38 protein-coding genes, 1 pseudogene and 1 CRISPR repeat array are annotated in these 47,874 nt (G+C 57.9%); of the genes and pseudogenes, 30 read left to right on the top strand and 9 right to left on the bottom strand.

Annotated elements, in window-relative coordinates; genetic code table 11:
• The 10 genes from PA598K_RS29180 to PA598K_RS29135 form a co-directional block, all read left to right on the top strand.
• The coding region (locus tag PA598K_RS29180) for a carbohydrate ABC transporter permease (protein ID WP_148092008.1) at positions 1–873 on the top strand (873 nt) is incomplete at its 5' end.
• 18 nt (positions 874–891) lie between these two features.
• Positions 892–1,770, top strand: coding sequence for a carbohydrate ABC transporter permease (locus PA598K_RS29175; protein WP_128660312.1), 879 nt, complete (start codon positions 892–894; stop codon positions 1,768–1,770).
• A 131-nt stretch (positions 1,771–1,901) separates the two neighbouring features.
• Positions 1,902–3,011: a glycoside hydrolase family 130 protein gene (locus PA598K_RS29170; protein WP_376739090.1), complete on the top strand. Its 1,110-nt coding sequence runs from the start codon at positions 1,902–1,904 to the stop codon at positions 3,009–3,011.
• A 27-nt stretch (positions 3,012–3,038) separates the two neighbouring features.
• Positions 3,039–3,983: a DUF1861 family protein gene (locus tag PA598K_RS29165; RefSeq protein ID WP_128660311.1), complete on the top strand. Its 945-nt coding sequence runs from the start codon at positions 3,039–3,041 to the stop codon at positions 3,981–3,983.
• Between the two features lie 427 nt (positions 3,984–4,410).
• A complete protein-coding gene (locus PA598K_RS29160; protein WP_128660310.1) occupies positions 4,411–6,243 on the top strand; it encodes a histidine kinase in 1,833 nt (610 codons plus the stop codon).
• Between the two features lies 1 nt (position 6,244).
• The gene (locus PA598K_RS29155; protein ID WP_185602296.1) at positions 6,245–7,849 is read left to right on the top strand and encodes a response regulator transcription factor; all 1,605 of its coding nucleotides are present in this window, start codon (positions 6,245–6,247) and stop codon (positions 7,847–7,849) included.
• A 111-nt stretch (positions 7,850–7,960) separates the two neighbouring features.
• Entirely contained in the window at positions 7,961–9,667 is a 1,707-nt protein-coding gene (locus PA598K_RS29150; protein ID WP_128660308.1) for an extracellular solute-binding protein, read from the top strand.
• Between the two features lie 65 nt (positions 9,668–9,732).
• The gene (locus PA598K_RS29145) at positions 9,733–10,632 is read left to right on the top strand and encodes an ABC transporter permease (RefSeq protein ID WP_128660307.1); all 900 of its coding nucleotides are present in this window, start codon (positions 9,733–9,735) and stop codon (positions 10,630–10,632) included.
• 18 nt (positions 10,633–10,650) lie between these two features.
• Positions 10,651–11,532: a carbohydrate ABC transporter permease gene (locus PA598K_RS29140; RefSeq protein WP_128660306.1), complete on the top strand. Its 882-nt coding sequence runs from the start codon at positions 10,651–10,653 to the stop codon at positions 11,530–11,532.
• Positions 11,533–11,570: 38 nt separating this feature from the next.
• Positions 11,571–14,156: a GH39 family glycosyl hydrolase gene (locus PA598K_RS29135; protein ID WP_128660305.1), complete on the top strand. Its 2,586-nt coding sequence runs from the start codon at positions 11,571–11,573 to the stop codon at positions 14,154–14,156.
• A gap of 568 nt (positions 14,157–14,724) precedes the next feature.
• Here PA598K_RS29135 and PA598K_RS29130 read toward each other — a convergent pair.
• The 3 genes from PA598K_RS29130 to PA598K_RS29120 form a co-directional block, all read right to left on the bottom strand.
• Positions 14,725–15,030, bottom strand: coding sequence for an HNH endonuclease (locus PA598K_RS29130; protein ID WP_128660304.1), 306 nt, complete (start codon positions 15,028–15,030; stop codon positions 14,725–14,727).
• A 302-nt stretch (positions 15,031–15,332) separates the two neighbouring features.
• Entirely contained in the window at positions 15,333–15,923 is a 591-nt protein-coding gene (locus PA598K_RS29125) for a DinB family protein (protein ID WP_128660303.1), read from the bottom strand.
• A gap of 67 nt (positions 15,924–15,990) precedes the next feature.
• Entirely contained in the window at positions 15,991–16,938 is a 948-nt protein-coding gene (locus PA598K_RS29120; RefSeq protein ID WP_128660302.1) for a helix-turn-helix transcriptional regulator, read from the bottom strand.
• Between the two features lie 960 nt (positions 16,939–17,898).
• On the opposite strand from PA598K_RS29120, the gene PA598K_RS29115 reads away from it, so the two are divergent.
• The 9 genes from PA598K_RS29115 to PA598K_RS29075 all read left to right on the top strand — a co-directional run bounded on the left by PA598K_RS29115 (position 17,899) and on the right by PA598K_RS29075 (position 32,740).
• Positions 17,899–19,641 (top strand): cache domain-containing sensor histidine kinase, encoded by a 1,743-nt coding sequence (locus PA598K_RS29115; protein ID WP_128660301.1) that lies wholly within the window; start codon positions 17,899–17,901, stop codon positions 19,639–19,641.
• On the top strand, positions 19,638–21,251 hold the full coding sequence (locus PA598K_RS29110) for a helix-turn-helix domain-containing protein (RefSeq protein ID WP_128660300.1): 1,614 nt from the start codon (positions 19,638–19,640) through the stop codon (positions 21,249–21,251). The genes PA598K_RS29115 and PA598K_RS29110 overlap by 4 nt, the downstream gene beginning before the upstream one ends.
• Before the next feature lie 187 nt (positions 21,252–21,438).
• Entirely contained in the window at positions 21,439–22,752 is a 1,314-nt protein-coding gene (locus PA598K_RS29105) for an ABC transporter substrate-binding protein (protein ID WP_221414188.1), read from the top strand.
• Between the two features lie 77 nt (positions 22,753–22,829).
• A complete protein-coding gene (locus PA598K_RS29100) occupies positions 22,830–23,714 on the top strand; it encodes a carbohydrate ABC transporter permease (protein WP_260405667.1) in 885 nt (294 codons plus the stop codon).
• A gap of 18 nt (positions 23,715–23,732) precedes the next feature.
• Entirely contained in the window at positions 23,733–24,563 is an 831-nt protein-coding gene (locus PA598K_RS29095; protein WP_128660299.1) for a carbohydrate ABC transporter permease, read from the top strand.
• A 115-nt stretch (positions 24,564–24,678) separates the two neighbouring features.
• The gene (locus PA598K_RS29090; protein WP_260405666.1) at positions 24,679–25,983 is read left to right on the top strand and encodes an ABC transporter substrate-binding protein; all 1,305 of its coding nucleotides are present in this window, start codon (positions 24,679–24,681) and stop codon (positions 25,981–25,983) included.
• 237 nt (positions 25,984–26,220) lie between these two features.
• The gene (locus tag PA598K_RS29085; RefSeq protein WP_128660297.1) at positions 26,221–30,738 is read left to right on the top strand and encodes a cohesin domain-containing protein; all 4,518 of its coding nucleotides are present in this window, start codon (positions 26,221–26,223) and stop codon (positions 30,736–30,738) included.
• A gap of 176 nt (positions 30,739–30,914) precedes the next feature.
• Positions 30,915–32,030, top strand: a complete 1,116-nt coding sequence (locus PA598K_RS29080) for an S-layer homology domain-containing protein (RefSeq protein WP_185602295.1) — start codon at positions 30,915–30,917, stop codon at positions 32,028–32,030.
• Positions 32,031–32,062: 32 nt separating this feature from the next.
• Positions 32,063–32,740: a dockerin type I repeat-containing protein gene (locus tag PA598K_RS29075; RefSeq protein WP_128660295.1), complete on the top strand. Its 678-nt coding sequence runs from the start codon at positions 32,063–32,065 to the stop codon at positions 32,738–32,740.
• 111 nt (positions 32,741–32,851) lie between these two features.
• Here PA598K_RS29075 and PA598K_RS29070 read toward each other — a convergent pair whose 3' ends face one another.
• From PA598K_RS29070 to PA598K_RS29055, 4 genes are all read right to left on the bottom strand, one after another.
• Positions 32,852–33,607, bottom strand: coding sequence for a class I SAM-dependent methyltransferase (locus tag PA598K_RS29070; protein ID WP_128660294.1), 756 nt, complete (start codon positions 33,605–33,607; stop codon positions 32,852–32,854).
• A gap of 233 nt (positions 33,608–33,840) precedes the next feature.
• Positions 33,841–34,269: direct repeats of the CRISPR family, unit length 31 nt; unit sequence ATTTCAATCCACGCATTCCGTATGGAATGCG.
• Between the two features lie 194 nt (positions 34,270–34,463).
• Positions 34,464–34,886 (bottom strand): type VII toxin-antitoxin system HepT family RNase toxin, encoded by a 423-nt coding sequence (hepT, locus tag PA598K_RS29065; RefSeq protein WP_128660293.1) that lies wholly within the window; start codon positions 34,884–34,886, stop codon positions 34,464–34,466.
• Entirely contained in the window at positions 34,883–35,326 is a 444-nt protein-coding gene (mntA, locus tag PA598K_RS29060; RefSeq protein ID WP_185602294.1) for a type VII toxin-antitoxin system MntA family adenylyltransferase antitoxin, read from the bottom strand. Before mntA ends, hepT begins: the two co-directional genes overlap by 4 nt.
• 585 nt (positions 35,327–35,911) lie before the next feature.
• Positions 35,912–36,634 (bottom strand): SMI1/KNR4 family protein, encoded by a 723-nt coding sequence (locus PA598K_RS29055; protein ID WP_185602293.1) that lies wholly within the window; start codon positions 36,632–36,634, stop codon positions 35,912–35,914.
• Between the two features lie 198 nt (positions 36,635–36,832).
• Between PA598K_RS29055 and PA598K_RS36660 the strand changes: the two genes are divergently transcribed.
• Complete coding sequence (locus PA598K_RS36660; RefSeq protein ID WP_185602292.1) at positions 36,833–36,997, top strand: hypothetical protein; 165 nt, start codon at positions 36,833–36,835, stop codon at positions 36,995–36,997.
• A gap of 227 nt (positions 36,998–37,224) precedes the next feature.
• Positions 37,225–40,854 (top strand): glycosyl hydrolase, encoded by a 3,630-nt coding sequence (locus tag PA598K_RS29050; RefSeq protein ID WP_185602291.1) that lies wholly within the window; start codon positions 37,225–37,227, stop codon positions 40,852–40,854.
• 211 nt (positions 40,855–41,065) lie between these two features.
• On the opposite strand, the gene PA598K_RS29045 is transcribed toward PA598K_RS29050, so the two are convergent.
• Positions 41,066–41,281, bottom strand: coding sequence for a DUF5316 family protein (locus PA598K_RS29045; protein WP_128660290.1), 216 nt, complete (start codon positions 41,279–41,281; stop codon positions 41,066–41,068).
• 405 nt (positions 41,282–41,686) lie between these two features.
• Here PA598K_RS29045 and PA598K_RS38330 point away from each other — a divergent pair, with 405 nt between their 5' ends.
• The 7 genes and pseudogenes from PA598K_RS38330 (at position 41,687) to PA598K_RS29015 (ending at position 44,793) form a co-directional block, all read left to right on the top strand.
• Positions 41,687–41,839, top strand: coding sequence for a hypothetical protein (locus PA598K_RS38330; RefSeq protein WP_260405665.1), 153 nt, complete (start codon positions 41,687–41,689; stop codon positions 41,837–41,839).
• Positions 41,840–41,857: 18 nt separating this feature from the next.
• Positions 41,858–42,214: pseudogene (locus PA598K_RS29040) on the top strand (GNAT family N-acetyltransferase); the annotation flags it as partial.
• A gap of 22 nt (positions 42,215–42,236) precedes the next feature.
• Positions 42,237–42,761 (top strand): DUF3221 domain-containing protein, encoded by a 525-nt coding sequence (locus PA598K_RS29035; RefSeq protein ID WP_128660289.1) that lies wholly within the window; start codon positions 42,237–42,239, stop codon positions 42,759–42,761.
• Between the two features lie 346 nt (positions 42,762–43,107).
• Positions 43,108–43,761 (top strand): hypothetical protein, encoded by a 654-nt coding sequence (locus PA598K_RS29030; protein ID WP_128660288.1) that lies wholly within the window; start codon positions 43,108–43,110, stop codon positions 43,759–43,761.
• Positions 43,758–44,306: an accessory gene regulator ArgB-like protein gene (locus PA598K_RS29025; protein ID WP_128660287.1), complete on the top strand. Its 549-nt coding sequence runs from the start codon at positions 43,758–43,760 to the stop codon at positions 44,304–44,306. Before PA598K_RS29030 ends, PA598K_RS29025 begins: the two co-directional genes overlap by 4 nt.
• Positions 44,287–44,418, top strand: coding sequence for a cyclic lactone autoinducer peptide (locus PA598K_RS39095; protein ID WP_185602290.1), 132 nt, complete (start codon positions 44,287–44,289; stop codon positions 44,416–44,418). Before PA598K_RS29025 ends, PA598K_RS39095 begins: the two co-directional genes overlap by 20 nt.
• 18 nt (positions 44,419–44,436) lie before the next feature.
• On the top strand, positions 44,437–44,793 hold the full coding sequence (locus tag PA598K_RS29015) for a LytTR family transcriptional regulator DNA-binding domain-containing protein (protein ID WP_128660286.1): 357 nt from the start codon (positions 44,437–44,439) through the stop codon (positions 44,791–44,793).
• Positions 44,794–44,843: 50 nt separating this feature from the next.
• Here PA598K_RS29015 and PA598K_RS29010 read toward each other — a convergent pair whose 3' ends face one another.
• Positions 44,844–45,242: an SET domain-containing protein gene (locus PA598K_RS29010; protein WP_128660285.1), complete on the bottom strand. Its 399-nt coding sequence runs from the start codon at positions 45,240–45,242 to the stop codon at positions 44,844–44,846.
• A gap of 148 nt (positions 45,243–45,390) precedes the next feature.
• Between PA598K_RS29010 and PA598K_RS29005 the strand changes: the two genes are divergently transcribed.
• Positions 45,391–46,209: a hypothetical protein gene (locus PA598K_RS29005; protein WP_128660284.1), complete on the top strand. Its 819-nt coding sequence runs from the start codon at positions 45,391–45,393 to the stop codon at positions 46,207–46,209.
• Positions 46,210–46,315: 106 nt separating this feature from the next.
• Complete coding sequence (locus tag PA598K_RS29000) at positions 46,316–47,359, top strand: stalk domain-containing protein (protein ID WP_128660283.1); 1,044 nt, start codon at positions 46,316–46,318, stop codon at positions 47,357–47,359.
• Positions 47,360–47,874: the final 515 nt, after the last annotated feature.

Here is a 47,874-nt window from a genome sequence, read left to right as displayed (position 1 = left end):
ATCGGCCTGGCGCTGGTGTCGCCGTGGATTGTCGGATTTCTTGTATTTACGTTATACCCGCTGCTCAATTCGCTCTATCTGAGCTTTACGCAATCGACGATCTTCGGCGCGAGCCGGTGGACCGGCATCGACAACTACGTCAAGCTGTTCACCAACGATATCGAATTTTGGCCGTCGATCCGCATCACGCTGCTCTATGCGCTGCTCTCCCTGCCGCTTGGCGTCATCGGGGCGCTGCTGGTCGCGATGCTGCTCAACAACAAGCTGCGCGGCATCGGCACGTTCCGCACGATCTACTTCCTGCCGGCGGTCATGCCGGAGGTGGCGGTCGCCCTGATCTGGCGCTGGATGTTCAACAGCGAGACGGGCATCATCAACTATACGCTCTCGCCGGTCTACAACGCCTTCGGCTGGCCGCGTCCCGACTGGTTCGGCGACCCGAGCTACGTGCTCGGCGCCTTTATCATCATGAGCCTGTGGGGCATCTTCGGGACGAACACCGTCGTCTTCCTCGCCGGACTGCAGGGCGTGCCCAAGTCGCTCTACGAGGCGGCGGAGATCGACGGCGCGGGGGCGCTCACCAAGTTCAGACATATTACCGTGCCGCAGATCTCGCCCGTCATCCTGCTCCAGGTCATCATGGGCATGATCGGCGCGTTGCAGATCTTCACGATCGCGATGTTCGTAAGGCCGACGACAGGGGCAGGCAAGTTCATGAACCAGCTCGTCTACGAGCGCGGGTTCACGCAGATGCAGATGGGCGAAGCGTCCGCCATCGCCTGGGTGCTGTTCCTGATCATCCTGACGCTGACGCTGCTGGTCTTCCGCTCGAGCCCGGCATGGGTCCATTACGAATCGGAAGCGAAGCGTTAAGGAAGGAGGAGATTACCGATGTCCCATAGCAGAACCGCCGGACTGTCCTCGCCGCAGGCGAGATGGTCCAAGCGCGTGAATCGAACGCTCATCTATGTTATCATCACCTTGCTGGCGGCGGTCATCCTGGTGCCCTTCTTCTGGATGATCTCGACGGCGCTCAAGCCCAATGCGGATATATTCGCGTGGCCGCCGCAGTTCCTGCCGGACCCGCCGCAGTGGAGCAACTTCGCCGAGGCGTGGACGGCCAGGCCGTTCCATATCTATCTGACCAATACCGTGTTCATCGTCGTGCTTGGGCTGATCGCCGAGCTGGTCAGCGCCACGCTGGTCGCGTACGGGTTCGCCCGCTTCCGCTTCCCGGGCAGCAGCTTCATCTTCCTGGTGCTGCTGGCGACGATGATGCTGCCGTTCCATGTGACGCTTATCCCGACCTTCCTGATCTGGCAGAAGCTGGGTCTGGTCGGCGAGTTCGATCCGCTCGTGCTGCGAGCGTGGACGGCGTGGGGACCGTTTTACATCTTTCTGCTGCGGCAGTTTTTCCTGACGCTCCCCCGGGAGCTGGACGACGCAGCCGAGATCGACGGGGCCAACTTTTTTCAGACGTTCTACTATATCATGCTGCCGCAGATCAAGCCTGCGCTGCTCGCGGTGGCGATCTTCGCCTTCCGCGGCTACTGGAACGACTTCCTAGGCCCGCTCATCTATCTGTCCGACATGGATCGCTATACGCTGAACGTCGGGATGTACTTCTTTATGGGCGGGATCAACGAAGCGCCGCAGTGGAACTACCTGATGGCGATGTCGACGCTGGTGGCGCTGCCGGTCATCGTGCTGTTCTTCGCGGCCCAGCGTTACTTTATCGAGGGGATCACCTTCACGGGGATCAAAGACTGACGTCCCGCGACTGTTCGCGCGATTGGTCAGCATGGGCGCTCCTGGCGTCGCCCGTGACCGCTCTGTATCGGAGTAGACGGATGGAGGAGTGCGGAGAATAGAGAGCAGCGATGCTCGATAGGAGGAACCATATGACTAGAGAAGATAAGACTGCGTCGACGGAGGAGACGGTCATGGCCGTCCGCGCGGCGGCCAATCCGTTGATCGGACCGGGGGATATCGTCCCGTCGTATCCGGACTGGGAGGTGCTGGGCGTGTTTAACGCTGGTGTCCATCGCCACGGCGACGAGACGATCCTGCTGCTGCGGGTGGCGGAGCGTCCGCGTCAGAGCGACCCGGCGCAGGTGCTCGTCCCGGTGCTGAATGTGGAGGGCTCGGAGGCAGAGCGACTGGAGCGGCCGATGACGATCGTCGCGCTTGATCGCGACGATGCCGGGCTGGACTTCAGCGACCCTCGCGTCGTGCGCGATCGGGCAGGGCAGACGCTGTATCTGACCTCGATCTCGCATCTGCGCGTCGCGCGCAGCCGCGACGGCCTGCGCTTCGACATCGACGAGTGGCCGACGCTGCTGCCGGCTGAAGCGATGGAGGCTTGGGGCATCGAGGACCCGCGCATCACCTGGCTGGAGGATCGATACTATACGACCTATAGCGCCGTCTCGGAGAAGGGCGTCGCGGTCGGTCTGGCGAGTACCGCCGACTTTGCGACGTTCGAGCGGCAGGGACTGATCCTGCCCCCGACGAATAAGGATGTAGCGATCTTCCCGGAGCGGATCGGCGGCAAGTACTGGATGCTGCACCGTCCGGTGCCGGAGGGTCTGGGCTCGCCCGAGATGTGGGTCGCCTCCTCGCCGGACCTGATCCATTGGGGCGACCATCGCTTCCTGATGGGGCTGCGGCCCGGTCTGTGGGATAGCGCGCGGATCGGCGCGGGCTGCGTGCCGATCAAGACCGACCGTGGCTGGCTCATCCTGTATCACGGCGCCGATGATCAGCATAATTATGCGATGGGGGCTGCATTGCTGGACCTCGTGCAGCCTGACCGCGTACTGGCCCGGATGGAGCAGCCGCTCCTGACGCCGGAGGCCGAGTACGAGACGAGCGGATTTTTTGCCAACGTCGTCTTCGCTTGCGGCGCGGTCGAGACGGGAGACGAGATCGTCATGTATTACGGCGCGTCGGACGACACGATGGCGGCGGCGACACTGAGCCTGAAGCAGATCATGGCGCGACTGGCGTAAGCTGCGGCAGAAAGGATACGATACACTATGCAATGGACAACGCAAGGACTGCAACGGGTAGAGGAGCTCGTCTCGGACTACCGGCTGCGAGGCGGCAAGCCGCTCGAAGCGGAGAAGCTTCGCATGACTGGCGTGCAGGGTAAGGACGTCTACAACATCGCCGGCCCGATCAAGGATGACGGCGAATGGGTCATCCCCGGACGCGTCGAGAGCCGGGATAGCGAGATATCGGAGATTCAGTTTTTTGTGCGGCGGGGAGAGGTATGGGAGCCGCGCATCGGCGCGCCGGTCTATGCGCTGCAGGACCCGTTCTTCACCTTTATCGGCGGCGAGCTGGTGCTCGGCGGCGTGCAGACGTTCCCGCATCCGGAGCGCGAGGGCCATCTCGGCTGGCGCACGGTCATGATGAAGGGCGCGTCGATCGCCGAGCTGAAGCCGTTTTTCCAGGGACCGGACTTCATGAAGGATCTGCGCCTGGTCGAGCTGGCGGATGGCGGGATCGGCATCTTCACCCGGCCGCAAGGCGCCAAGGGCGGTCGGGGACAGATCGGCTTCGCCCGCGTCGATCGTCTGGCCGACCTGTCGATCCAGGTGGTCGACGATGCGCCGGTGTTCGACCAGTTCGCTATCGAGGAGTGGGGCGGCGCCAACGAGGTGCACCGGCTGGCCAATGGCAAGCTGGGCGTGCTTGGGCATATCGCCTGCTTTTGCGACTCGGGCAATCGTCATTATTATCCGATGGTATTCGCCGTCGATCCGCAGACGGGGGATTATACGCCGATGGAGATCATCGCCGAGCGCGATGACTTCGAGCCGGGTCCGGCCAAGCGGCCCGATCTGGTCGACGTCGTGTTCAGCGGCGGCCTGCATCGTCGTTCGGACGGCACGGCCGACCTGTACGCCGGCACCAGCGACGCCGAGGCGCAGGTGCTCCGCATCCCCGACCCGTTCCTCAAGTACGAGCAGGCATAATATCGCATGAGAGAGAGCAGCCCGATTAGCGGGCTGCTTTTTTGTTGCCTGCGCGCCGCCGTGCGCTTCTTATGGGCTAGCGCGAGGAGGGGATGTTCCTCTGTTGTGGATCGGGCGGGGCATACGTGGATCGGGCGTGGCACGGCATGGCATGCGAAAGGAACCTCAGTATCGTTATTTTGCTAAAAACAAGCGATTGGAGCGATGAGAGGAACATGAGTGTTCTTATTTTGTCCGATCACCCCCGAAAGGGGCGATTTGGTAAGGAATAGCGTTACCTATGTTCGCTTGCCCCGCCAAAACAGCTGATTGGGGCGAAATAACGCTATGAATGTTCCTTTGCGGAGCGTGAGGCGGGGGGGATGTTCAAGCGGGAGCGCCGCCCCTATAATAGACACTATTCTACGAGGAAAATGGTGAGCTGCCGATGAAACCGCGCTGGGGAGACCGAATCTCCATCTTTCCCAAACTAATCATGGCCTTTTTAGTTGTGTTGTTGCCGTTGTTCGCCCTGAGCATCCAGATGAACGAGCAGAGCAAGACGCTTGTCCGCAAGGAGATCACGCAGACGATCGAGCAGCGGATGGTGTCGTTTATGAGCACGTTGGAGCTGGATTTCAATCGCGCCTTGGGCTTGCAGACCGACTATGTCAACGATGACGATATCGACCTCCTCAGTACGCGGGACGATCTGTCCTATGTCGACTTCACGGAGGCGGTGTCGCGGCTGCAGGATCGGCTGCGGCTGATGAAGAATGCCACGAGCTTCGTAGCCGACAGCTTCGTCGACATCAGTCTGCTCGGGCGCAGAATATCGACGGATGGCTATGGCGAGATTCCGGCCGGGGACGGAGAGGCGCTGAATCGGCCGAGCGACCGCTTCGCGTCGCCGTTCATCGTCCACCAGGGCAAGCTGTGGATTACATTGCCTTACCCGGGCACGCTGAATCGGCAGCCTGTATTTACGCTCGGCTTGGCCATATCGGATGCGAGCCTGACCACGTATCTGGACGAGTTCACCAACCTGCAGGATGGAGGGAGCTTGCTCGCCTATGACGGACTGGCCTGGTCGGTGGCGGGCGGGAGCGTCGAGCCTGACGTGACGGCAGCGGTCAAGGAGCGGCTGCAACGAGTCAACCAGCCGCAACAAAGCGCCCAGTTCCAACACGGCGCCCAACTGCAAGCAAGTGCTCAGCTCCAACGAAGCGCCCAGCCGCCGAGCGGGCAATCGTACGCGCTGAGCCGCGAACCGTACGAAACGCTTAAGGTTAACGGCGAATCGTATTTTCTTTTCTCCTCCCATTCAGCGAAGCTGGGGCTGTCGCTGACGGTATTCGTCAAGGAGAGCAACATCATCGGTCCCCTAAAGCTCTACAAGGATCGGGTACGGTGGCTGTCGATCGTCTCCTTCGTCATCGTCGTCCTGTTCTCGTACTGGATCTACCGGCTGATCCACCGGCCCTTGGCCCAGCTCGTCTTATCCTTCCGCAAGCTGGAGCGGGGCGATCTAGACGCGGCGATGCAAGGGCGAGGGACGGGAGAGTTCAGCTATGTGTTCGATCGCTTCAACAAGACGGTCTACCGTCTGAAGGAGCTGATCGACGAGGTATATGTGCAGCGGTACCAGGCCAAGGTAGCGGAGCTGAAGCAGCTGCAATCGCAGATCAATCCCCATTTCCTCTACAACTGCTTCTTTAACCTGTATCAGACCGCAAAGATGCATGAGATCGAGCAGGTCATCCGGGTTACGCGCAGTCTGGGAGAGTATTTCCGCTATATTACGAGAGGCAACGACCATATCCGTCTGGAGGAGGAGATCAAGCATGCCCAGGCGTATGCGGACATTCAGGAGATCCGGTTCGAGGATCAGATACGAGTGGAGTTCGATGCGCTGCCGCCCCGCTGGCGAGATCGCGAGATACCGAAGCTGATCGTGCAGCCATTGCTTGAGAACGCATACAATCACGGCTTGGAGGATCGGGATGAGCCCGGCTTCATCCACATTGGCTTCATCGAGGAGGGGCGATGGCTGATGATCTACGTCGAGGACAACGGGGATTTGTCGGAGGAGCAATTGGCCAAGATTCATAGCTTGCTGGCGCAAAAGCAGTCGCCGCTTGAAAATACGGGGCTCTACAATGTGCAAAGACGGCTTCAGCTGTATTTTGGGGACGAGGGCATGATGACGGCGGACAGGTCGGATCGCGGCGGACTTCGGATCGCGCTGCGCCTGCCTGCGGACCATAATGGAGGCGAATGACATGTACAGACTGCTGATCGTAGATAACGAACCGAAAATCGTCAAAGGGTTACAGCTCATGTTCGAGGAGGAGGCCCCGCTCGAGCTGGAGGTCTACCGAGCCTTCTCCGCTGTAGAAGCGTTGGCTTGCCTGGAGAAAATCAAGATCGATATTATCCTCTCGGATATCCGCATGCCCGGGATGGATGGGCTGGAGCTGCATCGACAGGTGATCCGGCGGTGGCCGCGCTGTCAGGTCGTGTTCCTGTCCGGCTATGACGACTTCCGCTATGTCCAGTCCGCGCTGCGCCAGGGCGGCGTAGACTATGTGCTCAAAACCGACGGCGACGAGGCGATCATAGCCGCAGTCGCCCAGGCCGCCGAGAAGCTGTCGCAGCAGATGGAGACGGAGCGATGGGTACAAAGTGCCGCCGAGCGGTTCCAGGAGACGCTGCCAATGCTGCGCAAGGAGTATGTCACCCAACTGTTGCGCGGAGAGCAACAGGCGTCGCAGGGGAGAATGGACGAGCTTGGCATCGCGCTGGACACCGGGCGCGAGGTGCTGATGGTCGTGGGCCGTGTTGATCGTTGGCGGGACGACTTGTCGCCCAGAGATCGGACGCTGCTCTCGTATGCCATCCAGAACATGGCCGAGGAGCTGTTCGAGCAGACGACGGCGGTTTCGATTATGCCGGAGGCCTCCCGTTTCGTATGGCTGCTGCAGTCCGACACGGAGGCGCTGGCGCATTTTGTCCAGGGCACGCTGGAATCGATCCAGTCGGCATGCAAGACTTACTTGAAGGTGACGATGTCCTTTGCGATCGGGGCTCGTTCGTCGGATTGGGCGGTACTGCCGACCCGTTACGCCGAGCTGAACGAGGTGTTGTTCCACGGCCTCGGAGCGGGCGAGGAGATGCTGTTGACGGATCGGCATCTGGAGAGTGCAGGGAAGTCGGACAAAAGCATCTACGAGCTGCAAGCGAGGAGCACGCTGCAGCGGCTGCTGACGATGGAGCCGGAGGGATCGCCGGGCGCGAGGGAGGACTTCGCGGAGACGTACAGGAAGCTGAAGGCGCTCTCCTTGCATTGTCGGCATGAGGTGGAGGTGCTGTCCGAGATTTACTATGGCCTTGGGTACTTGCTGATCTCCTTGACCAACCGCAATCGCAGCGGAGCGATATCGCGCGAAGCCTTTGATTACCAGTGGAAAAGTCTCGGCGAGCATTCCTCCTGGGAGCAAGCGCTGCGTTACCTCGACGATCGTCTGGACAGCTGGGTCCATTGGCAGGAGGAGCAGCGCGAGGAAAACACGCATTCGATCATCGGTCAGCTGAAGAAGTATATCGCCGATCATCTGGATCAGGATGTGTCGCTCAGCCGATTATCCGACATTGTCTATTTGAATCCATCGTACCTCTCCCGCCTGTTCAAGCAACAGACGGGCATCGGCGTGCTGGACTACACCAAAGAAATGAAAATCTTGAAAGCACAGGATTTGTTAAGCCACTCTGCGCTCAAAATCCATGAGGTGGCCAGTCGCGTCGGCTTCGACTCGGCCAATTATTTTGGACGCTTCTTCAAAAAGGAGACCGGCATGACGCCCCAGGAGTACAGAGACAGGAAGTAAAAAATTGAATGCGCGATGTCAAAAACGTGCGATTTCGCCTCCAGACATCCGCTCCTATAATTAAGAGCGTAGGACAGCTGCTCTATACAACACGACTCAAGGGGGATTGGCATGAAACGCATGGCAAAATATATCGGCCTGTCGTTGACGATTGTGATGCTGCTCATGAGCGCCGCTTGCGCCAATGGCAATAACGGCGGCAACAACAGCAAAGGCAACCCAAGCGGCGCGTCTACCGGTGCGACCAACACAGAAGGAAGCAACAACGCTTCTGAAAACGCTTCAAGCGAAGCGATCGATCCATTCGGCAAATACGACCCGCCCATCCAGGTAGCTATTGCCCGAGGCACGGATTCGACCGTGAAATTTAAGGATGGGGAGTCGTTCGACAAAAACGCCTGGAACGCTGCCTATGCCGATCGACTGGGCATTCAGCTCTCGAACAAGTGGGTCGTGCAAAGCGATCAATACGATCAAAAAATGAATGCTTCCATCGCTGCAGGAGACCTGCCGGATGTGTTCCGAGTCAACGCGGTGCAGTTCAAGCAGCTTGCCGATGCGGGGCAACTGGAGGATCTGACCCAGGTCTATGAGAAGTACGTGTCTCCGCTCGGTCGGGAGCTGATCGAGAACGGTGCCATCGCCAAATCGGCGTCTACGGTAGACGGCAAGCTGCTGGCGATTCCGCAAGCGGAGGACTACTTTGGCAACGCGCCGCTGTTATGGGTGCGCATCGATTGGCTCGCCAAGCTGGGGCTTCCCGAGCCGTCGACGATGCAGGACGTATTCACGATCTCGGAGGCTTTTACCCAGCAGGACCCGGACGGCAACGGCAAGCCGGATACGTATGGCCTGGCGCTCTCCAAGGAGCTGTTCAGCGGCTACCCGGATGTGACCGGATTCATGAACGGATTCCACGCGTATCCGAGGATATGGGTCAAGGACGACGCAGGCCAGCTCGTCTATGGCAGCATCCAGCCGGAGGTCAAGGCCGCCCTCGCCAAGCTGCAGGAGATGTTCAACGCCGGCCAGATCGACAAGGAGTTCGGCGTCAAGGACGGCAGCAAGGTATCCGAGCTTGCGGTGAACGGGAAGCTTGGCATGCATTTCGGCGCGATGTGGAACCCGCTCTGGCCGCTGCAAGGCAACAAGGACAAGGAGCCGCAGGCAGACTGGAAGGCGTTCCCGATCCCATCCATCGACAGCAACCCGGCCAATGCGCAGAGCAGTCTGGACTACAACACCTTCTGGGTCGTGCGCAAGGGCTACGAGCATCCCGAGGCGATCGTCAAGCTGTTTAATGTGACGACGGATATCTTCGCAGGGGACAGCCAGAACCCGGACGTCTACCATGGCAAGGACGGCATCGAGTTCCACAAGTACGCGTTGCTCACGAATACCGGCACAGGCAAAGGCCTGATCGGCGCGCAGCAAAATGTGAAGGCTGCTCTGGAGTCGGGCGATGCGTCGAAGCTGACGGCCGAGGAAAAGGGCTATTACGATAAAATCGTCGCCTATCAGGGCGGAGATGCTACAGGCTGGGGCACGGATCGCGTATTCGGCGCCGAGAGCGCTTGGTCCGTCATCGGCCAGTATTACGATCAGAACAAGCAACTGACGACGAATGAATTTATCGGCGCCCCGACGGCCACGATGGGAGACCGCAAAGCGACCCTGGAGAAGCTGGAGCTGGAAACGTTCACGAAAATTATTCTTGGCGCTTCGCTGGATGAATTCGACAGCTTCGTGGCGAGCTGGAAAAAGCTCGGCGGGGATCAGATTACGGCCGAGGTTAACGAGTGGTACGCAACGAAATAAACCGGCTGGCAAGGATCGGGGCCGTGCGCGGCCCCATCGATGCCGCTCCTAAGGTGGCTTGACATATGTTCCGAAAAATCGGCTCGCGGCAACTGCCGCTTCATCTGATGGTGCTGCCGGCGCTGCTGCTCGTTCTTGTATTCAGCTATGGTCCGATTGCCGGACTCGTCATTGCTTTTCAGAAATATTCGATCGTCAAAGGCATCGGGGACTCGGAATGGATCGGCTGGGACAACTTTCGTTATGTGTTTGCCTTGCCGGGGACAGGCGACGTCATCTGGAATACCGTCTATATCTCGTTTATGAAAATCGTCGCTGGATTGTTCGCTCCCATCGTCACTGCGCTGCTGCTCAACGAAGTCCGCGTGTCGTTCATCAAGCGCGGCGTGCAGACGCTGATCTATTTGCCTCACTTTTTATCGTGGATTATTTTGGGCGGGATTATGATCGATATCCTTTCCCCCTCCTACGGCCTGGTCAATCAAGCGCTGGCGTTTATCGGACTGGAGCCGATCTTTTTCCTGGGGGATAATCGCTGGTTCCCTTATATGCTCGTCCTCTCCGATGTGTGGAAGGAGTTTGGGTTCAGCACGATCGTCTATCTCGCTGCGCTGACGAACATCAATCCGACCTTGTACGAAGCGGCGGTAATGGACGGCGCCGGACGGTGGAAGCAGACGCTCCATGTGACGCTCCCGGGCATGCTGCCGATTATCGTTCTTATGTCGACATTAAGTCTGGGCAATGTCCTGAATGCAGGCTTCGAGCAAGTGTTTAACCTGTACAGCCCGCAAGTGTACGAGAGCGGCGATATTATCGACACCCTGGTCTACAGGCTTGGCCTGGTCGATGGCCAATACGCGGTAGCGACCGCCATGGGGATGTTCAAGTCCGCTGTATCCGTCGTGTTCGTATCCGTTTCTTATTATCTGGCCTATCGCTTGGCGAATTATCGGATTTTCTAGAAGGAGGGAGAGCGAAAGGTGACCTATACTTCCTTCAGCGGGAAACTGTTTGCGGCGGCCAACTATGTTTTTCTGATTTCGATCAGCCTGTTGTGCATCTTTCCGCTTGTTCACATTTGGGCGATTTCGTTTAGCTCCAGCACGGCAGCGAGCGCCGGGATCGTGGAGCTGTGGCCGGTTGATTTTACCTTCAAGTCCTATTCTTTCGTGCTGCAGAAGCAGGAATTCCTGCGTTCCATGCAGATTAGTGTGCAGCGCGTCGTGCTGGGCGTTGCGGTCAATATGCTGCTCACCGTCATGCTCGCCTACGCGCTCTCCAAGGAGTCGCGAAGCTTTAAGGGCCGAACCTGGTATGCCTGGTTTTTCGTGCTGACGATTTTTATCAATGGCGGGTTTATCCCGTGGTATCTCGTCATCAAGGAAGCCGGCTTGCTGGACTCGCTGTGGGCGCTTATCGTACCGGGCGCGGTGCCGGTGTTTAATGTGGTGCTGTTGCTTAACTTTTTTCGCTCGCTTCCCAAGGAGATCGAAGAGTCGGCCTTCGTGGACGGCGCGAGCCATTGGACGATTTTGTGGCGGATCTTCCTTCCGTTATCGTTGCCGGCGATTGCGACCATCGGATTATTTGCGATTGTTGGCCATTGGAACGCCTGGTTTGACGGTCTGATCTTAATGAACTCGCCGACCAATTATCCGCTTCAGAGCTATCTGCAGACTGTCGTCATCAATCACGATCTGTCCTTGATCAATTCAAGCGATATGACCATGCTGGCCGAGGTGTCCGATCGGACGCTGAAGGCGGCGCAGACGCTGCTGGGCGCACTGCCCATCTTGATGGTCTATCCATTCCTTCAGAAGTACTTCGTCAAAGGGATGGTGCTGGGCAGCGTAAAAGAGTAAGGATCAAGCTTCATACACGGGCAAAGGAGCGGATCTTCATGAAGGTTACTGGAAAAACGGCAGGCAAGCTGGCGAAATGGGGCGCGCTGCTCGGACTGTTATCGACGCTGCATGGGATAGTCCCCTCAGGCCAGGCGGAAGCGGCAGGGAATGTGAAAATCAACGTCAACCTGGCAGCGCAAGGCCCTGTGATGGATAACAAACACGAGATGATCAATGTATGGGATTTTCGGATTCATTGGACCTCCGAAGCGACAGGCCGGCCTGCGTCTTATTTTGCTACGCAATACCCCTTTGTGAAAAACGTGCAGTTTATGACGGCAACCGGCGGCAGTGCGGAGCGCGATTTATTCGTGAACCCGAATGACAGGTCGACGATGACCGATTACAAATTCGACGAGCTGCTGACTGCCTTGCACAACGTCGTCGATCAGGGGCTCAAGCCCTTCATCAAGACCGGAGCCGTACCGCTGAAGTTCACGGCTAATCCGCATATCTCCAGCGCGTTTGGCGTCAACGTCAGACCGCCGGACAACTACGATGTGTACTACAACTATATTAAAGCGATCGCCGATGCGGTCGTTGCGGAGTTTGGCATCAATGAAGTGAAGACGTGGACCTGGGGCGTGCTGACCGAATACGAAAACGCCGATTGGTTCATCGCGGCCGACGGTTCGCCGAACACGACGAAAATCGCCTATTTCAAGCTCTATGATTATACGGTAGCCGCCCTGGAAGCCGCGATCGGCGCCAATAATCTGAATGTCGGCGCCCATAGCATGTCCGTTATCAATGCACTATGGGACGAGCGGGATTTCATCGACCATGTGGCGACGGGGACGAACTACAAGACGGGTGCGATCGGCACGCAGATCGACTATCTCGCCGCCTCTTATTACGATGGCGCTCCCGGCGTGGGCAGCTCCGGCAACTCATTTGCGGATACGATCAACCTGCTTCGCGACAAAGCCCACTCGGTCGGCCTCACCAACCTGAAATTCGGGATCGACGAGGGCAGAATCCTGAACGGTCCGGGGGACGACAATCGCGCCTTGTTCTCCCGCATCGTCGCGCATAGCTATCAGGGGACGTACGACGCCAAGCTGTTCAAGATTATGAACGACTCCCAGATCGACTACTTGTCCACCTGGGGACTGAGCACGGAGGCATTCTGGGGCGGCGTGACCCCCGTCAGCACCCACATCGCCAACCTGACGTACAAGATGGTCGGCGACCACCGGGTCGGCCTGGCCGTCACCGGATCTGCGGCGGACCCTGCCAATGAGATCGATGGCGTCGCCAGCTTCAATCGGGGTACGAACACGGTCCATGTGATGACTTACAATCACAATCCGAACATGAATGCCAATGTCACGGAAACGCCAACGCTGACGATCGATAACATCGCCCCGGTGTCAGGCAACACAGTCACGGTCAAGCAGTGGATCGTCGACGATACGCACGGCAACTTCTGGCAGACCTGGGTGAACGATGTGGTCGCACGAGGGATGCAGAACACGGCGTACAGCTGGTCGAAATATTCGATGGAGGTGCCCAAGTATCTGGTGCACGCGTCGGATCGGAACTACTGGTACTCCCGCGAGTCCGTCTACAAGGCGTTAGCCACGATCACGCCAACGACGACGACGGCAACCGTCACCGGTAACAAGCTGGTGCTCCAGCCGACACTGACGACTCACGGCGTCGTATTCTACGAGATTACGAATGCGACCAATACGGTGACGACGACCCCGATGACGGACGATCTGAACGACTGGAGCAAAACGTATGCCCATAGCTCGGGCCTCGCCTTCGATACGGCCAATGCATCGGTGCTAGGGGACAACAGCCGCGTCACTCGCAAAAACACCAACGCGACGCCTGCCGAGCATGTCATCTATAAGTACCCCGGGATCAGAAGCTTCAGCGCGACCGGCTTGTTTGCGACGCATGCGGAGGCGATCAACAACTTCAAGCTCTATACCTCGCCGAACGGCACGACCTGGACGCAGCAGACGGGTTGGACCAGCTCGGATGCGCCCATCAACGGCGGAGACTGGACGAGACGGGTGTACACCTTAAGCTCCGTGCCAGCCGGTACCGAATATGTGAAGGTTGAATTCCCGACGGGCGGAGCACTGTCGTACAGTCCGCAACTGAGCAAGGTGAACCTCAATTACGTGTACAATCATGTGGTGAATCCGAGCTTCGAGGACAATACGGCGTCGGTGCAATCGCCATCGAGCTGGTACACGACAGGCAAGGACCTGAGCGGCGATTACACCGAGGGTGGCGCTTATAACGGTTCGTATAAGCTGGTGCATTGGAAAAACGCCCCTTATGAAACGTACACCTATCAGACGATGACAGGGCTCAGCAACGGGCTCTACACGCTCAAGGCGTGGGTGAAAAACGATTATGGCGGTCTCGGCACAGCCTATATGCAGGCCAAGGATTACGGCGGCTCCGGCGTCACGACGAATATCCCGACTGCCTCGGCCTGGACGCAGATCAGCATCCCCAACATCAACGTCACGAACGGCCAATGCACGATCGGCTTCTACTCCAACTCGCCAGCGTCGAGATGGTACTATGTCGATCAGGTGGAGTTCGTTAAGCAGTAGCAGAGCGTGCGCGGGTGCGATGTAGGGTAGCGGCGCAGGGGAAGGGTAGCTTAGGGCAGAACATAGCCGCACAAAGAGCAGTAGCACAGTCCGCATAGCAACCAGTGCCAGTAGTAAGAATTAGCGCATAGCGGTGCGCGCCTGCAAGAAAAACTTGTCCTGGTCGAGCCTGGCCGCCGGTATACGGGATTCCGAGTAGTCTTTGCACTGATTTAACTGCAATAATACCTTTATTTATACCCTAAACTGCACATAGACCGAATTTAACTGCAAAAGTACAGTTATTTTTGCGGATATGCACACATTCGGCGTAATCGCGATGAATTAACTGCACAATTGCACTTATTTAACCGTTTCGACGCAGTTTTGCCGAAATTAAAGGTAGTTTTGCAGTTGTTGCTTTTTCACATGCTGAAGGTGGAATGGATAAGCAGAGTTTTCTATAGGCCATTCGTAGCCAACTTCCTTTGGCTCGTTTTTGCATAAAAACACTCTTGTCTTGGGCGGTTGGGACGATGAGGGGGAGAGAGTGCTCGCGGATAGTGGACGCCGCATGTGCAGCTGAAGACTAACGTTTGCGACGTACATGCTCCGACTTGCGTACGCGGGGGTTGACGCTGGCCGGTTGCTTGCTAATCCATCGCAGGAAACGGGCCATCTCTGGCTCGGCTTGCAGCGCTTCGATCGTCGTCAGCTCGCGTGCGACGAGGTCGGCATTCGTGTAGAGGGCGTGGATCTGACGGTGACAGGCGCTGCAGATGTCGGCAGTAGGCTGGCCGGCCCCGCCCTTTTCCTTGGGAGTGAGGTGATGAACGGTCGTCTCGAGCGGCTGGCGTCCGCAGAGCATACACTGATCCGATCGGCTGGGACTCATACGTCGACGTCTCCTCTCGCAGTCTTTTGCCACCAGTATAGCGCCTTGACGAGCGGGATGCCAATCTCGTCCATGCCAGACCAGATGCCCGTCAGGCGAGGCCGCATGTTGCGTCCAGACCTGACGGGCATTTGGTTGATTTGGTGCAATATTGGATGAAGCTCCTCGCGTCGTACAAGGACGATGAAGCAGTTAATTCGGCATGCATGATCGGAAGGGGGTTATCCTATAAGACGGGCCGTCGCTATCCGCTGCAAGTCACCGCTGAGCTTCCCGCCGTGCATGCGCTGTCTGCTGCCGGCTTACCGCAAGGCTTCCCGCCAAGCAGCCTCTAGGCGCAGCTGCTGGTGCTGGTGATGGCGATAATGCATCTCGACCAGTTGGAACCACTCCAGTGCGTTCAGCCCGCCCATTCGCGGGTGGAGAACAGTGCGGTGCGCGAGCTGTTGGGGCGATTCCGCGCGCGCGGAGGCAACTGAATCAAACGCTGCCGCAATCCTCGGCTCGAGCTCGGTCATCCGACGCGCCGTCTTCCGCAATCCCTCGATCAACTGCTCCTTGCTCTCCGGCTGCTGCGGCGTATACTGCGGGGACGGAGGAACCTGGACCCGATCGGGCGGGAAGCTCCCCGCTTGGAACAGCGCGACGCCAAGCTCCGTCTTGCCTGCTTGCGTTCCTTCCGCGCTCTCATCCGTATCAAGGCATAATGCGGCATTCTTCAGCTGCATCATCTGCGCAGAGCCGACGAGATGCATGTACATCTGACCTAGCGACCATTCGTCTTGCGCTGGCTTCCATAGCAGCTGCTCAAGCTCGGAGTCCTCTACAGCTCGAATGTAACCGTCCACTGTTTCCTCGAATATACGCAACGTCTCTTTCGTATCTCTTCCCATGTACCGATCCTGCTCCTCTCAGTCTAAGCTGAGTCCAGCATACATAAACGCTACTGACAGCAGCTTGTCAGTAGCGTTGAGTCAAGCGATTAATTTCTTCGCGCATTCGCTCGCGCAGCGATTCCGGCTCTAGCACATACACCGATGCGCCCCAGCCGAGCGTCCATTGGAGGAGGTCCGTGGCTTGCCTGACGCGGAACGTAGCCAGCCATCCGCCGTCGCCGGGCTCAAGGGATTCCATATAGTAGTTGTCCGATTCCCGCACCCGATCCACAATCGCTGGGTCGACCCACAGGCGGACGACCAGACACCGATCATCTACTGGGCGATAATCCTCGAAACGGAAGTCTGGATCATTGCGGAACGACTCCTCCAGCAGGACCAGCCGATGCATGCGAGACAGTCGGAAATGTCGGATGTCTTGTCTCAGCTCGCACCAAGCAACGAGCATCCACACCCCTTTGGACAACACGAGCCCGTAGGGAGCTACCGTTCGCTCGCTATGGCGGGGTTCTTCCGAGGCCGCCGACGCTTTGGCGTAGCCAAAGCGCACCTTGCGATGATGCAAAATCGCTTGGCGCAGCTGCTTGAACGCTTCTTTCTCGAGGCCGTGCGTCTGTTCCCTTTTGACATTCAACAGTCGAATCGTCGAGCGGAGCTGCTCAGCCTCCTTACGTACGTGATCCGGCAAAATCGTCTCAATCTTCTCCTGCGCGCCTCTAGCCTTCGCACCGAACTCGGCGTCCAGTCTCATACTCACAAAATCCGCTCCAATCAGAAGCGCAACCGCCTCCTCCGACTGAAAGCTGATCGGCGGCAAAAAGTAGCCCTCCATCAGGGAGTAGCCGATCCCCGGCGCCCCTGCCACCGGAACGCCAGCTTCGCTTAACGCCTGGACGTCGCGATAGATCGTGCGCACACTCGTCTCAAACTTGGCCGCCAGATCCTCGGCGCGCAGCACGCCTTTACGCTGTAACTCAATGACAATGGCCAGCATGCGGTCGGTTTTGTTCATTGTATCGGTATCCTTTTCATAGGCTTGGTGTTGGAGATCTTATACCAAAAGTATAACGCAGCGTCGTAGTCATGGCTATGCGGGCATGATCGGCACTGGCGCTACGCGACAGCGCTTGAGGTGCGCAAACCCGGATTTGCATGGGAGCTGGAAGGGAGGCACGCTCTCGTATAGGAGCTAGAAGGGGCGAGCATGCAGTAGTCCGACCGCTGTCATGCCGCCGGACCTCGTACGCTGGGAGTTGCGAGCGGAAAGAGCGCCTATTGACATACGCTAACGCTCGCCCCGGCGCTTATTTGGACGTATTAGCGTCCTTCCTCATCCTAACGCTTGTCACAGCGATTATTGAGCTGAAACCCGATAATTTTTGCATTTTTTTCGTAAATAAGCGCTACCACGAGCGTTAGAATATAAATCCAATTTGAATAGGTGAAATAAGGTCGAAGGTGAGCGTTAGCTGAGAGAGGGGGCCAAAATGCTCAGGTCTGAATTTGAGGAAAATAAACCTGGCAAATTTCCGCCTGACCGCCGTGTAGTTGGTCAAATCTCGGCTAGTGAGTCTGGACTCTTTCCGTAAGCTCTATCCGTCGCGCGCTCCTATCCGACGCGCTCCAACTAATTGCTGCACTCTACCCCTCATTTTGTTATATTTCACCTCTCTCCTTTTTTTATGCTGCCCCGCTGGGATCAGATTCCCGCTGAGAAGTCCTGCCGTCCTCTGTATACATTTTTGCATAATTCACTTCTTCCCTTCCCTGCTCGTGCCAACCGAAAATTGAGCCGTTGAATTTGTATTCGCGTTCCGCGTTGCTAGTGTTATACTCATTGTTATGGAATCTACTACAACGCTAATATAACGGGTGGTGAGCGCTTATCGAACGCGGGCATCGGTCCTTTATCAGTATCCGGAACAAGCTGATCGTCTTCTGTCTGCTCGTCATCCTCATCCCGATCGTCATCATGTTCGTCAACTCGTACCGCTCCTCCCAGCAGCTGCTGGAGCGCAAGTATACCGATCTGATGATGGACGTGCTGACCCAGTCGAATCTCCGGATCGAGGAGTTCCTGGAGGAGGCCAAGAAGATCTCGCTCCTCTCCAGCTATGGACTCAACAGCTATGTGACGGCGGTCTCGCAGGAGCATTATCCGATCCAGAACTTCCTGCTCGATACGTCCAAGGAAAACGAAAATCAGGCGACGCAGCTGCTGCTCAACTATATCACGATGAAGGATCGGGCCATCGCGATCTATGTGTACAACCTGAACGGCGGCGACGACTTGTACATCCATCCGAACTCGCCGATCGACTACACGTACGATCCGCGCGGCGAGCCGTGGTTCGGCGAGTTCCTCGCCTCGGAGGCGTATACGACTGACCTGCCGCCGCGCATCGATCAGCAGGTGAGACTCTCGGACAACTGGGCGATCTACAACGTCAGGAAGATCTTCGATATGGAAAACGGCGAGCTGCTCGGCGTCATGGTCGTCAGCATCGACATCCGCTTCATCGACGAGCTGAATACGCGGATGCAGGACAGTGTGCGCCAGGCCTTTACGATCGTCGACGACGACAGCGAGATTATCTACAATGCCGACTATGCGCAGATCGGCGATCCGTTCGGACAGAAGTTCCAGCTCGCCGAGCGGAGCGGCGATCCGGCCCGCAACCGTCAGGTCGTCGAGGCGGACGGCGAGGACTATATCTTCGTCAGCGCCTCCTTCGAGACGCATGACTGGTCCTCGTACCTGTACATTCCGGTCAATGAGCTGGCGGTGGAGGGCGATATCTTCAAGCGCAATCTGATCACGATCGTGACGATCCTCGTCCTGTTCGCGCTGTTCAGCTCGGTCTATCTCTCCAACGTCATCACGCGACCGATCAAGACGCTGATGAAGAACATGTCGCTCGTCGAGCAAGGCAAGTTCGACAATCTGACCGATGTGCGCTCCAACGACGAGATCGGGCTGATGGCCGTCCGCTTCCAGCAGATGTCCCAGGAGCTCAAGCTGCTCGTGGATCGCATCTACGAGGAGCAGCGCGCCAAGACCGAAGCGGAGATCCGGGCGCTGCAGGCGCAGATCAACCCGCACTTCCTGTACAACACGCTCAACTCGGTCAAGTGGATCGCCACGATGCAGCGGTCCGAGAAGATCGTCGAGATGGTGGAGTCGCTGATCGCGCTGCTGCGGTATACGACGCGCATGGAGCAGCGCCTGGTGCCGCTCCGGGAGGAGCTGGATTATGTGCGCCATTATATTACGATTCAGAAGGTACGGTACTTCAACCGCATCCGCGTCACCGAGCAGGTGGATGCATCGCTGCTGGAGCAGGCGGTGCTGAAGCTGACGATCCAGCCGCTGGTCGAGAATGCGATCTTCCACGGCGTCGCCGACCGGGAGGGCGGCGGCCAGATCGATATCTCCGTCGTGCGCAGCGGCGAGGCGGAGATGGTGATCGCGGTCGCCGACAATGGCCGCGGCATGGACGAGGAGACGGCGGCGCGGGTGTTCCGCCAGTTGAACGGCGAGGAGCAGGAGACGGGCGGCGAAGGCGGGATCGGCATACGCAACGTCCATACCCGCATCCAGTTCGTCTTCGGACCCGACTATGGCGTGACGTTTACAAGCAAGCCGGACCAGGGGACGATCTTCATGATCCGCGTACCGCTGGATCCGGAGGAGCAAGGAGTGATGACAACATGATCCCATTCATCATCGTGGACGACGAATTGCTGATGCGCATCGGGCTCAAGTGGATGCTCGACTGGGAGTCGCTTGGCTTCCGCCTGGTCGGCGAGGCCTCCAACGGTCAAGAGGCGCTCGAGCTGGCCGAGCGGCTGCGTCCGTCGCTCATCATCACGGATATCAAGATGCCCGTGATGGACGGCCTGGCGCTGATCCGCGAGGCGTCCCGGCTGCTGCCGGACTGTCAGTTCGTCATCATGAGCGTGCTGGACGAGTTCCAATACGCGCAGGAGGCGATCCGGCTCGGCGCGTCCGACTATCTGATCAAGGGCGACATCAAGCCGGAGCAGCTGCAGCAGGTGCTGGCGGGCGTGCGCCGTAATCTGGAGAAGCTCTGGGCGGCGGGTGGCGGCTCGGTGCTGGCAGGCGAGCTCAAGGAAGGCATCGGCTATCTGAAGGAGACGCTGTTCAAGGAGCTGATCAGCGGCTTCCGGGGCGGCGAGGAGGTGGCGGAGCGGCGGGAGGCGCTGCATATCGCGCTCGAGGATGGACCGGTCCTGCTGACCAAGCTGCGGATCGACCGGTTCGAGGAGGTGCGGCAGAAGTACCAGGAGCAGGATGAGAAGCTGCTGCGCTATGCGGTGGTGAACGTCATCGAGGAACTGGTGTCGCGGCAATGGAACCGGGAGATCATCATCGAGAGCTCCTCCGAGTATCTGCTGTTCATGAATCTGCCTGCGTCTGGAGAGGTGCCCGGGGAGACGCTCGATGGCTTGTTCGCGACGCTGGTACAGGCGATGCGCGACTTCCTCGGCATCTCGGTATCGCTCGGTGTCAGCGCCCCAGCCTCCGGCTTTCATGCGCTGAAGAAGGCGTTCCAGGAAGCGGAGGCGGCGATCGGCGAGTTGTTCTTCCGAGAGGAGGCGGTCCGTTACTTCGTGCCTGAGGCACGCGGCGGCCAGCGGGAGACGCGCGAGCTCCACCTCGACCAAGCCGAGATGGCGGAGTTCCGCAGACTGGTGCTGACCGATGACGAGGGCGCGCGGGGGTATGCCGAGGCGATCCGCAGTCGCTGCGTCGACGGCGCTTACTCGGAGAAGAGCGTGCGCCAGCTGTACGCGCGGCTGCTGCTGCTCATCATGTCGGCGTATCCTCATGCGCCAGAGGAGCAGGGAGGGGCGGACGGCCAACGCCTCACGCCGTATGAGCGGATCCTGCTGGCAGAGCGGCTGTCCGATCTGCACGGGCTCCTCCTGGAGACGCTGCGACATCAGCGGGACAGTCGCGAGCTGGATGCGGTCCAGCCCAAGAGCTACGCCCAGCAGGCGTGCGATATCGTCATCGAGCGATATGCCGACGAGGATATCTCGCTGCAGACAGTAGCCGATGCGATCAGCGTCAATGCCTCCTACCTGAGTCGCGTGTTCAAGCAAGAGATCGGCGTGACATTCGTCAGCTTCCTGACGCGGCTGCGGATCGATCAGGCCAAGTATTACCTCAAGCAGCGGCATCTCAAAATTTACGAGGTGGCCAGCCGCGTCGGCTATTCGAACACGACCTACTTCAGCAAGCTGTTCAAAAAGGTGACCGGGGTGTCGCCGGAGGAGTATCGGGGCCTGTCAAGTTGAGAAAGAACATGAACCAGTAAAAGAAGTGCATGGTGCGCCATGCGCTTTTTTGGTATGCGGGCAAACGGTAAAAAAAATAAAGCGAGTGGTAAAGAACGTTGATTTTGGCTGAGCGGGGCTTCCGCTAAGATGGAGGAAGGAATTGCGGAAAGCAATCATCCAATCTCATCGTATGGGGGTAGTGAAGTTGAAGAAAGCAAGCGTATCGTTGCTGCTGGCACTCGGATTGGTGTTGTCGGCATGCAGCGCGAATAATGGTGGCGGCGACGCGACAGGCGGCAATACGGGAGGCAATACAGGCGGAGAGAAGCCGGCCGAGGAGACGCCAAAAACCGAAACGAAGGACCCGGTGACGCTCACGTATGCGATCTGGGATTCCAATCAGGAGAAGGGGCTGCGGACGATCGCCGACGAGTTCGAGGCCGACAATCCGGGCACCAAGATCAACATCACCGTGACGGGCTGGGGCGACTACTGGACGATGCTGGAGGCCGGAGCGACTGGCGGCTCGCTGCCTGACGTGTTCTGGATGCACTCCAATGAAATCTATCGCTACGCCTCCAACGGCATGCTGATGGATCTGAGCGACAAGATCGCTGGCAGCGATGTTGTAGAGATGGATAAATTCCCGGAAGGGCTGACCCAGATCTATAACTTCGAAGGCAAGCAGTACGCGATTCCGAAGGACTTCGACACGATCGGCCTCTGGTACAACAAGACGTTGTTCGATGCAGCGGGCGTCTCCTATCCGGATGACTCCTGGACATGGGATACACTGTACGACGCAGCCAAGACGCTGACCAAGGATGGCGTGTATGGCATCCTGACGCCGTTCCACAACCAAGAGGGTTACTATAACTTCATCTACCAGAACGGCGGCACCGTCATCACCGACGACAAAAAATCCGGCTACGACGATCCGAAGACGATCGAAGCGCTGGAGTTCTACACCAAATTTATCCGCGACGGTCTCTCGCCGGCCATCTACGGCGACAGCGAGCGCGCCGAAGCGTTGCAAAACGGATTGGTAGCGATGGGCTTCTTCGGTTCGTGGAACCTGTCGGGCTTCTCGTCCAACGAATTTATCGCCCAAAACTTCGATGTCGCCGTCCTGCCGAAGCAGGAGCGTCAGGCGTCGATCTTCAACGGTCTGGGTCACGCGGTCGCTCACAACACGGAGCATGCCGAGGAAGCGTGGAAATTCGTCGAGTACCTGGGCTCCAAAAAAGCACAGGAGCGTCAAGCCGAGCTGGGCGTAGCGATCTCCGCCTACGAAGGAACCGCCAACCTGTGGGTGTCGTCCAACCCGAACTTCAACATCCAGGCGTTCGTGGACATGGTCGACTATGCGGTCATCCGGCCTTACTCCAACACGACAGCGGTATGGGAAGACAAAGCGTACGAGGCGCTCAAGCCAGCCTTCACCGGCGAGAAATCGGTCGAGGAAGCGTCTAAAAATGCAGCAGCGGTCATGAACGAAAGTCTCGCGTCAGAGAAATAGGCGTCTAACTTGATACCAGACCCCAGATTGCGGCTCCTCGTGCAGAGGCGCCGCAATTTGGATAGGAGAAGATAACCGTGAAGAAAAACTGGAATGAATGGTCCTGGGGCTGGTTCCTAATCGCCCCGACAATTATAGGCTTGATGGTGCTCAACATTATCCCGATTATGCAGTCGCTTTATTTGAGTTTCTTTAAGAGCGGGGACTTCGGCCGCGGCAATGTCTATGTCGGCGCCGGCAACTATGAGCGGATGCTGGCGGACTCTCAGGTGATGCACGCAGTGGGCAACACCTTGCTCTACACGATCCTGGTCGTGCCAGTCAGCATCGCGATCGCGATGGTGGTGGCGGTGCTGCTCAATGGCAAGCTGGGCGGCAAGACGGTGTACCGGACGATCTACTTTATCCCGATGGTCGCCGCGCCAGCTGCGGTCACGATGGTCTGGCGCTGGCTCTACAACACCCAGTTTGGTCTGATCAACTACATGCTCAATCAGGTCGGGCTGCCGTCCGTCGATTGGACCAATAATCCGAAGGTGGCGATGCTGGCGATCGCGATCATCGGCATCTGGAGCGTCATCGGCTACAATATGGTGCTGTTCCTGGCCGGTCTGCAGGAGATTCCCAAGGATTTTTACGAAGCCTCCGATATCGACGGGGCGAGCAAATTCAGACAATTTTTCGTCATTACCTTGCCGCTGGTGTCGCCGACGATGTTTTTCGTGCTGGTGACGTCGATCATCCAGGCGATGCAGGTATTCGACGTGATCTATATGATGATTGATGTGACCAATCCGGCGTATGACCGGACGGTCTCGCTTGTCTACTTGTTCTACAACAACTCCTTCAAGTACTCCGACAAGGGCTACGGCTCGGCGATCGTAATGCTGCTGCTCGCAATCATCCTGATCATTACGGTGTTCCAGACGAGAGCGCAGAAGAAGTGGGTCAACTATATGTAAGGAAAGAGGCGTTACGACATGACGGCTAGCAATCGCATGATTAAATTTGCCGCCCATGCGCTGCTCCTGGCGGGAGCATGCGCCATGATATTGCCATTCGTGTGGATGGTGCTGACATCGCTGAAGACCGTAGCGGAGTCAACCTCGATGAATCCCTTTGTGTTCTTGCCCGCCGACTTTCAGTGGGTGAACTATGCCAAGGTGCTGCGGCAAAACGACTTTTTGCAGCTGTACTGGAATACGTTCGCGATGATGGCGCTGCGCGTGTTCTGCTCGCTGTTGTTCAGCGCGATGGCCGCCTATGCGTTTGCGCGGCTGAAATTCCCCGGGCGCGACTTTTTCTTTGGTCTCGTGCTGTTCCAGATGATGGTGCCTACGCAGATCTTCATCATCCCGCAGTACCTGATGGTCGATGCAATGGGGATGCGCAACACGATTTTTGCCTTGCTGTTCCCGGGATTGGTGAGCGCGTTCGGCACCTTCCTGCTGCGCCAGTTTTTCATGGGACTGCCCAAGGAGCTGGAGGAGGCGGCCAAGCTGGACGGCTGCAATATCGGTCAGACGTTCGTCCGCGTCATGCTGCCGCTCGCCCGCTCCGGGCTGGTGGCGCTCGGTATCTTCACCGCACTGTTCGCGTACAAGGATCTGATGTGGCCGATGATCGTCAACACCAACGCCAACGCAGCGACGCTATCATCTGCGCTGGCCAAAATTCAGGGCGCGTACTCCGTCCATTACCCCGAGCTGATGAGCGCGTCGATCCTGGCGATCTGGCCGATGCTGCTCATCTACATCGCCTTCCAAAAGCAGTTCATCGAAGGGATCGCGACGTCCGGCGGCAAGCTGTAGCAGGCAGAGCAGCAATAGAGCTTGACTGGAGCGGGGCGGTCATGGTAGACCTGAGATAAGAAGGCGGGACCGGCGGAGGCAAGGCGCTGCAGGGTCACCGGGAGGGATGGAAAGCGTGCAAGGCACACGAAACGCGGCAAAAGGGTTAAAGCTGTTGCTGCTCCTGACAGTGCTGGCGGGTTGCTCCTCGGAGTCCGGCGACGGAGCCTCGACCTTGCTGGAGCGCTCGGGCGTGCCCGAGGAGCAGGTGGTGCTGCGCTATACGAGCTACCTGCTCGATGCGGCCCAGTCGGGCAAGGCGTACTTCGAGGCGATCTCCGAGTTCGAGGACCGATACCCGTACATCAAGATCGAGACGGACTTTATCCAGAATGCGAACTATACGGCGGGTGTCAAAATTCGGCTGCTCGGCGGCGAGAAGATCGATGTGTTCGATACGTGGTCGCCCAGCCTGTTCCAGGAGTTCCGCCAGCTGCGGGATGATATGTACCTGGACCTGACCGGGATGGACTTCCTGCAGGACATGCTGCCCAACTCGCTCGCTCCCGTCACCGTGGACGGTAAGGTGCTGGGCGCGCCGGAGGTGATGCACAGCAATGGGCTGATCTACAACAAAACGGTGTTCAATCAGCTCGGCCTGGAGGTGCCGCAGACGTGGGAGGAGTTCCTGGCGACATGCGAGACCCTCAAGGCGCATGGCATCATCCCGATCGCGACCGACTCGGAATGGTCGACGGCGCAGTTTTTTTGGGGACCGATGCTGGTCAACGGCGGCGCCAACCCGGAGTGGACGCGGAAGCTGGAGAGCGGCGAGATCCCGGTGGACAACCCGATCTTCGTCGGCGCGATCCGCAAGCACAAGGAGATCATCGAGCGCGGCTATGTGCCGCCCAACTGGCTGCAGCTCAAGCATGAGCAGGCCAAGGATCTGGTTAGTCAGGGCAAGGCGGCGATGATCACGACCGGCTCCTGGAGTCTGCTGAGCATCAAGGAGCGCAATCCGTCCAACGAGATCGGCTTTATGATGATCCCGGGCGATACGCAGACAATCCCTAATATTAACATCGGCACCTATCGCGTCATCAATGCCCGGACCGACTACCCCGAGGAAGCGCGGCTGTTCGTCGCCTATATGAACAGCAAGGCCAATCAGGAGCGGCTCGCCGCCCAGGCCTTGGCGGTGCCGTCGGTCGCCTCGTCGCAGGTCGTCGATCATGTGATCGAGGATATCGCGACACTGCTGCGGCGGGAGGACGCCGTGCTCTACTGGCCGCATACCGTGTCCAACGAGACGCTGCAGATGCGGATACAGGAGGGTGTCAACAAGTATCTGGCCGGCGGTACGCTCGCCGATGCGCTCGCCGATATCGAGGCGGCGCTCGAGGAGCGGAGGAACGGCCGGCGAGCGCGAGATTCGTGAACGCAGCCGCTGTTTTTAGCAGCGTCAACAACGATCCCTGTCTGCTTATGGCGACAGGGATCGTTGTTTGTCGACGGGCGGTACGACATGGACAAAAAAGTACATGACGGCCTGTCGCAAGGCAAAAAAGATCGTAAAGAAAGGAACATGAATAGTAAAATTCGTTGATTTTCTATTCCGGTGCCCTGTCTTATCATCTAATAGAGTCAAGCAAAACTAAAAATTGAGGTGAAGAAGTTGAAGCATTATGTCAAACGATCCATCTTGTCTGGGCTTGCGCTGCTGCTCATGATGCCGACAGCGATTGCAAGCGCTTCCGATTCCCAGGGGGGAATCCCGTCCGCGAGCCGGGCGACGGCGGCGACGCCGATCTTCAACTGGACGTTCGAGCAATCGGAGGTCAATCAGGCGGTCGTGGCCAACAGCGAAAATCCGGCCGAGTCGGCCGACAATGCCGAGCTTAAGGGGACCGCAACGATCATCAACGACAGCCTGCGAGGACAGGTGCTGTCCCTGCCGGGCGGCGCGAACGGTACGGCCTGGCTGAAGCTGCCGGACCAGCTATACGCAGACGTCACGGATGAGCTGACGCTGTCGGTATGGGCCAGCATCGATCAAGCCTCCAGCGGCTATACGCGGCTGTTTTCCTCGACCATCTCGGAGAAGGGGCTGACGAACAGCGGCATCAACGGCTGGCAGGACCCCGAGTTTGTCGTCATCGCCGGCGGCAGCGCGACATTCAACAACCGGATCTACTACGGGACCGACACGACCAAGATCGCCAGCTACAAGGGCGACATCTCTTGGGCGAGCAGCCCGACGCGCAACAAATGGCAGCAAGTAACGGTGACGATGAAGAACGACGGCGCGTATGAGCTGTTCATCGACGGTCAGCTCGTCAGCAGCCAGGTTGCAGTCGGCAACAATACGACCTCCGGCGCGACGATGGCGACGATCATGGAGCGTCTGTTCAACCCGGACTATCTGGCGGCGCTGCAGCACAATGCGTTCGGACGCTCGCTCTATACGTCGGACCGCGATATCGGCGGCAAGTTCGACGATATCCGTCTCTACAACGTGAAGCTGTCGGCCGAAGAGGTGGCGGCGCTGTACGAGGAGACGAAGCACGAGGTAGGCGCTCCTGCTCCTGCGAAGATCGCCGTCAATCTGGCGGATCGCTCGCTCGGCGAGGTGTTCCACGGCTCGGCAGGCGCGCTCTATGCCATCAGCGAGCCCAATGTGCCGGACATCAATACGCTGCTGCCGATCAAGCCATCGCATATCTCGCAGAAGCCGCCTAACGGCATCCAGCATCCGACGGGCGATGCGCTGCGGGTAGCGGATTACTTCTTCGAGGCAGGCGGCGAAGCGGTCAATATCGTCATGCAGGACTACTATCAGCATTGGTACTATCCGTCGAGGACGGCGGAGGAGTATATCAATGAGGCGGTCATCCCGGTAACGAATGCCGTCAAGGCGTTCAAGGACCAGTGGAGACTGGACAATCCGGGTCAGGACCCGGACGAGAAATTTATCTATATCCCGTTCAACGAGCCGGAGCAGAACAATACGCGGTATCCGCAACTGCTGGGAGAAGGCCAGACGGGCACAGCCTCCCGGGCGGTGTTCAACAGCGACTGGAAAAAGGTAACCGACAAGATCCGCGAGATCGATCCGGGCGCGATGATCTCCGGACCGAACTTGACGCAATACGGCTCCAGACTGTTCGCGGACTTCGTCCCGTACTGCGTGGAGAACGACTGCCTGCCTGAGATTATCAGCTGGCATATGCTGTGGGATGAGGCGTTTAATGCGGCTTCGGGCGCGCTCAACACGTACCGCGGAGTCGAGAATCAAGTGAAGGCGCGGTATGCGGAGCTGTATCCGGACCGGCCATCGCCGTTCCCGATCAAGGTGGACATCAACGAATACGCGCAGACGACGGAGATCGCCGTCGGCGGGTCGCTCGTTCAATACATCGCTCGCTACGACGAGCTGAAGATGAACAGCATGCTGCCTTACTGGAACACGGCAAACTCGTACGGCTCGCTGCTGGCCGGACAAAACGAACCGAACGGCGCATGGTGGCTGTACAAATGGTACGCTGACATGATGGGCGGCGACATGGCCAAGGTGAGCGTCATCCAGGCCAACCATGAGAACGATGCTTACGGACCTGGACTGTACGGCTTGTCCTCGATCCAGGACGAGAAGAAGCAAGTCGCCATGGCCTTCGGCGGCACGCAGGGCAATGGCCAGATCGTGTTCAACAATGTAACAGGCAATGCCAACAGTCCTGAGTTCCTGACAGGCGCTACGCAGGTCCGCGCGACCGTATGGCATGCCGGCTACACCGGACTGACCGGCTTCCTGGTCGAGCCGACGAAGATTATCGACCGCAATCTGCCGGTGCAGAACGGCTCTGTGACGCTGGATGTGAAGCTGGACGATTACACCTCGGCCTACTTCGTCGTCCTCACGCCTGCCGTGAACAGCGACAGCGAGGAAGTGTGGTTCGGCCGCTATGAGGCGGAGAATGCCCAGGTGAAGACGAACGTCACCACCACCAATCTGTATCCGAAACGGAGCTATAGCCGCTCCGCCTCGAACGGTCAGATCGTCGAGGCCATCAACAAGGCGGACAGTCTGGTGAAATGGACGAATATCACCGTGCCGAAGGACGGCAGCTACCGTCTCGACCTGATCGGCGGCAGTGGCTCGACAGCGAGCATGCCCAATCAGGCCAATACCGGCAACTCGAACCAACGCGTCAACTCGGAATGGTATCTGAAGGTGGACAACGAGCCAGCCGTGAAGATCATGCTGCGCGCCGACTATGGCATGCATCATCTGGGCGGCAATACGACCTTCGTCAACCTGACGGGCGGCACGCACGCCATCAGCATCAGCAAGCATAACCCGGATACAGGCGAAGCGGGCCAAGGCGAATCGACGCTCGATGCGATCGAGCTGACGTACAACGGCGCGCCGGGCGCCAAGCCAAACTATACGGTAGAAGCCGAATTCACCGAGTATGACAGCAACAAAGGATTGTCGCGTGGCAGCAGCATCGCGGGCTTCCAGAGCGCGGGTTATCTGACAGGGTATGGCCAGCAGGCCGATGCCAATGCGCGGTTCGTCGTCAGCGTACTCGATGACGGCATGTACGATGTAACGCTGCGCTACGCCTCGACAGGCGACGGCGCGATCCAGCTCACGCATGACCGCAAGCCTGTAACTGACATCGAGGTGTCCAGCACCGACGGACAGTGGCAGGATGCCAAGGTACGGATGTTCCTGCGGACAGGCATCAATCTGATCGACGTGAAGTCGAGCGCTCCGCTGAGCCTCGATTATGTACGCGCCGTGTATGAGGGGCAGACGCCAATCTTGTCGATCGAGGCCGAGGAGGCGCATATCGTCGGTACCCCGGCAGGCTCCGAGCTGCCGTTGATCCGGAGTGACGCCTTTGCCAAGTACGCGTCCGGCGGCAAGTACGTCAACGGCATCACGTCCTATGACGGAGCCGAGCGTTATCTGGAGGTGCAGGATATCGTCGTGCCGAAGGACGGCATCTACAAGATGGTCGTCACTTACGCCAACGGCGAGAGCTCCGGGACGCATGCCTACAACAACGATGTCGTCGAGCGCTATGCGCAGATCAGCGTCAACGGCGAAGCGCCGCAGACCGTATACTTCAAAAATACGATCTCGTGGCAGCAATTCGCCACACAGACGCTGGATGTCGAGCTGAAGGCGGGTACGAACACGATCCGCTTCTCCAATAACAATACGTACAACGGCGGCTCCAACGCCTATGGCGGTTCGTCGTATCCGTTCAACAACTATACGCATGTGCCGCGTCAGTACACGCCGGCCTTCGACCGCTTCGACTTCTATCCGCAGCAGGCGATCGCCGAACTGCCGGTCGGCGCGTCGCTCTCGGGCGCCGAGACGGTACGTCCGGGGCAAGCGCTGGACCTGAGCTATGGACTGAACGGCGTCGAGCAGGAGGTGCTGGCGCAAGACATCACGATCGCATACGATCCGGCGAAGCTGGAGTATGTGGAGATCGTCTCCAAGGATGAGGATAAGTTCCTCGTCGTCGATACGAAGGAGGACGCAGCAACCGGCACGATCCGCTTCCTGGCTGTGCATCTGGGCGATGCGCAGACCGATCCGAACGGCTCGCTGGCCGACGTCGTCTTCAACGTCAAGGGCGATGCCGCTGGCGGCACGACGACGATCCCGATCACCCGGGCCGTCATCGCGGACAGCCAGGGCAACGAGACGACGATCGCTGGCAGCACCTATCAGGTGCAGATCGATGTCGTCGACCGCAGCGGTCTGGGCGAGCTGATCTCGACAGCCGAGGCGCTCCATGACGCAGCTGTCGAAGGCTACCGGATCGGTCAGTATCCGGCAGGCAGCAAGGCAGCGCTGAAGGCGGCGATCGACCAGGCGCGCGCGGTCTTCAATGATGCGAACGCGACGGCTGAACAGATCCAGAGCGCTTATGCGGCGCTGAACACTGCGGTGCAGACGTTCCGGGGTGCGGTCAACACCTACGTCGATGGCGACTACAGCGGCGACAACAAGCTGACCGTCGGCGATCTGGGCATCGTAGCCAAGTCGTACGGCATGACCTCGGCCAGCCCGGGCTGGGAGTCGGTCAAGCAGCATGACCGCAACAATGACGGCAAGATCGACATTCAGGATCTGGTCTGGCTGGCGACCCGCATCCTGAACTGGTAATCCGCAAGACGAGAGGAGAAGGCGGCCGTGGGCTGCCCTCTCCTTTGGCGCTTCGCCAGGTTTACGGGAGGCGTGGTCGGGAGAGTATGTATACTAACATGAGGGTGATCCGGGCTGTTGTCGCATGAGCGGCGGCAGCCGGAGTCCCCGTGCTCGGGAAAGGACGGAAACCAATCGTGACTTCAAAGGTTATTCGGTGGGTGCTGTGTATCGCGCTCCTGTTCGGAATCGTGGTGCCTGCAGCGCAGGCGGAGGATGCGGAGCCGACATTTACAGTCGGGGTATCGGAGGAGCAATCGGTCGATGTAGGGGATGAGATAACGATCAAGGTGCGCGCAGAGGCGCTGAAGGATGTATTCGGCTACGAGCTGGTCGTGGCGTATGACCGGGAGGCGCTGACCTTCGTCCGGGCGGCGAGCCTGCAAATGCCGGGGTTCGCGGTGACGCCGCTGGTGCGTGAGGGACAGGCCGGAGGAGCGGACGAGATCGTCTTCGCCTTCACGAAGGTTGGCGCCACGACGGCGGCGATCAGCGGCGCAGCCGATCTGGCCAGCCTGACCTTCCGGGCGGCTGAAGCGGGCGAGACGCAGGTGTCGCTGACGCAGGTGAAGGCAGTCAAGAAGGATACGACGGCGTCCACGTATAAGCCTGGCGCGCGTCTGGAGCTAGCAATCGTCGAGCAGGAAACGCCGCCAGAGCCAGAGCCGGCACCCGCCTTCCTCGATGTGAGCGAGGGACACTGGGCCAAGTCGGCGATCGACCGCGCCGTGGCGCTCGGCATCGTCAAAGGCTATGCCGACGGCACCTTCAAGCCGCAGCAGCCGGTGACGCGAGCAGAGTTCGTGACAATGCTCGTGCGGGCGCTCCAGCCATCGGCCCAACAGGCGATAGCAGATCCGACCTTCAAGGACGCGGCGCAGATCGGTGCATGGGCGCGAGCCGAGATCGCGCTGGCGGTGACGAACGGCTGGATCAACGGCTTCGATGATGGCACCTTCCGCCCGGGGCAGCAGATCACGCGCGCCGAGATGACGACGATCGCCGCGCGGGCGCTTGGCCTGCTGGAGATCGGTGAGGAGCGCTCGGAGGCCGAGATGGCGGGCTTCGCGGACTGGGCTGCGGTGCCTGCGTGGGCCAAGCCGGCATTCGTCGTCGCGGTAGCCGAGGGACTGATCCAGGGTCGGGGAGCCGATCAGCTGGCGCCGCAAGCGCCGACCAATCGCGCCGAGGCTGTCGTCTTGATCCTGCGACTGCTGGACGCTGCGGCAGGCGACGTTCAGACACTCGGATAAATGCCAGTGCATGACAGAAGGGAATGACAACGATGAACAAACGAAGCAAAGCAGCGATGTATACCAGCGCCGTACTGGCGCTCGGTCTGGTCCTGGCGACCTCGCCTGTGCTGGGCTATGCTCAGCAAGAGGTGGCGGGCCAAGCGGGAGCGGGCGAGACGAGCGTACAAGCAGGTAATTCCGCGCGGGAGCCGGGCTTGGTAGCGGTGACGAATACGGACCCTGTGACAGAGAGTAATACAGCCCCTGATGCATCAACGGGTCAGCCGGCTCCGGGGCAGGATTCGGAGCAGGGACAGGCGTCGGAGTACGGTACGGTGGCGGAACCAGGGTCTAGCTCAGAGGGTTCAGAGGCAGGCCAAGAGGGAACAGAGCCAGGTGACGAGGGGACCGATGCAGGCGGGGAGCCAGGGTCCGGCACAGAAGGTCCAGAGGCTGGAGAGGATGAGGAAGATGTAGAGTCGGAGGAGGCGCTGGAGGAGGATGAAGCCGCGCGGGCGTTGGCGGAAGCGGAAGCGCTGGCTGGAGACGTCAACGCGGATGGCCGACTCTCGGTCGCCGATCTCGCGATAGCTGCGGCATCGCTGGGCGCCGACGAGGAGCATGCGGACTGGCCTGCCCTCCAGGTCGCCGACCTCGACGACAGCGGCAGCATCGACCGGCAGGACCTGACGCTGCTGGCCGAGGCGATTTTGGCGGCTGAGGAGTAGGGTCTGACTGGCTGGGAAAGGTGTGAAAAAGAACAAAAAAGTGCAGCCGAACCTTTGGAAGGGGCGGCTGCACTTTTTGTTATGCTGGGAACAAAGAGCGTGACTTGACAGTTAGAGCTCTCCCCAGTAAATTTCAGTTTCGTAGTCGACTATTACTTGTCCCTCCTGATGATGTGCGTCGAAGAGTTGGCGCAGCTCTGTCATCATCGGGACATAGTTGGGATGCTCGGGCTCGGGGCAATAGGAGGACGAGGACAGTCTGCCCTGCAAACCGTGGAAGTCGAAGCTTTGTGCCAAGCCGAATCTAGCCTCACGCAGTGTCCCATCCTTGAAAAAAGATCGAAGCGTCATCGGAGAAATATTTTTGTGATTGACCTGGTTGTAGTCGGTAGCGTAACGACGCAGGAGCTGCTCGTACGTATCTCGAAACGGAGTGCCGCTACTCAATCGCGAATTCCAGATCAATGCCACGCACCCGCCTGGTTGGAGGATGCGGCGAAACTCGGCTTGCGCGGCGGGCAGGTCGAACCAATGGAAGGCCTGTGCGCAAACAATAAAGTCGACGGATTGGTTGGGCAATCCCGTAGCTTCTGCACTGCCGGATACAGCTTCATAATTTGGAGCGCTACCCAACCGTTGTATAGCAGCTTCGCGCATGGCCGGGTTCGGTTCAACGGCGACGACCCGACTGCCGCGCTCGAGCAGCAGCTGCGAAAATATCCCCGTGCCCGCCCCGATATCTGCAATCCGACTTTCCGCCCGCAACCCAACAGAGGCATACAAATAATCCACAGCCTCCCGGGGATAGCTCGGACGATATTTCACATAGGCGTCGACTCGATTAGTAAACCGTTCTTTATTATCCATTGTTCGACCTCCAACTTCTATTAGTCACAGGGTGCTTAGTACTTCCCTGCGCTTCTATACGGATGCGCCCAATGGGAGATTCAAATATATGATTGGTGGATGTTTAAGTCTACGTGCTCGTGCGGAATGGGACTGTCCCATTCGGCGTTGGTCATGTCATTCACGTATTTCAATTCACGCATTCCGTACCGGAATGCGACGAAAGGCGCTAAGGGCGAGATCGTCGTGTTCTGATTTCAATCCACGCATTCCGTACGGAATGCGACTAACAAGCCAGAAGTTCCAGCCGAGCTACGCAAATTTCAATCCACGCATTCCGTATGGAATGCGACAATTCGCTATTGGTAAGTCTCCTTTTGACGAGTCATTTCAATCCACGCATTCCGTATGGAATGCGACAGAGACACAAGTACAGGAAGGTGGTGAGGGGATATTTCAATCCACGCATTCCGTATGGAATGCGTCAAGCATCAAGGAGTTTCTGGCGACGATCCTCGGCATTTCAATCCACGCATTCCGTATGGAATGCGACTCGGCTGCCCGCATGCTGCTATGGCACTATGCGATTTCAATCCACGCATTCCGTATGGAATGCGACACAGCGGAGACCTTGGCCTTTATCGATTGGCTCTTTTCAATCCACGCATTCCGTATGGAATGCGACAGCGAAAAACAAAGCTTTCATGCGTCATTTGCATGAATATGAGCCAATCTCTTATTAAAAAGAGTATAACGCAAAGCGTCATCAATGGCTAGAATTGTTCGATTCGACTATATCCGACAAATTATGAGGTGCGAATCCCCTTGGAATTTCATGTGAGCTAGGGGTTCGCACCAAATGCAGATACTATATTTTCTAGCGGGATTGGTTGCTTGCATATTGCTTCAGCGAGGACGTGAACCGTGTAAAATCCTCCAAATGATTGTCCAGAATAGCTTTCAAGATTTCCAAGCGTACGGCTTGGTAATCATGGACAGCAATATTGCGGAAACCGACCATCGCTTTTAAGCGGTCCGTTAGGTCGCTATTAATAATATTGTTATTATGCAAGAGATCGAATGCATCGCGACTGGACTGTGGCACGCCTGTCCGCAGCTCGGCTACGACATGCATTGCTAGGTCTATACATGCCTCGCAGCATCTTTGGAGATTCAAAATAATTGAGTCTTGTTTGGTGTAGTTGTGCAGATTTTTCTCGTCTCCAGCGTACTCCTCGTGGATTCGATTCAGACATCTGTGGATGACATCGGTCTTGTTCAGCAGTATGTCGCGATTCAAGTCGGACTCCCCCCTAACCGATTGTGAACAATTTCTCGTCGTTCATCGTTGAGCATGACATACTCTTTCATGGCGCGCATATAGCGTTCCTGTCGCATCTTAGGGCAGGCGTCGTAGAGCAGCAGACCACTCTCGATGATCTGTATTTGCAGGACAGGACTGGCGTCATTAAAATCAACCAAATCGACTTCTCGCCCGACGATGTCCGCGAGCTTTGCAGCCACCCTAAACCGCTCGTATGCGTTCAGTTTTTGCTTATCAGGCAGGTAGGCAAGATCAAGGTCGCTTTCTTCACGAAATGTGCCCTTGGCCAAAGAGCCGAACATTATTATGGAGGCTGGAGCGATGGTTTTAACAAGCGTTTTGGTGATTTCCTCACATTGAAGCTCACTTAGCCCAAGAGGGGTGGAAGCGTTGTGTTGCTGCTCATTCTCTTGCATCGGCATTTCCTCCAATCCAATGTACCCAAGGCGCAACCTGTTTAGCTATAGATTACTGTTTAAAGGACGTGATTTCAATCTATGACTTAGAGAGAATGCGACTGTCGAGAATTCCGCTGGTTTGAGTCAAGCCAAGAGATTATTTCAATCCACTGACCCCTACGGGCCGCGACCTGCCAGCATAAACGCGCTGACAACGCCCACCCGTTTCAATCCACACGACCCCTACGGGCCGCGACCCGCCAATTATGACCGCATACCATTCCAGGTCAAATTTCAATCCACACGACCCGTACGGGCCGCGACAGCGAAAAACAGCAAAAAAGCGCTTGGATCCTCTACTGTTTGATTGCAATCCACTTCCTTATGATGGATTGAATCAATAAAACGATTGAAAGGACCGGAATCCTATCATTCCAATTAAAATCATAGTGCGAATCCCCCCAGGGAAATCATGGGCGTTCTGCATTCGCATCAGCTGAGAACATACAGCGACAAATCCTCGTCCTAGGCTACACTTACCAACTAATATACCACATACTGGTACATGGGCGCACCTAGGCATGCTCACACATCGCGCCACAGCTATTTCATTCGTTGTCCGCCGGTGTCGCTCAGCCAGTTCTCCATCTCGGCTTTGAGCGGAGGGGTATCACCGTCTGCGATGAGCGCAACCTCGGTTTCGTTGGCATAGTTGAAGCGCAGGTAACCGCCGAGCGCTCGGTAGAACAGCTTGCAGCCGTATTCGTCCTCTATTATGAGGTCAGGCTGCCAACGCTCGCGAGCAGTATGGGACAGTTGCGTGAGCGATGGATGCGGCTGATTCTTGGGGAACAGGTAGAAGGCATGCGTCCGCGCCTCGTGCCACGGCTCGAACCAGCGCGGCGCTTCGTCGCTGCGTTGGTACACCTGCGCATGGATTGCGTCCAGGAGATCGGCATACGTCTCGCCGACAGGCTGGATGACTCGGATACGATCATCATGCCGTGGCAACCACAGCAAGCCTTCGACATCGGGATGTACAGCGAGGAAATCGCCGTCCGTGCTCGTACCTAGCGATATGCAGCCTGCGATCTGCGCCTCTGTGATCGGACTGTCTGCATCGTGCTCCCACAGCTCGTACTCGGCAAAGGGCTTTAGCACTTCGTCGTCAGGGCGTTGCACGTTCATCCAGTTGCGATAGGTGCCTTCTCCATAAGTATGGACAAATGCGCGATACCACTCAGGGAAGCGGACCTGTGCAGCGCGTTCGACCTCGGCCAGCATCTCCTCTGTAACAGGCGTGCAGCGTTGGCTTGTGATGTACATAGGGGCGAGCCTCTCTTTCTGTAGGGTTAATTCAAGCCTCATTAATCTAACTTGTAAATTCGAGATCATTATACCAGCTCCTCCTCAGCAAGAATCAAAATGGAGAGAAAGACTCTCGTAGCTGGGGTTTTGTGGTAAAGTAATGCCGTGATAGGAAGGCCGTCGAACGATTAGGCAAGATAGAAAGGAGGGCACGTTATGGTTGCTTTAGCTACCTGGGTCGCTGTGTTTGGTATTCCCGTATTTTCATTTGTTTTCATGTATATTGTTCTGCAAGGTAAACAAAATCGGGGGCTGGCCTCGTTTTGTTTTGCGATTATAATCTGGACCTTTGCGATCTTGTTACTTTCCTCGCTGGCGTGACTGCGTCCAGACCGCAAAATAGTGCACCCCGTGCCAAATAGGAGACATCGGCGGCTGGTCGGCCCGGACAGGCTGCAAAAATGTCTGGTTGTGCGCCAGAGCAAGGGCGTCTATGCTGGCAAAAGAGCCGGGCCGATGATGGACCCGGAGGTATGGCTGGCATGGCTACCGCACTTAGCCTGACGCAGAAAGCAGCCTGGGATAACACCGGAAACGGAGGGGACTTCATGAACGATACGATAAGCACAAATGCAAGAATAGAGCGGATCGCTGAGGCGTTGCGAGAGCCGGAGGCGAAGTGGCGCATCCAGCCGTTCTGGTTCTGGAATGGGGAGCTGGCCGACGAGGAGATCGTGCGGCAGATCGGCGAGATGGCCGCGCAGGGGGTGGGCGGGTTCTTCATCTGCGCGCGCCAGGGGATGCAGGTCGCGTATCTGTCTGACGCCTGGTTCGCCAAGGTGCGGGTTGCGCTCGATGCGGTGCTGACTCACGGACTCGAGGCGTGGCTCTACGACGAATATCCGTATCCGAGCGGCATCGCGGGCGGCGAGGTGACGCTGGCCCATCCCGATGCAAAGCAACGGCTGCTGACGCATCGCAACTTCACGGCTCGGGGCGAGGAGCGATGCGATCAGGAGCTGCCATGGGGCAAAGTGCTGAGCGCCCGCGCGGTGCCGCGTATCGAAGGTCGATTGCAATGGTCGGCGGCGCTTGATGTGCGGCGGTACATCGGCAGCGATCAGGTGCAGCCAGTTTTCCAGAAGACGGGGCTGACGTCCTATAACCAGAAGCGATTTTTCACGTACCAGACGGCGATGCGACTGCAATGGACGCCGCCCGCCGGGGAGTGGGAGGTGCATGTCTTCCTCGAGGAGGAGCTGGAGGACTTCAAATATTACGGCACGTTCGTCGATCCTTGCCACGAGGAGGCGATGGCGACGTTCATCCGGCTGACGCATCAGCGGTACGCCGATGAGCTGGGCGAGTACTTCGGCCGACCGATCCGGGGCATCTTCACCGACGAGATCGCGCCGCTTGGCAAGATGCCGTGGTCGCCGCGATTGCCGGAGGCATTCTACCGCCGCAATGGCTACCTCATCGAGGACCATCTGGAGGCGCTGATCGGCGGTGAGGATGAGCGCGCTCGAGATGCGGGCGATGGCGCGGCGCCTGCCCGATTGCCTGCTACGCGCGTGCGCTATGATTTTTTTCAGACGATGCATGAGCTGCTCCAGGAGGCGTATCATCGGCCCGTCTCGGACTGGTGCGAGAGCCACGGTCTCGCCTATGTAACGGAGGTGCCGTCGATGCGGATGGCGACGCAGGCGCACAGCCATGTGCCGGGCGGCGACAGCGCGCATGAGAAGCTCGGCCGCTCGCTCGACTGGATACTAGACCGCTACACGGCCGATCTGAGAGCCAATCCGAAGATGGTCAGCTCCGTGGCTGCCCAGTATGGGCGCGAGCGGGCGCTGATCGAGTGCTTCCATAGCGTCGGCTGGTCGATGACGCTGCAGGATGCCAAGTGGATGATCGACCGGATGGCAGCGATGGGGATTAACTTCTACAACTTCCATGCGTTCTTCTATACGCTCGATGGGATGACGCAGCATGACGCGCCGCCGTCGCAGTTCGACCAGAACCCTTACTGGCGGCACTTCCGCGCTCTGGCCGACTACACGGGGCGGATCAGCAAGCTGATGGGCAGCGGCCGGGCGGTCCGGCGCATAGCGATGCTCGACCCGGCGACGACGCTCTGGACGATGCTGGCCAATCCGCTGCACAAGTACGACTATGCGGGCGAGGATCTGGCGGAGAGGGAGCGGCTGACGGTCTACAAGCGCTACTGGATCGACCTCTGCAAGACGCTGCTGGCGGCGCAGCGAGACTATGACCACCTCGATCCCGAGACGCTGGCGGAGCGGGGGCAGGTCGAGTCAGGCGTGCTGCGGGTAGGAGATGCAGCCTATGAGCTGATCGTGCTGCCGCCGCTGGCGAATCTGGAGGCGCGGGCGTGGGAGCGGCTGCGACAGTTCATCGATGCGGGCGGACATGTGATCGCGCTCGGCATGCTGCCCTACGAGTCGATCGAAGACGACGACAAGGTCGCGCGCGAGCTCCGGGAGCGGTGCGGGCTGGCGATGGACGCGGGAGGCGCGGCTGACTTCTGGCATAGCTCGGAGGGCAGCGAGCGGGCAAAATCTGCGGCAACGGAGCGGATCTCTAGCTTAGGCACAGCGCCTGGCATGGTGCGCTTCATCGCCAGTGGGCCAACGTTTGATCCGGCTGTACGTGAGCAACTGCTGCGTGAGTTGGAAATGCGGCTGCTGGAGCCGGTGCGGCTCGTATCGACGGCGCAGAGCCTGCTCGTGCAGCAGCGCGAGCTCGAGGGTGGCGTGCGAGCAGTATTCGTCTCGCATCAGGAGTCAGGCGAGGCGAGCGTCGAGCTGATCGTGGGCGCGGGAGCTCCGGTCGTCTGCGAGCTCGATCTGGAGACGGGAGCAGTTGCGCAGCTTCGGTTGGAGCTGCTGCAAGGCAACGAGGAGCAGTATGTGGCGCGTCTGCGCTTCGCACCGTATCAATCTAGGCTAATATTGATCGACGAGTCCGGACAGGAGGAGACGGGCGGCCCGCTATCAGAAGCAGGCGGTGAGTATGGCGCAGCCGCATCGGCAGATGAGAGAGAGGGCACGAAGGCTCTGACACTAGAGGCTTCGACACCAGAGGTAGCGGCAAGTGAAGTCCTGACACGAGAGACGCGAGCAAGTGAAGCTCTGACACGAGAGGCACCAGCACGAGATGCCTCGGTGCGAGCCTCCGCCTCGCGCGACACAGCGCTGCCAGGGGAGCCGGAGCAACTTGTACTGTCGGCAGCGGGGATGTGGGAGGTGAGGCCGCTCGGCGATCATGCGATCCGCTTCGACGACTTCGAGGTCGCGCTGCATAGCGCCGACGGCCGGTCAGCGCTCGGCGTATTCCGCGCCGAAGCCAAGACGTTCATCGCGCAGGTGGCCGACGCTGCGGCGGCCGGAGTTGCGTTGCCGCTCGCTTTTGACCAGCCGTTCGGCACGCCGATGCGCACCGCATTAGCCTATCCGCTGCGCGCCTCGTATACGGCGATCTTCGACATCGAGCGCATGCCAGAGCGCTGCCTGCTGCTGATGGACCGCAGCGCGATCGGTGGCGACTGGCGCATCCTGCTGAATGGGCATCCCGTGACAGCGGACGAACTGACCGCGACGCGCTACTATGATAACAGCAATCTCAGCTGTGCCGTCGATACGCTGCTGCAACCGGGCAAGAACCAGTTGACGGTCGAGGTGGAGATCCATCACGACTGGCAGGGCGTGACCGACGCGCTCTATCTGGTCGGACCTTTCGGCGTCTCCTTCGCTGCGCCGCATCGTCCGGTCATGACGGCGCTGCCGGAGGTGGCTGAGCTACAGGCGGGACCTTATCCCGGCCTGCCATACTATGCGGGCGACCTGGTGTTCCGCCGCTCCATCGAGCTGAGTGAGCAGCAGCTGCCGCGAGGCGACCGTTTCCAGCTGTCCTGGTCCGACCTCGACGCTGCCTTCCATGACTGCGCCCAGGTCATGGTCAATGGTCATCCGCTCGGCTTGCGGGCATGGTCGCCCTATGTATGGGATGGAGATAGCGCGATCCTGCAGCCCGGCGCCAATACGGTAGAGGTGACTGTCACGACGACGCTCATCGGACTGCTGGAAGGTCGTTACTTCGACGAGGCCTCCCATGCGCTCTACCCGGTGCAGTCGCATCCGCTATTCGCTGTAGCCCGGGATAGAGATGGCAGCCTTGCTCGCGAGGAGGCGTCAGCATCAGCCGAGGAGCAGTAATACTCAGTTGTACGGCTGTGGCGGAGTATCGCGAGAAGCGAGCATGGAGTCAAGGGATGCCTGGACTTTAAGTTCGCCTACACAAAGCCAGCCCGGACCTCATACATGAGGGCCAGGCTGGCTTATTGTGAAGATTGCTCGGGCATGATCGTCGGAGGACATTAAGCTCTTATATATGCATGAGTGGTCGATCCGACAATTCAAGCATACATCAGAACAAGTAATACCCCACTGCGGCCAGGGCAAATGCGACGATCGCGACGAAGGTAGACCAACGGGCGATGGCATTGCGCATCGGACGCTCCTCGGCCGGTATGGTCTGGTAGTTAGCGCGATTGCGGTCGCCGCTAGTCCATGATCCGACCATGAGACCAGCTACGAATATCCCGGCAACGCCGATCAGCAGCATGATTTCGACAAAGCTCATCGCAGACCCTCCTTTTTGGCAAGCTGCCAACGGTTTGGCTGTTTTGTTCGGTTGTCAGTCAGGCGAATGTTGGGGCAATATAAAATTGCGTTCTCCGAGTTGATATCATAGACTGTATACGTACAAGAAACGATCGGGTTTCATGAAATTCTCATATTTTCATATATGTTGACGGTGAAGAGGGGGTAATATCGTTGCTGGCAAGTATGGTACGGAGAGCGGCGTGCCCGACTTCCGCTCGGCACAAGGACTGTAGCGCCACGGCGCACGTCTGGTCATCGTCAATGAGGAGCCGACGCCGCTGGACGGGCTAGCCGATCTGGTTATCCATGGCCGCAAGATCGGCGAGGTGCTGGAGCAGGCGGCGGATAAGCTCGCGAGCTCGAATAGAGAGGAGAAGAGACCATGAGCCGAATCGAATTAGTCGAGGCGACACTGGAGCGGAAGTCCGTCCTGCGTCAGCTCATCGAGCTGTACGAATACGACTTTAGCGAGTTTAATGGAGCGGATGTCAACGCCTTTGGACGTTACGATTACAAGTATCTGGATCATTACTAGACCGATGAAAGCAGGCATCCGTTTTTTATTATGGTCGATGGCGCGTACGCAGGCTTCGTGCTTATTAACAGCCACAGCTATGTGCTGACATCGGGACAGGCCAGGTCGGTGGCGGAGTTTTTCGTCATGCGCAAATACCGCCGCGGCGGCGTCGGACGGGAGGCGGCGCGGCTCGTATTCGACCGCTTCCCGGGCGAGTGGGAGGTGCGGCAGCATGGCGACAACCTGCCCTCGCAGGCTTTCTGGGAGCGGGTCATCGGCGAGTATACCGAGGGTCGCTACCGCAAGCTGGCTGTAGAGACCGAGTCATGGGAAGGGCAGGGCATCATCTTCAACAACTCGCGAGGCAACCTTTCTCCTGACGTTTCCGTCTAGGAAGCAAAGGAGGGGATTGACGATGAAGCAAGCGATTATCGGGCTATTGCTCGTCTGGCTAATCGCCGGGTGCAGCGTAGCGGCGCCGTCCGAGCCGGACCCGGAGCCTGAGGAGCCATTCTTTGGGATCAAGGGGACCGTCGTCTCGGAGGAGGGCGAACGCGTCCTGATCGTGTCGGACACGGTGAGGTTGGGCGCAGCTGGCGATGGGCAGTATGATGCGGCATGGTTCTCCGGCGTCAAGGGCGAGGTAGAGATCGGCGAACGCGTCGAGATGGGGTATGATGGCGGCGTGGATCAGAGCTATCCAGCCCAGGCGAAGGGCAAGCTGTTGCGCAAGCTGCCGGACGAGCGCCCGTCAGGCGCGACATTGTCTCGTGCGGAAGTGGTGCGTCAGGCACTGAGACAAACGGAGGCCGGGATGCCGGCGGTGGTCGAGGTCAGCTACTCGAAGTCCGAGCGTCAGTGGCGTATCGACCTGTATAACAATGGAGCGCTGGACGGCTCTACGCTTCAAGTCCTGGTCAAGGATGAGCCGGTGCGCTGATAGAGGGCGTTGGAGCGAAGGCGTGACGTCCCAAACACGCACCAGAGAAGATGAAGCCATGGGCAGTCCTCGCAGCATCCAAGTTCAGTAACTTGGATGCTGCGAGGCGCTGCCGCTGGCTTTTTTGAGTGCTATCGCTCCAGTGTCGGGGAACCTCGGCCCTCGCCCCAACTAGCCAAGATTGCTCTATATGAGCAATAAAACTGCAACAGAAGTCGCGATTTGTTGAGGTTTGTTCAATTATGCGAAGCTCTCGGCAAAAATCCCCAAAAAAGGCTATGCAAATACTGGGTTTCTACTATATATTAAGGGGGACAACCGATTTCTAGGCAAAGGGGCCTATGCAATGGTTTACCTTCCTTTTATCCTCGTGTCTATACTTGAAACTCTCTTGGTCTTATGGTTTGGTTTTACTTTGTTTAATATTCGTATTAAAGGCTATGAGATTCATATGTTTATTATTGCATCCCTCACGGCCCATATTTCCTATTCTCTTCGTGCAGACGAATTATCGTACCTTGCGCCACTCGTTCAAATTGTCTATATCATTATCTGCATATGGGGATTATTTAAGATCCAAGTATTTTATTCTGCCGTCGTCGCTATTTCCGCCTACGCTTATTTCTCTATCTGGCAGTCGATTATATTTTTTGCTGGTAATGCATGGGGCCTCTTCTCGATTGAGAACGTGGATCGAGTGCCAATCGGATATATCATCCCCTTCCTTACGTTCCCGATTGGATTAATGTCCATCTGGGTTGTTCGACGGTTTAATTTGTCGATGGATTGGATTCCTAGCAATCACAAGCAGAAAGTGGAATGGACAGGCTTTAACTTGACGCTGACATTCATTTTAGTTGCCATCTTCATCCTTTACGGGTTAACGATTTATTTAGTGTCTCTGGGAGCCTATGAATATGTAGTCATTATGAACATTCTAATTGTTATCCTGTACTACTTACTGTTTAATTTCAGCAAACGAAAGGATCGTCAGTTATGATCGTCGAGAGGGCTGCTAACCGAATCGCAGAAGCCATCCATAGCCGAGACCCAGAGCCAACGTCAAGTGTAGCAGTTTTGCGCTATGGACTTATCATCATCATGAACACGGTTCTGACCGTGAGTCTGTGTCTCATAGGCGGAGCTTTGACAGGCAAGTTCGCGGACACTGCATTAGTTCTAATTGTTTTTGCCATTCTGAGATCAATCTCCGGGGGCTATCATTTCAACGTTTCTTGGAAATGCACCTTATTAACGATGAGTACCGCAGTTCTGCTGCCACATATACCGTTACCATTTGCTTTTTATCTAATTTCAGGTGGTTTTAGCCTGCTGTTGTTTGTTATTTATGCGCCTTCGAATCTGGCAAAGCAATCACGGATACCCGAAGCCTATTACCCTTATCTTAAGGTGGTTTCCGTGGCGTTGGTTATCGTTGGATTATGGATGCAGCAGGATGTCATTACGTTAGCAATTCTGGTACAGGCGATATCGCTAGTTAATATTAAAGGAGGAGTGGCAGGCGGTGGGCATCAAAGTAATTAAGCTACTTAGCAAGATTATCACTTTGGTTGCAGTCCTTACAGTCTCAACAGCATCGTTAATTATCTGGCACAACCCCGTTCCCGAGGAGTTGCTGAAAAAAAAGTCGAAGTAAACGCAATGGAGGTATGTCGTGAAAGTACCGGTGGTACGCGTAAGTCATCCCACACCGGAAGAAGTGTATTGGCTAGACCTCAGTGAAGACGTTATCCACATCAGCACGGAAGCCGGGGATATAGTGTTTCAGACGGCGACTGAGAAGTACAGGCTGCCGACGACGCTCGACGAGTGGGCATGCATCACCCAGTCGCACGGCTTCGAGAAATCAGACCGGACGACGATCGTCAATCTTAGCAAAATGATCGATCTCGACCACGAACTGCGGATTGTGCACCTGGAAGGCAGCAGCGAGAAGGAGCAAAAATATGCTACTGTCTCCCGGGCGCGCTGGCATCACTTCGTGGAGATGTTCAAACGGCGAAAGCGATGAAGGCTGGGACAACCTTCGCGCATTCGCCGTTTTGATATGCTGATCTAAGGTTATGAGGAGGTAGAGTCTTCCTCGTCCTCCATAAACCACAAGATGTCGTCGCAGTCCGGATCGCCGTTATAATTAATCAGGATCTCCTCGCCAGCGCGAATGTCGCGATAGGCAAAAAAATCGAACGTATGCTTCTCGAAGCTGATATCATAAATGGCGTTGGGTTGATAGGAATGGTTGAACAAACTGCCGTAACCTAGTAGAATGGCGGTGTGGTTGCTGCCGTACTGGAAAACATAGTCAGCCAGTATCGTCTGCTCGATATGGACGTCGTCCTCATTGTCGTATGCAACGACGGGCGCTTCGTGGATCAGTTGGCCTGCCGGGATGTCGCAGGTGGCAAAGACGCCTCGACGGAACTCGCCTTTGCTGAGCGGGGAGGTACGGATCTCGATCATAGGTCACCTTGTTCCTTTGTGAGATGAGTGGTACACATGTAGCTGTTATTCTATCGGAATTACGGGTAAACAGCAACCTTCCAGCTACTCGTAACGTTTAAACTTACAGTGGATGTCGGATGAACTGGTAGAGAAAGGAGTGCTGCACATGGCAGACATAGAAGAAAAGCAACCCCAAGCGGACAAGCCCTCGTGGTCGTGGAAAAAACGACTGGCCTGGGGCTCGGTGGGGCTGGCCGTCTTCGCGGCCGCCATCGTCGGCGGCAGCTACTGGTATGTCAATACGTTGAGCCCTGAGGAGGCGCTCGCCCGGGTCGACGGTAAGCCAGAGACAGTGGAGGCGGCGGAAGCTGGAGTGGACGAGCCGCCGCTATCGGAGCAGACGGATGCTCCCGTAACAGAGCCGCCATCGGAGGGCGATACGGAGGATGCTGCAAACCCGGAGACGACGCCCACTCAGGAAGCTGCGCCAGACGGCACGGAGAACACGGAGCAGGGACAACCAACGACGCCACCGGCCAAATCCGACGACACGCCTGCCAAGGCTGAGCCGACACCGGCCCCTGAGGAAGGCACTGCGCCAGCCAAGCCGCCTGTTAAGCCGGTCAAATCCGACACTGCGGCTGCGAAGGCGCGCATCGACGCGAAGATCGACGGACAACTGTCGGCGCTGCAGAATTCCTGCACGGGCAAGATGCAGTCGCTGGTCGGACAGATCGTCGGCGAGCTGAAGGCGGACAGCGATCTCCAGCAGATCCAGAGCGGCTATATGGGCAAGATCGCCTCGGCTGAGTCGGGCTGCGATGGCGAGTTCCAGTCGATCCTCTCGCAGGCGAAGTCCGAGTACAAAGAGGAGGGCATCGCTACATCCGAGATGCCTGGGTGGCAGAGTAGCTACGAATCGGCCAAGGCAGCGGCCCGCTCGTCTGCGCTCCAGTCGATCCTGGCTGCGGCTTCGGCGGAGTAAGACGGATTCGCAGGTGGTGCTTGACTGCGGCGTTCGGAGATTGGCGCTTGCGGAGAGGCGAGACAACAGAGACAATGACTAATAAGCGAGTTGAAAGGTGGTACATATGAAGAAGAAAAACAAAATTGCAGCTGCGTTGCTGAGCGTGCTGTTATTGGCGGCGATGCTGCCGCTCACAGCGGCAGCCAATGCGAAGGCAGTGAAGCTGCAGACGGTCCAGGTGCAGTTGGAGTTTGACGGTCAAAAGCTGGCGTTGCCAGCGAGCCAGTATGTATTTATCCATGAAGGACGGTCTTATATCCCGCTACGGTTCGTGGCCAATGCCCTGCAGAAATCTGTCGCTTGGGATGCGAAGTCGCGGACGATCACAGTCTCGGAGCCGACGGCGCGCGAGCAAGTGTCGCTGCGGGAGTGGCTGATGAATGCGCCGCGCGACAGCGGGAAGGCTGCGCCAGTCAAGACGATCACGGCTGCTCCGATGGAGGCCAAAATGGTATTCTTCGGCGGAGCGAAGGCGCTCCCGCAAGGTCAGAGCGTCTATAATGTCGACGGCAGCACGTATGTGCCGGTACGCTTCATGTCAGAGTCTGCGGGCACATCGATCGTCTGGGACAACAAGACCAAGACGATCACCGCGCAATCGGATGAATATCGCAGCAACCAAGGCAGCCAACCGGGAACGGGCACTGGCACAACGCCGGGCACTGGCGGAAATACAGGAAACACGGGAAATACCGGAAATACTGGCAACACAGGGAACACCGGCAACACTGGAAATACTGGGAACACAGGCGGTACGGGCAACACAGGTGGCGGCAATGGCGGCGGCTCGACGGTCACCCAGGCCTCGATCGAGGCTGAGACCAAGTCGCAACTGGACAACCTGCGCAACAGTTGCCGGATGTCCATCGAGTCGCTGGGCATTCAATGGCTCGGCGAGAAGGACGCCACCAAACGCCAACAGATCTATGCTCAAGCTGAGGCCAAGGTGAGCGAGTGCTCCGCGCAGTTCGAGCAGCTCATGCAGCAGGCCGAGAGCAAGCTGACTGCGGGCGGCTTCAGCACATCCGGACTGCAAGCGTTCCGCGATGAGTTCAATCGGGAGCTGGAGAGCGGCCGCGCAATGGTCGAGAAGTATATGAAGGGGTAGCTGACGGGCTAGTAGTGGGACGCGGCTAACAGGAGCAGGCTGTGTGCGGTAGGGCGAGGAAGGCTGTGTAGTGCAAGCCGAGGTCGATGCTCGTGCTGCAAGGCGCTACGTGCGGTAGGGCGAGGAATAGGCTGTGTGCGGCAGTCCGAGGACCGGGCTGTGTATGAGGAGCTGGCTAAGTACTGGTAAACGCTGCTTGCGTAGGGCGAGGAACAGGCTGCGTGCTGAAAGACGCGTCTAGTACACAATGGTCGGGGTGGCTGCTTGTTGCCTCGGCCATTGCTATATTGCGGCCAAGCAGTTTCCTAGGGCTCCGATATGTGCGAAAAATCGCCCAAGTAGCGTCACAAATCGCCAGACGGTCTAGACTTGTGCGAAAAATCGCCCAAGTAGCGCCACAAACCGCCAGACGGCCTGGACTTGTGCGAAAAATCGCCCAAGTAGCGTCACAAACCGCCAGACGGCCTAGACTTGTGCGAAAAATCGCCCAAGTAACGTCACAAACCGCCAGACGG

Origin of the sequence: Paenibacillus sp. 598K (assembly GCF_003851045.1) — a bacterium.
Classification (GTDB): Bacteria; Bacillota; Bacilli; order Paenibacillales; family Paenibacillaceae; genus Paenibacillus_D.
The sequence above is the reverse complement of the archived record's forward strand: the minus strand, read 5'-3'. Positions and strand labels throughout refer to the sequence as shown.

Bases quoted from the DNA above. Each gene is read 5' to 3' on its own strand.
- PA598K_RS29175 (WP_128660312.1), top strand. From the start codon at position 892: ATGTCCCATAGCAGAACCGCCGGACTGTCCTCGCCGCAGGCGAGATGG.
- PA598K_RS29170 (WP_376739090.1), top strand. From the start codon at position 1,902: ATGACTAGAGAAGATAAGACTGCGTCGACGGAGGAGACGGTCATGGCC.
- PA598K_RS29165 (WP_128660311.1), top strand. From the start codon at position 3,039: ATGCAATGGACAACGCAAGGACTGCAACGGGTAGAGGAGCTCGTCTCG.
- PA598K_RS29160 (WP_128660310.1), top strand. From the start codon at position 4,411: ATGAAACCGCGCTGGGGAGACCGAATCTCCATCTTTCCCAAACTAATC.
- PA598K_RS29155 (WP_185602296.1), top strand. From the start codon at position 6,245: ATGTACAGACTGCTGATCGTAGATAACGAACCGAAAATCGTCAAAGGG.
- PA598K_RS29150 (WP_128660308.1), top strand. From the start codon at position 7,961: ATGAAACGCATGGCAAAATATATCGGCCTGTCGTTGACGATTGTGATG.
- PA598K_RS29145 (WP_128660307.1), top strand. From the start codon at position 9,733: ATGTTCCGAAAAATCGGCTCGCGGCAACTGCCGCTTCATCTGATGGTG.
- PA598K_RS29135 (WP_128660305.1), top strand. From the start codon at position 11,571: ATGAAGGTTACTGGAAAAACGGCAGGCAAGCTGGCGAAATGGGGCGCG.
- PA598K_RS29130 (WP_128660304.1), bottom strand. From the start codon at position 15,030: ATGAGTCCCAGCCGATCGGATCAGTGTATGCTCTGCGGACGCCAGCCG.
- PA598K_RS29125 (WP_128660303.1), bottom strand. From the start codon at position 15,923: ATGGGAAGAGATACGAAAGAGACGTTGCGTATATTCGAGGAAACAGTG.
- PA598K_RS29120 (WP_128660302.1), bottom strand. From the start codon at position 16,938: ATGAACAAAACCGACCGCATGCTGGCCATTGTCATTGAGTTACAGCGT.
- PA598K_RS29115 (WP_128660301.1), top strand. From the start codon at position 17,899: ATGTTCGTCAACTCGTACCGCTCCTCCCAGCAGCTGCTGGAGCGCAAG.
- PA598K_RS29110 (WP_128660300.1), top strand. From the start codon at position 19,638: ATGATCCCATTCATCATCGTGGACGACGAATTGCTGATGCGCATCGGG.
- PA598K_RS29095 (WP_128660299.1), top strand. From the start codon at position 23,733: ATGACGGCTAGCAATCGCATGATTAAATTTGCCGCCCATGCGCTGCTC.
- PA598K_RS29075 (WP_128660295.1), top strand. From the start codon at position 32,063: ATGAACAAACGAAGCAAAGCAGCGATGTATACCAGCGCCGTACTGGCG.
- PA598K_RS29070 (WP_128660294.1), bottom strand. From the start codon at position 33,607: ATGGATAATAAAGAACGGTTTACTAATCGAGTCGACGCCTATGTGAAA.
- mntA (WP_185602294.1), bottom strand. From the start codon at position 35,326: ATGCAAGAGAATGAGCAGCAACACAACGCTTCCACCCCTCTTGGGCTA.
- PA598K_RS29055 (WP_185602293.1), bottom strand. From the start codon at position 36,634: ATGTACATCACAAGCCAACGCTGCACGCCTGTTACAGAGGAGATGCTG.
- PA598K_RS36660 (WP_185602292.1), top strand. From the start codon at position 36,833: ATGGTTGCTTTAGCTACCTGGGTCGCTGTGTTTGGTATTCCCGTATTT.
- PA598K_RS29050 (WP_185602291.1), top strand. From the start codon at position 37,225: ATGAACGATACGATAAGCACAAATGCAAGAATAGAGCGGATCGCTGAG.
- PA598K_RS29045 (WP_128660290.1), bottom strand. From the start codon at position 41,281: ATGAGCTTTGTCGAAATCATGCTGCTGATCGGCGTTGCCGGGATATTC.
- PA598K_RS38330 (WP_260405665.1), top strand. From the start codon at position 41,687: ATGAGCCGAATCGAATTAGTCGAGGCGACACTGGAGCGGAAGTCCGTC.
- PA598K_RS29035 (WP_128660289.1), top strand. From the start codon at position 42,237: ATGAAGCAAGCGATTATCGGGCTATTGCTCGTCTGGCTAATCGCCGGG.
- PA598K_RS29030 (WP_128660288.1), top strand. From the start codon at position 43,108: ATGGTTTACCTTCCTTTTATCCTCGTGTCTATACTTGAAACTCTCTTG.
- PA598K_RS29025 (WP_128660287.1), top strand. From the start codon at position 43,758: ATGATCGTCGAGAGGGCTGCTAACCGAATCGCAGAAGCCATCCATAGC.
- PA598K_RS29010 (WP_128660285.1), bottom strand. From the start codon at position 45,242: ATGATCGAGATCCGTACCTCCCCGCTCAGCAAAGGCGAGTTCCGTCGA.
- PA598K_RS29005 (WP_128660284.1), top strand. From the start codon at position 45,391: ATGGCAGACATAGAAGAAAAGCAACCCCAAGCGGACAAGCCCTCGTGG.
- PA598K_RS29000 (WP_128660283.1), top strand. From the start codon at position 46,316: ATGAAGAAGAAAAACAAAATTGCAGCTGCGTTGCTGAGCGTGCTGTTA.